Origin of the sequence: Klebsiella sp. BIGb0407 (assembly GCF_024807845.1) — a bacterium.
Taxonomy (GTDB): domain Bacteria; phylum Pseudomonadota; class Gammaproteobacteria; order Enterobacterales; family Enterobacteriaceae; genus JGM124.
In genome coordinates this window covers 115343-173013 of sequence record NZ_JANUEQ010000002.1, presented here as the reverse complement: position 1 = coordinate 173013, position 57671 = coordinate 115343, and the positions used below count along the sequence as shown (strand labels likewise).

Below are 57671 nucleotides of genomic sequence, written 5' to 3'. Positions count from 1 at the left end.
GGCCAGTGGCACAAAGAGCTGTAAGCTAAGTTGCTGGCGCAGAACGGCTTCAGCCGCACTAATATTTTGTGAACCGCATAACTGGGACATCAGCGTGTCAACGGTTCTCACTCCTGCCTCTCGCAGCGCTTGCTCAAAGGTGGGCAGAATATAAATCTGAATAACATCTAACAGAATGTCATCGCCAGCAATTTTGAAGCTATCCCGAAAACGTTGATCGGGAACGATATGAACATTGGCCCCGCCACTGGTTAGGCCATTACTATCCAGTTTATAGTCGGTAATCACGAGGTCTGTTGTACCCCCGCCAATATCTATCGAGGCAATAGTAATAGCATCTCGTTCTTTACGGTCAGGGCGACCCAGCGTATTGAAAAATACCTCCGGGTGACCGGCGAAGTTTTGATTGATCTCCGTGTAGAGATAGACCAACTGAGCACAGGAGGCTTCATCCCATTCGACTCTAATTTTAGGCAATGGGATCTTAATCAGTGATTCGTTTTCATCGGCATAAGGATCATTTTCACCAGTATGCCAGCGCAATGATTTCCAGACTAAACCGACCGCCTGACGCATTCTGTCATCAAGCATGCAGCGTTCTGCCATTGGCATACCGGGTGGAACCGTCAGAATAATATGGCGCAACTGTCGGGGAATACCGGCATGCCCCTGACGAATACGCTGCTCCGGGCTGTTTATTTGGCTAATAGCTTGCGTTAATACTTCAGCCAGCATGAAGGTCATCAGGGAGCTACGTGAATAGCGCGGGGTGAAGACGGGAATACGATCCATCTCGTCTTCTATGGTATGTAACGCCTCGCCTCTTTCATCGATTAAATTAGCAAATGGCGCTGCGGTTGCTAATGGATTGGTATCTTGTACATAGCTGCCATTAAAATGCCAGCCTTGGTCATAAAACTTCTCATCCCACAAGTAACGCTTGGGGCTGGAGAGTCCGGTAGAACCCTCACTCCCCCGACGGCGTGCCGCTAAACGGGTTGCTTCACCGCCAATACGGGCAATGGTTGGCCATTGAAAAGCATCGTGACGGCCACTACGCACCGAATGATGATCTTTACCGAAAAATGCCTGTGAGAACTCAACTCGGCTTTCAAAGGGATCGGTATAGATATGTTCAGGCGCACTGAGATCGCGTAGTTTCAGGACATAATTCTGTGTCAGACCTGATCCAGATTGCCTGTGATCTTCAATCAGAATGCCACAGGTTCGGGAGTTACCCACATCCAGTATCAAATCAACGGGGATGGGCTTAATACCATTAATTTCACGGTTGGCGGTTACCCGAAATTGTGGCAACGGGATAGTCGGTTTGGTTTCAATTTGTGCTCCCTCTACCGGAATTGCCATTAATGACAGGATATTAAGGTAATGGGCTAAGGGATATTGCTGTTTGACTTCTTCCTGGTATTCGACAATATCCTTACCTTTATTAGTATCTTTAAATACTTCTTCCAGCCAGCCTTTAACCCAATCCAGCGTCAGATACCAGTTGAGAGCATAGGTTGCGGTCGCCACCGCAAAAGTTGCGCCCGCATTCACATCTTCCTGGTTTGGACTCAGATCGGCAGCAGCTTGTTGCTTGGCCATAATTCGGGTATCGATAGCCAGCGTCATGCGGTGACTATGGCCATCGATATCAGGTTCAGGCAGTTTAACTAAGCGAAAACGAGCCCAGTTTAGCGGTCCTTCCTGATAGATATTCGGAGGGCTAAAACGAAACAGCGGTAGAGGTAGCCAGACAGAATCAAATAATTTCAGGCTCTGCTCAACGGGAATATCGTACTGGCTTTTGGCCTGCTCGATGCTATCAGGAGCCGGTTGATAGAAAGAATAATCGCGTAGCTCGTTGTAGATAAGACGGGTCAGCACCCCGTTGGCTAATTTGACAAAATCACCTGCGGGCAGGCCCGCTGGAGTCAAACCAAAATCCATAAATTGGATGCCGGAGTCACCGACTAAGGTGATTTGACGATCATAAGAAACAATCTCAGGTAACATAATTTAATCCGTCCCTGTTAAGAATTAGGTTGAAGCATGCGAATAGGGAAGGTTTTTTCCCCATTATTGCTGCCGACACAATCGGTGTGACCAGAGTCAGGCGATTTACACTCAATATCTGGCACAATAAAATTTGAGCCATCGCTACATTTCATCTGTTCGGGATTCGTAATACTGAGAGCGCCTTGCTGCACATTGCCACTGGCAGGGCCAGTACAAGTTACGCCACTAGACTGACGTACACTCACGTCACCCTTGCCTTGTTCAAAGTTGTATTGCAATTGCAAAGGACGACCGGTTTGCTTGTCCTGAATACCGCCATTGACGCGCCACTGTCCATTAAGAAACTGAGCCGGGCCATCAGGGAGCGTCGGGGGAAGCGTTAACGGTTTTCCCTGTGGCGGGATCACGGGAGGTAAAGTATTGGGAGTAACAGCAGGTTGCTGAGCGTTATCGGACTGAGTCTCCTGACCCGCTGCAGGCTGAGCCGGATCTGTTGAAACATCAGCCGCGTTGTTTTCAGACGGGTTCATCTCCTGACTCTCGCTGGCCGCTAAAGGCTCTGATACAAGAGGAGGTATATTGCCCAGTGTCTTGTCTGTAACGGTTGGAGCTGTCGCTATAATTTCGTCTTCACTCAATGTGTTTCCGCTGAGAGTGGCATGAGATGGAACAGCGATATTTGAGGCCGGGGGAATATCAACCGGGCTGACAGCAGGAGGCTGAGTATTATCGACTGAAATTGCGGGTAGTCCGGGTAATGAGAGTGAGGGAACGCAACCACGTAGTAACCCAAGTACCAGTGCAAGTAAAAACAGTGCTAATAGCAGCCAAAGTAACCAACGCCAACGCCAGGTTCGTCTGGTCGTCTCGATAGGTATATTGGGTGTCGCCTGAGGAACTTCTGCTGGTGTTAAAGGCGGTGCCGACTCGGTCGGTAATGGCTGGGAAGCAGGAGCCAGCCAGTGCATCGGATTACGCTGTTCACCGGTCTGATGGATAAAGCCCCAGAAGGTAATAACAAGCACGCCGTTAACCAGATAGACATAGTCATAGTCAGGGAAATAAATAACGGATTTCAGCAGCTTAGCAAACACTTTGCGATCGCCACCCGCGCCGCTTTGTTCGGTATTGAGTAACTGTTCACTTAAAGCCTGGACCGCTATCTGGAATTCATCAAATTGCGAACGTGCAGACGCTCGCTCGCTTTCACTGGCGCTACTCCAGGGAATTACGTCGCCAGGAAAGCTGCTATACCAGTCTGTTCTGTCTCCGCCTTGGTCATTTTGTGGCACTGCAAGGTGTCGGGCCAAGTCACGTCCGGCGTCAAGACGATGAATAGCTTCACGTAGCTGAAATGCCATTTTGAACACGGGATAACCCGTTTCGCCCAGTGCCTTCAATGAAGAATTGTGCCCGGTACGTAATAGTGATCCCTGAATCGAATTTCGCATGTTCTAAACCTTGTAAGGCTGTGAGTTAACGTAAACCATCATGAATAGGGTTACTTTTTGTTCGCAACAGGGACCCATTTAAAACCCCAGCCAAAATGCTTGTCTAAAGTCTCCCGGTCAGGGAAGAAACTATCGAGTCGTTCAACTTTTATATCACCATCAATATTCTTCAATCTGGCGATAGCTGCGACATTATTGGTTTCATTTCTATCTGCTAAGGCGGAGATTATTGGTGGCTGATCCGGGATATAAATAGTGATAGTCGCTCCGGTATCCTGCCAGTTATCGGTACCATCGTAGATAAAGCTATAGATCAGTATTTCATCAATTTCCTGCCATTGGCTTCCGTTGATAAATAACCACTCACCGTCTTGATTGTTACCATTACGGAGATCTTCTTCTAACAATATATAAGGCGATTTTTCGTAATGACCGAAAGCGTTACTGAGTGCTTCAACGCCATCTTTTTCCCTATTTTTAAAGCGAATAAATGCCGCGATATCTAAATCAATAGATTTTTTATGAGCGTCTTTTCCCCAAGTCAAATTGACTTTGATACGACCAAAGTCCTTGCGATTCTCGATGTTGACGCTGGGATTATCCTGAGTGAGCTGCGTACTGCTGGGCTGAACAGGAGATGCAGTCGCCGGGGGGGCGTCCTGTACGGGCAGAGCAGAATTATGATGTCGGTACCACCACCAGGCGAACGCCAGGATTAATAATAGAAGCAGTAACAATAACCAAGGGAGTAAGCGCCGCCACCAAGGTATCGGGACGACTGGGCGCGCTATTTCTTGGGTCGGAATAGCCCAGTTAAGTAATACCGGCTCTCCTCCGACGCTATAGCAGGTCAACCCCTGAGAATGGGTAAGTAACATGCGTAACGCTTGTGCAGCTTGATCCTCGCCGCGGCTGGCAAGCTGGTCAATTAAACCTGAAAGCGTATTCTGATATTGCTGACGTTTATTTTGTACGGAAAGTTGTTCAGATTCAGTCAGTGTATCCAACGGTGTGGCCAGACCCTGGCGTTCAGTCCACCATTCGAGATTACCTTCTGCTCCACGTCGTGCGCTGGCATAAAGTAGTGCAAGAGAAGGTGGGAGGTAACGATGGATAATCGCGACCGTCTCCTCATAAATAGCTAAGGTAGAATCATCAATTGGCGCAGCAGTTGTTAATCGTTGCATAAACCTGAATCGTTGTTATTGCTGTCGACTTCAGACGCTTTATCAGTGGCTGGCAGCATATGAGTAAGCGATATCAGTATTATCATCCCACTGTTATCCCGAGGTTTATTTCATGCAAAACAGCGACCATTAACGGTCGCCGGGTAACATTTATATCTAGTTGAAGGCATTTGCCTGTTCAAGTGCATCAATTCTCTTCTTGGCTTCAGCAATTTTGCTCTGAATAGCAGTAATTTCACTGATACTTGATGCTTTCTGAGATTGTTGCTGCAGGTCTTTCAATTTTTTAATTTCTTGCTGACTTTGTTTGTTTTTAACTTTGCTCGACTGAAGACGACTAATCATCTTATCCAAGTCGGTACGTAACGCAGTTAATTGTGCTTGTTCATTTTCCAGCTTCTGGCTTGAGGCTTGTTCTCTACTCTGAATATTAGCCAAGTCCTGTGTCGCTATTTTTTGATTCCGTTGGCTTTGTAAAACCTGTTGTTCCTGTGTATCGATATTTTGTCGATAGCTACCGGAGGTTGCACAACTTAACTTAGTGATAAAACTTGGATCTTGTGCATGTAAGTCACAGTCTTGAGGAGAAGTCGTACAACCAGCAAGTAACATTGAAGCAAATAAGATGTATTTTCTCATGACAGGGTCCATGAATCGGGGTGGATAAATAAAATGACGCGATCAGAAATGGCCGATATTGATACCGGCCCGCAATCATTAACCCAGAGAAATAGCCTGGCGTTGATTGAACAAACCATTAGCTTCTGATTCCAGAGCGGTAATCTGGGTGCTCATCTGGTTGTATTCTTTGGTAAGAGCTGCTAGCTGTTTTTTTTCTGACGAATTATTGATTTGTTGTCCTTGCAGAGCGACTTTATAAGCTGCATCTTTGTCTTTCATCACTTTGATTTTGTCTTTCATTACTTTGATATTGGCATCAATTTTAGAAAGCTCTTTCATTGCACTGGCTTTATCGAATCCGGCATTATCTTTTTGTATACTCATTTTAGTCAGCGTCGCTTGGTTATCACTGATAACCTGCTTCATTGCCGTTGTAGCTTTCTCTAAGTCTGCAGTATTTTGTTTGATGTCTTTATCCATAGCCTGGAGTCTGTCTGAGGTTGTGGCGTAATCTTTCTGCAGGCTATCGAGATAATAGTTGGCTGTCATTCCCACTACACATCCTGCAACACCACCAATGGCTGCACCAGCAACTGCACGCTTACCACCCCCAGATATGGCACCAGTCAATGCACCAAGACCAGCTCCTGTCAGAGCGCCTAATCCACAACCTTGTGCACCCGAAGCACTAAAGAATTTAGCTTGTTCCCCTGTAGTCAATCGCGCATCAGGAGGGGTACCAGACAGAAGAGAACTCCCCGTACTGGCACAACCACTAAGAAGTAGCGTTATAGATACAAGAAGGCAGGTTGCACTACGGTTAAATTTATTCGCCATTTTTTATCCTTAAATAATCGAACTAAAAATTTTAGTAATAGGATGTTGCCCATTGATATTTTTTGGTGTTGAAAATGTATTTGTCGCTAACACGCTAATTCCATGCTTAATAATTGATCGTTTTAGATGGATTGTTGTCGTTAACGGTTGCTCAAAAATTATGTCACCCTAAGTGATTGGATAATGGCTCTCATGTAAGGCTGATATTTATTTATAGAAATTTGACGAGGTATCGGCAAAAAAATTGAAATCTTTAGTGGTAAATAAAAATAATTAAAAAAATAGTTATTCTCACATCTCAACGAGATATGAGGGGCAAGTGCAAGAATAGAGTTAAGTAAGCGCTACGGCTTTATTTATGTCGTTCTTGATGACCAGGGCCTGGGAACGCGTGAACGTAAGAAGAAAAAATCCTTCTACTGGTATCAGAAAGTGATTGCGAGTAATGGGGCAGATCTGGAATAGAGCCGCGAGTTTTTGTTTCACAGATGCCGTTATTTCACGGCATCTTCGCTTTACTGTCTTACTTTATTGAATTTGTTCCAGAGCTTCTGGTGCATATTCGGGATATTGCTGTAAACGCGCTAATGCTTCCGCATAAGTGGGCATTGATTCTGCTGCACCTTTACGTTCAACACATAAAGAGGCATAGGCTGATGCAAACATCGCAGCAGGTAATATCGACTCTCCCGCGGCTAAACGTGCCGCTATTGCACCGTTAAAAGAGTCACCTGCCCCGGTAGTATCGCAAGGCTGAGCTGGGAATATAGGAATTCTGAACTGCTCTTCAGAGGTTGATAATAATGCGCCCTCCATACCGAGGGTAATAATCACTCGACTGGCACCTTTTTGATGCAAGGCATTTGCTGCGCGCTGGGCACTTTGCACATCTGTCACCTCTATCCCGGTGAGCTGCATGGCTTCCGAGCAGTTAGGGGTAAGCAAATCAACTTTCTTTAATAGCGCATTGCCGACTTTCTGCCACGGAGCAGGATTAAGAATAATATAGGTTCCCGCCTGATGCGCATTATCGACCATTTTCTGAATAGCACTGAGGTTATTCTCTAATTGCACTAACAGAATATCAGCGGCAGCAACCGTTGGCTGGCAGCGGCTAACCTCGGCTGCGGTAACGGTGGTATTGGCTCCCGGATAGACCGAAATCATATTCTCGGCATCTTCACCGGCGACGTAAATCAGCGCATTACCCGTCGGTTTCTCTTTGCAGGTAAAGAGCGTGATAGCGTCAAAACCGGTCTTTTCTAAATGACGGCGAGCAAAAATCCCGAAATCGTCATTACCGACTTTGCCGATATAGTGAACCCGGGCGCCAGCACGCAATGCAGCGGTGGCCTGATTCGCGCCTTTACCGCCAGGCCCCATATTGCTGTGATATGCCGTCAGTGATTCACCAGGCATAGGAAAGCGGCTCATGGTGGCGACAACATCAAGATTAAACGATCCAAATACACAGACTCTTCCGCTCATAATGGGCTCCTGAAGTGCCGCTCAGCGGCTAAGCATGCTCCGCGGCAACCGGTATAATCCGTTGACTGACTGAACACTATTTTTAATCCATCCCGGGTTACCGGCGGGCGAAGATAGGATCGAATACTGTCGCGTAACTGGGTTAAGGGAAAATTCTCCATGGCTAATACACCGCCACCAAGGATCAAATACTCAGGGTCGAGAATATTAATTTCTGTCGCAATAAGTCGGGCAAGTCTGGAAACGAAAGCCTGCAAATCAGCATGTTCGCCATAATGGGTAAATAAGTTCGACATGCTGATATCAGAGGCATATTGCTCAGCCCAATTACGCAGCCAGTTTCCGGATGTCAGCGTTTCGGCACAGCCCTTATTACCGCAGGGGCAGGGTAAGTCATTTCCTTCAATCGGGATATGACCCAGTTCTCCCGCACCACCGTGCTGGCCGTGATAAAACTGACCATTCAGCCACAGACTATTTCCCATACCGGTACCGGGATAAATGCCCACCGCTGAATCAGGCAGCGTATCGAGCTGCATCAGATCCCAGGTCATTAACTGATTAACATCTTTATCCATTGCTACCGGCGCACCGATACGCTGACTCAGAATGTCACTTACTGGTTGTCCATCTAATGCCTGAATAAAGGGCAGTGAAATCACTCGCTGACGGTCGCGACTTAACACGCCCGGTAAACCCAGCATAATTCCTGATATACTCTTACCTTCAAGAGTGTCGATAATAAGTTGGCCCAGTGCATTGAGCGCATCAGGTTGCTGAGCCCAGCTTGAAGTACTGACCTTGCGGTAAGTACTCCAAACACGTTCTTCCTCCATTAGCTGTAAGCGCGTTCCCGTTCCGCCAATGTCAATCCCGAGCCAGCGTTTACTCATACGGCTACCTGTAGGGCATTTTGAGCATCATCGATGCTACTTCTCATCATGTCCCAGGCGGTTTCCAGATCCTGGTGAATATTGAATAGTCCGGAGGTGCCAACGATAAGTACTTCAGCCCCGGCACCGATCAAATCTTCATAAGTCCTGACGTTACAAGAACCATCGATCTCAATCAGATAAGAATAGCCATGACGGTCTTTCAGTTCTTTCAGCTCTTTAACCTTTAACAACATCTCTGGAATAAATGGCTGACCGGCGTAGCCCGGATCGACGGTCATAACGGTAATCTTATCCACCAGGTGAATATAATGATGAATATAAGACACCGGTGTTGCCGGGTTTAAAACAATACCCACCTTCTTGCCATGAGAGCGAATCTGGTTGATGACCCTGAAGGCATCGCGGTTAATGGTTTCGGCATGCGGGCAAATATAATCAGCGCCTGCCTTGGCAATAGCATCAATAAAATGAGTTGGTTCTTCAACCATCAAATGAACATCAATAGCAACTTTGGTATGCGGTCTGATTTGCTCAATGAAAAATGGTGATAAAGTAATGTTTTTTACATAGTGGCCATCCATAATGTCGACATGTAAAAAATCAGCCCGGGTATCAAGTACATCTAATTGGTTTTTTATTTCTATTAAGTTCATACACATTAATGAAGGGGATACTTGAATACGCATGGTCATTCCTTTTTTTCAATAAGAGATTTTGGCTGTGTGGTTAATTTGCTTCTTTTAACCGCTCGATGTTCATTAAAACGTGATTTAAAGTGTTTAAGCGCAAGTACCACAATTAATACAGCACCCCACATAGCCAGACTGACATGCTGACTAATATTCATTAAATTAAAACCGGTCGATAATATTTGTAGTGCAATTAAAGAAAGAACGACGCCAGAGACGCGACCAAATCCACCATTCGGGTCAGTTCCACCTAAAATAATCGCGAGCACGGTCAGTAATAAATAAGCATCACCGTATCCCATACGGGCTGAGTTAAATCGGGCCATCATAATTAAACCCGCGAGTACACAGAGTAAACTGGATATAACGTAAACGAGAATCACAACCCGATGCGTATTCACACCGCTAAACCAGGTGGCATTAATATTACTGCCGCCCATATAGATGCATTTGCCCGGACGCGTTTTACCTAAAAATAAAGCCAGTGAGACTGCTGCGATAAAGAAAACCCACAGGGGTAATGGTATACCGATAAAGGTGTCAGAACCCAGGCTTCTGATGACTTGCGGCATACCGCTGAGTGCCGCACCCTTAGTTAACCAAATGCCAATTCCGTTCAGGGTCATCATGGTTGCCAGCGTCACGAGAATAGGGTGAGCACCAATACGCGTTATCATCATTCCGGTAATAACGCCGACCACCACTGCAATACACATTGCACCAATAATCGCGATAGCGAGCCACAATAATTGATAAGAAACGCTGGCATCCGCTGGCAGCATACTTAATAGTACCCATGCCATAAATAATGCGGTTATATTTGAGGTCGCAATAATCGCTAAATTTAAGCCGCCGCTTAAGATAGCAATAAACATGGCCAGGGTAAGTAAGCCCAATTCAGGCAACTGGAAAGCCATACTCAAAAATGTTGAATCAGTTAGAAAACGTCCCGGTAATAATACAGTAAAGCAACTCAGTGCCAGTGCAATAAGGAGCAGAAGTCCAATATTGCTACTATCGGGACGTAGAGCGGAAATTAGTTTCATAACGATACGCCTTTAATTAGACAAAGCTGACATCAGTTTCTTTACGCTTTTTATAGTGTGTAACCGCAATCGCAATAACGATAATCACACCGACGACAATATTCATGAAGTAGTTAGATACGCCGACTAAATTAAGGCCATTTTTCAGTATTGCGATAAGGAATACGCCCATTAACGTCCCGCTGACCGTACCTTTTCCTCCCATCAGACTGGCGCCACCTAAAACGGTTGCTGCCAGGACATCGAGTTCACCGCCAACCAGTGCGTTAGGCACCACTTCACCCATGCGATAAACTTGAACCAGTCCACCGATTGCCGCCATGGCACCTAACCAGCCGTAGGCGAATATATGGATAAGTCCAACGCGGATGCCGATGCGTCGAGCCGACTCAGGATCACCGCCGACCGCGTAAAGCTGGCGACCCAGATTGGTTTTATTCAGCAGTAGCGCGGTAGCTCCGGCGATAACTAGCATGGTAACAAGCGGTAAACCAAGCTGAAATTGAACCCCACCGACTTCAAAGGGCAGTACCGTGCGCAGTGAAACCCACCAGTCCGGAAGGGAATAAATACTTCGCCCGGCGGTGACCCACATCAGCAAGCCAAACAGAAGTGACTGCATACTGATAGTGATGATGATTGAGACGACGCGTAAGGTGGTAATCAGCAGTGCGTTAATCACGCCAAATAATGTGCCACAGATAATCGCCAGTAAAATACTGAGAATAGCATTATCAAACTGAAATTGAATAAACAATGTTGCGATAAAATACTGAACCACCGAGGCTACAGCGGCAAAGGAAATATCTATTCCTCCGGTGACCAATACCACAAACAGACCCAGGGCAAATATACCAGTAACCGCATAGCTTTCAGCTAAATCAAGTAAGTTCTGAATGGTAAGAAACTGATCGCTTGCCAGACTAAAAAAGACCACTGCAATAAACAGTACCCAGGCAAGCCAGCCCTGGCTGGATTTTGGCCGTAAGCGCGATAGATTAAGCATTAATTACCTCGGCTAGCTGATGCTGCTCAACGGAATCAGGTTTATATTCAGCATTTATAGTGCCATCACGAAAATGCATAATACGATCACAGTTATACCAAACCTCGGGGATCTCATCGGAAATGATAATAATAGAGATACCTTCTTTTGCCAGAGCATGAATAAGCTGGTAAATACTGGCTTTAGCACCGACATCGACCCCGACTGTCGGGGAATCTAATATTAATATTTGTGGTTGAGTTAATACCCATTTAGCGAGAACGATTTTTTGTTGATTACCACCAGACAGTGTCGATATCGCTAATTCTGGGTCAGCAACACGAACACCTAACTGCTGGATCCACTCCAGTATTATTTTATTTTTCTGATACTCATCAATTAAATGAAAACGATTTTTAAGTTTATCGAGAATGGTTAATACCATATTATCAGCAACAGATTGTTGCTGAACTAAACCGAGCGTTAGTCTGTCTTCTGAAACATAGCCAATCCCGGATTTAATCGCATCTTCATGGGTTTTAAAACGAACCGGTTTACTATCAAGCCAGATTTTTCCACTATCAGGTTTGGTCATGCCAAATAGTGAGAGCGCCAGTTCGGTGCGTCCGGAACCTAACAGACCACATAAACCAATAATTTCACCTTTATAGAGTTTAAAACTGACATTTGAATATTGATTCGCACGGCTTAAATTCTCGACTTCCAGAATAACTCGATCGTCACTCCTGGTGGGGGCTTTCATCTGATAATCCAGTTTTTTACCGGTCATCAGTTCCGTTAAATGAAATGGCGTCATCTCTTTTGCTGGCCAGCAGCCAATAATGCGACCATCCCGGATAACGGTAACCCGGTCGGAGATCTCAAGAACTTCGTCGAGTCTGTGGCTGACAAATACCACGCAAATATTCGACTCTTTGAGATAGCGTACGGTTTTTAATAACTGATTTACTTCGGTTCTGGTCAGTGAGGCTGTCGGCTCGTCCATAATAACCAGACGGGCATCAGCGACCAGAGCACGGCAAATAGCAACTTGCTGGCGCTGAGCAATGGAAAGTGAAAATACCTGTTGGTCTATATCAAGATCAAACTGTAGTTTTTCAATTACTTCAAGAGCTGCTTTCCGAAGTTTTGATTTATTATGCCAGCGCAGCAGGCCTTCCAGATTGTGCTCAAAGGCAATATTTTCCCAGACCGATAAATTTGGGAATAACGACAGGTCCTGATAAATAACCTGAATGCCAAAGTCACGGGCCTGGCGAGCGGACAGTTTGGGGCTGGGTGCACCATCCCCTAACGTAATTGAGCTACCACTGTCCGGGGTATGCACCCCGGAAATGACTTTAATTAATGTGCTTTTACCGCAGCCATTTGTGCCAGCAAGACAGTGCACCTCCCCCGCCAGTAAAGTCATAGAAATATCACTTAAAGCCCGATTCCCACCAAATGTCTTTGACAGATTTTCAAGGGAGATAAGTGTATTTGAAGTGTGCTCATTCATTTTTTACAGTCCCATTTTTACCAGTTTCGGTAAGTTTTCTTTATCCAGGCTTTCTGTGCTATTACCCAGAATGGTGCGATTTTCCTGGTCAACTTTGACTTTACCTAAACCTTCAATGGTCATGCCGTCAGTGATTGGTTCATTTTTTTCCAGCATATCGGCGACACGAACGAACACTTCACCTGCGGTCTGTGGGTTCCAGATATATCCACCTTTAATCGCGCCTCTCTGTACCAGGGTGGCACCCTGGCCCGGGCTGAAGGAACCAATGACACAGACTTGGTCTGTTTTATTACGGCTCATTACCGCACGTCCGGCACCGATCGGACCCTGGGAACCAAACGCCATAATTCCTTTAAGATCCGGGTATTTGGACATCAATTCATTGGTGGTTCTGATAGAGTTATCGAGCGACTCACCGACACCAAATTTGTCAGTCACCAGCTGCATTTTAGGGTAATGTTCTTTCTGATAATTTAATGCTGAGTCAGTCCATTCCTGATGCAGAGGAACGGTCAGACTGCCCACGTACATGGCATATTTGCCTTCTTCCTTCATGCACTTGGCTAATTCTTTCATATGGTTGATTCCATGAGTCTGGGCATCAACCAGTTCAAAATCCCAGTTCACATCTTTCTGGCCCGGAGACTCATGCGTGATGACCTTTATTCCGGCATCACGAGCGCGTTTAATTACAGGTTCCAGTACTTTCGGGTCGTTAGGAACGACGCCAATGATATCGACTTTCTGGGCGATTAAATCTTCGATAGCACGGACCTGTAATGCAGGGTCAGCAGCCGTCGGGCCTATCATCCACGCATCGATTCCGCGTTTTTCAGCTTCGCTTTTAATACCGGCTTCCATGGCATTAAACCAAGGGATACCGCCGATTTTTACCACGACACCCATGCGTACTTTGTCTTCAGCATGAACGGCAGTGGTGGCGAACAGGGCAATCAGGCTGCAGGTAATAAGATGTTTCTTCATAAAGACTCCGATTTAATTTTTAATTAGCTGTTTAGGATTATTGCGTTGCGAGCAGTCGATAATATTGACGCCGTTCCACGCTAATTCCTTTTCCAGTTCTTTGTTTTTTAATTGGTCAGTAATAAGAAATTCCACATCGCGGTAATGACAGATCCTTGCGAATGAGGGGTGCAAAAATTTACTGCTATCAAGCAACAGATATTTACGTTCTGCTGCAAAAATCATTTGTTGTTTAAGGTGAGCGCTATTTTCATTTTCTTCACGTAAATAACCATCGCTGCTTAAATTACTGCAGGAGAAAAATATTTTATTAATTTGAAATTCACGTAATGGCTGTTCAGTTACGACACCATGAAAACTTTCATATCTGTCTGAATACTCTCCGCCGAGGCAAATGGTTCTTATATTACTGCGCGCGGCTAATGTCTGAACAACTCTAAGAGAGTTACTGATTACAGTTAATTCAATATCAGGTAACTGGCGTGAGAAATACCAGCCGGTAGTACTGTCATCAACTAATATACAATCACCGGGACTGACAAAATCTAATGCGCGTTTCGCTATCGCCATTTTCTCATCGACTTTTTCGTTCATTCTTTGGCGAAAAGATAACCCCTGTTCATTCACAACACGGGTATTATTTTGCGATGTATTTATCTCTCTTTTAGCGAGAACGGCACCACCATGACTACGCTGTAATAAACCTCTTTTTTCTAATTGGCTCAGGTCTCGTCTAATTGTTTCCTGAGATACCTGACACAGCGCCACTAATTCCACCACCAGCACTCTGCCATTTATATTTATTTCATCAATGATTCTTTGTTGTCTTTCTATCGGTAACATCATGCCCTCCCGATGTTTAATAAAGTACTCGATACCGTAGTCAGAAAATGTGTGCTGGGTATGAGTCCGCAGGCGAATAATCACACCAACTTCTTTAGGTGATATTCATCACGTATTTTATGTAATTAAATTATTTCATTATTAATTTAAGGTGATTTTAGTCACATATTTAAACCAAGTAACCTATCGGAACTATTCAGTTTCCATTTTTTTTATTGAACAGAGGATCACATTAGCATGACCGATAATGACCGTTTGTGTGTGTTTGACCGTTTTGTGACGCGGATGTTAATTTTTTTGAAGCAGGATAAAAATAATCAGAGGGTCTTGCAGACCCACACCGAGAGAGTCGATGAGCATAGCCAAACGAGAAGATGTATCGGAATTTGTTGCCTGAAAAGAGGTGATATCATCGCCGCATCAATTCAATAAGGAAATGGCCATGCTCAAAGAGAACTTTAATGAGTTGCAGATATTTCTGGTGGTTGCCAGAGAGCGAAGCTTTACTAAAGCGGCGGGTAAACTGGGGGTTTCTCAGTCGGCACTCAGCCATGCCATGAAGGCATTGGAAGAGCGTTTGAATATACGACTTTTGACCCGAACTACGCGCAGCGTGGTGCCTACAGAGGCGGGGGAGAAAATAATCGCTTGTCTGGAACCCCGCTTCATCGCTCTTGAGCGAGAATTTGAAGCGCTTATTCAACCTGATGGCAGTGCCTCAGGTAATATTCGACTTTCTGCGGGAGAGCATGCTGTCCATAGTCTGGTGTGGCCAAAGCTCAAGCCTTTTCTCAGAGAATACCCGGGGATCAATATCGAGCTGGTGGTTGATAACGGTTTCGTCAATATTGTGGAGCAACGTTTTGATGCCGGGGTTCGCCTTGGTGAAAGTATTGATAAAGATATGATAGCGGTGAAGATTGGGCCGGATATGCGTATGGCGGTTGTGGGTGCTCCCGCTTACTTCGCCAACAATCCTATTCCTGAAACCCCACACCAGCTCCAGCATCATCGGTGTATTAATATGCGTCTGCCCACTGCGGGTGGTCTTTATCACTGGGAATTTGAGAAGGAAGGAAAGCCGTTACGTGTCAAAGTGGAAGGGCAGCTGACACTTAATCTGCTGGCCGAAAGAATCGATGCTGTGTTATCGGGATTTGGCCTCGCCTGTGTGCCGGAGAATATGGTTCAGGATTATGTCGAGTCAGGAGGGCTTATCCAGGTGCTACAGGACTGGTGTCCCTCTTTCCCGGGATATTATCTTTATTACCCAAGCCGTAAACAGCACCTCCCAGCTTTTGCTCTGATGATAGATGCCCTCAGGTACTCACAATGATGGGTCCGCAGAACATGACGGACCCGTTTGAATTTTAACGACCGACGCGTGCCTGATGCTCAGGCGAATAGCGTTCGCCGACGATTTTTATGGTTTCAAGTACCAGCGTTATCTGATGCAATTCATGCTGAGAAAGCGTTATCTCCGCTGCCGCAAGGTTTTCCTCCAGGCGGTGCAATTTGGTGGTGCCGGGAATAGGCACTATCCACGGTTTTTGTGCCAGCAGCCATGCCAGCGCGATTTGTGCTGATGTCACACCTTTGGCTGCGGCAAGCTGACCTAATAGCACGACCAGTTTTTCATTTACCTCAATGGCTTGTGCTGCAAAGCGTGGGACGGTACTACGGTAATCGTCTTTCGCAAATGTCGTTCCCGTTTTGATAGAACCGGTCAGAAAACCTTTACCTAATGGGCTGAAGGGCACAAAACCAATACCCAGCTCTTCCAGTAGCGGTAATATCTCCTGTTCGGGTTCTCGCCACCACATTGAGTATTCACTTTGCAGAGCGGTAACCGGCTGTACGGCATGGGCGCGTCGAATGGTTTGTGCCCCGGCTTCGGAAAGGCCGAAATATTTGACCTTACCTTCTTGAATCAAGTCTTTTACCACCCCGGCAACCTCTTCAATAGGCACCTGCGGGTCAACACGGTGCTGATAGAAGAGGTCAATCACCTCTGTTTTAAGACGACGTAATGATCCCTCTACCGCCTTACGGATATGTTCCGGGCGGCTATTTAACACTTGTTGCTTGTTGTCATCACCGAAGGTAAAACCAAATTTGGTGGCGATGACCACACGGTCACGAAAAGGTTTTAAGGCTTCACCGACCACCTCTTCATTCAGATAAGGGCCATACACTTCGGCGGTATCGAAGAACGTAACGCCACGTTCAACCGCCGAGCGAATCAATTCGATAGCCTGACGGGTATCTGTCGCCGGGCCATAGCCATGGCTTAGTCCCATGCAGCCGAGACCCAGAACGGAGACTTCGAGATTAGATTTGCCCAGATAACGCTTTTGCATTGAATAGTCCCTCTTTGGTCATGGGTTAAACGTCAAATACAGCATGACGTTATCCGTCAGCGATTGACCGAGAAAAGCATAACGCAAAGTGATTTATTCGATTAGACGGGGAAATGAGCTAGGGTTAATGAGTGATATTCATTAATAAGACGATATGATGAATATTTATTGCATCTCATCGCCCATCATCGCAAGGGGTATACATTTCTGAGCATCTATCTTAATTCTGTGCTCTGGTACGTTCACTGGAAGGCGTATGGCCAAAGACATTTTTATAGCAGGAGGTAAAGTGATTGCTGTTTGAAAAACCACACATATAGGCAATATCAGTGATACTTTCTTCACTTTCCCGTATTTTTGCCCGGGCAGAAACCAGGCGGAGTCTTTTAATAAAATGTTCAGGGGTCATACCGGTCGTACATTTAATCTGGCGATACAAGGTTCGTTTAGTCAGTAAAAACTGGTCAGCTAATATTTCCCAATTTATCTCTTCAAAACAGTTCTCCTGTAGCCAGCCAATCAACTGATGTAATTTGTATTTGGTATGGCTGCGGCTGATATCGCTGGTTGCCTGATTAATGGCCATTAACAGCTGGAAAAAAATCATCTCTTTAAAAGCCCGCGCCATATCATCGGGATTTTGTGGCTGAGAATGACCCAGTTGCGCTATCAGAGACTGGCAGCTATTCCGCTGTTCAGGCAGCAACCATCCCCGCTGCAATTTTGCGGCTTCATTGATACGATGAATTAAAGGATCGATATTGCTCAGAAAATGAAAATCTTGCCTGCGATTAATCAGCACATTGGTTATTTTTAGTGTCCCCAGCTCATCATAAAAATGATAATCCCCCTCGTTAACAAAGAAGATATCCCCTTCCTGTATGTAGCTCGGCTTACCGTTGATAACATGCAAGCCATGCCCGTGCTCTACGAGAACAAGTTCTGCAAACTCATGGCAATGCTCGTGATTATTATCTTCAGGATCGCTTGCGTAGACAGAGAATGGGTCGCTGTTATGAATGAAATAATCGTCAATATAGAGCTTATGCATAATGCTGACGTTCCAGAGAAACGAGAGAGAGTGTGCTTACATTAAGGCATGATTTTTACGCTTTCCAGCCCTTGTTGCTAAACTGTGATCGCGTCCTTTCACAACACTCTTCCAGTGACATCTCCCCTTAATAAATGGCAATTTCACAATAGTCGTCTTATCGGACTCACCCTTAATCTTCTCTGTACTACTTGATGAGGAGGTAAACATGGCACAAGGATTTCAGCAACTGCAGGATCACCGTCTGCGAAGAAATGCCCGGTTTCTTCAACTGGCGGAATCTCTGACGCCAGAATTACAATTAACCACTATCAAACCTCGCGCAACTGTCGCTATGCGTAAGGATGATATACAACCACATGGCTGGGTTGCAGAAGATATTGCGATACCAGAACAGCTGGAAACACAGCGCCTGAATACCGGGGACGAAGTCATTCTCGATTTAGGCACCCATTGTGTGGGTTATCTGAATGTTGGTTGTGAAGCTGTGGGCAGTCCGCAAGATGCGCCTGTACATCTGCAGTTTATTTTTGGTGAAATTCCGGCTGAAGTGGCTGAAGATTTCTCCGATTATTCTGGCTGGCTAAGTAGTAGTTGGTTCCAGCAGGAACATCGTTATCTTGATGTACTGCCGGCCCATATTGAGTTACCGCGACGTTATTGTTGTCGGTATATCAAAATACGGGTTGTGGCGACTTCGCAGAAATTTGGCATTCAGCTTAATCATATTTCCTTTACCCGTGTGTCATCTGCTGGCACGTTGACTTCTCTCACCCGTTTTAACGATCCGCTACTACAGAAGATCGATGATATCAGCATCCTGACGCTGAAAAACTGCATGCAGACCGTGTTTGAAGACGGCCCTAAGCGTGACAGAAGGTTATGGTTAGGTGATTTACGCCTACAGGCACTCGTCAACTACGAAACCTTTCAGCAGAACAGTCTGGTATGCCGTTGCCTGTATCTTTTTGCCGCCGTCACCCGTGATGACGGCATGGTGGCCGCCAATCTTTTTATGCAGCCCGAGGTGATTGCGGATGATACCTACCTGCTGGATTACTCACTTTTTTTCGTGGCAACGCTTGCAGATTACTTCACTCAAACAGGCGACAGACAGACGGTTGCTGACCTCTGGCCAACGGCCTGGCGACAAATTGAACTGGCTATTGAAAGACTGAATGCCGATGACCTGCTGCAAGATAGCGAACAATGGTGGGTTTTTATCGACTGGCATGAGCAACTGAATAAACAAGCTTCAGCCCAAGGGGTATTTATCTATTGTTTACAGAAAGCGATACCTCTCGCCAGCGCAGTCGCACCGCAATATAGCGCGGTGATTGAGCAGCTCCAGCGGCGCTTAAAAGAGGCCAGCCTGAAAAAACTCTGGCAGCCTGAATCCGGTTTTTTTGTCAGCGGCGATGAACGGCAAATTTCATGGGCCTCTCAGGTGTGGATGATTCTGGCGGGAGTGGGCGATGAGGCTTTCCGGCAGGCGCTGCTCAACAAACTGGCTACCGATCCTCCCGCTATCACGCCTCAAACACCCTATATGATGCATCACTATGTTGAGGCGCTTCTCAAGTGTGGGCAGCAGGACAGGGCGGAGCAGGAAATCAAAGCTTACTGGGGAGAGATGGTTAACCGTGGAGCAGATACTTTCTGGGAAGTCTTTCACCCGGAAAAGCCTGACTTATCGCCTTATGGTAGCCCTCTGGTAAACAGCTATTGTCATGCGTGGAGCTGTACTCCGGCATGGTTGTTACGTCAAAAATAAAAAAGAGAATAATATGACCTCTACCTTCGCTCAATGGCAGCAACGACTGGGTTACGGCGTTGCCGATTTCTCCTGTAATCTGGTCTGGCAGCTTATTTCGTTGTATCTGATGTTTTTTTACACTGATATTATGGGGCTACCCGCTTACTATGCCGGTCTTATGTTTCTGATAACGCGCATAGTGGATGGTGTTGCCGATGTATTAATGGGGCTGGTAATAGACAATACCTCCACCCGCTGGGGGCGTTGCCGCCCATGGCTACTCATCGGTGCCGTTCCTTTTGGTTTACTCTGCGTGATGGTGTTCTGGGTGCCAGAGTTTTCAACCATCGGCAAACTGATTTATGCCTTTATTACTTATCTGTGCCTCTCATTCCTCTATACCCTGGTCAATATTCCTTTTAGCGCGATGCTGCCATTTCTGACCAATGACGCTAAAGAACGTACCCTATTATCGACGGTGCGCATCATTATGGGTTCACTGGGCGCGACGCTGGTGGCGGTGGCGACTTTACCTCTGGTTAAAACCTTAGGTGAGGGTAATCAGGAACAGGGCTTTCTCTACACTGCGATTATCTTTGGCTGCATTGCCAGCTTCTTCCTGCTACTCAGTTTTCGCCATGTGGAAGAGAAAATTCATGTCGTTAATGAAAAGATGACGCTGACACGGGCCTGGTATGGCCTGAAACATAATCAGCCGTGGAAGGTATTCGCGGCAAATATCTTTCTGATGTGGGGGGCGTTCTTCTTTCAGACCGGTGCCTTGGTTTACTATTTCACTTATCATGTTCGAAGCGTTGAGTTGACGGCTTTAGTTGCCGGAATATCAACCTTTGTCCCGCTGCTGGGCACACTCACCGTGCCCTGGCTTGCCTCAAAAATGAAAAAAATCTACGTCTACCAGGTCTCTTGCACCATTAATCTTGCTGGAATGGCGGTAATGATTTTGTCGAATGAAAGTGTTATGGGGCTATTAGCCGGGGCGGTTATTCTTTCTATTGGAGCAGGGCAGCGAACGACTATCTATTTTTCTATGCAGGCTGACCCCGTTGATTATGGCGAATGGAAAACGGGAATTAATACTGCCGGTATTCTGACTTCGGTAAATGGTTTTCTCGGTAAAGTCGCAATGGCAGGTGCCGGGGCTATTTCCGGAGGGCTGCTTTCCTGGGGAGACTATATGGCTAATCAGAGCCAGTCTCCGGAAGCGCTATTCGCCATCAAAGCCTGTTATCTCTATATACCGGCCGGGCTTATTCTGCTCTCCATGATCTGGATGGGGCGTTTTTACAAACTGGACTCTCAGTATGAAGAGATCCGTCGCGATTTAGATAGGCGCAAATCAGTTGCTCCGGGATCTGAAGAGATTGCGCTTAGCGCCACGAATATCCCGCTAAAATAACCCGAGTCTTTATATCTCTGAAACAGACAGTGCGCCATAGAGCGCACTGTCTGTTTCAGAAACTGAAGTTGACAGACCCCTTCCTGAATACCCGATAATAAAAATAAGAGCAAAAATAATGAAAAAATTTACAGGGGATAAATGAATATACCTAACCTGTCGGGCTATCTGAACCAATTCCAAATTTTCATTAAGGTTGCCGAGACCGGAAATATGTCCAGAGCGGCGCGGGAGCTTGGCCTCACTCCCTCTGCTGTCAGCAAAAGTCTGGCACAGCTGGAAAATACCGTGGGAAGCCCGCTTATTTTTCGTGAAACCCGGCCTTTTCAATTGACGGTCGATGGACGCCGTATTTTACAACTGGCACATCGCGTTGTGACTGAGATCGAAAGTATTGTCGACAGTAACCGAACGTCAGGCGGGGAAGGTGAAGTGCTGCATGTCAGTTGCTCAGTCGCCCTGGGGTGTACTCATCTTCCGTGGCTATCCAGTGAGTTTCAGGAGATGAACCCAGGCGTCATGATTGATGTTGCTCTGGATGATAAATTCGTCAATCTTGACAGAAATGAGTTTGATGTCGCACTCAGGATCACTTCAGAAGCTTCGATAACCGACGATAATACCCAGCCTCTGATGGATATACGCTGGTTTTACTGTGCAACACCCGAATACCTGAAGCGCCATCCGCCAATTTCAGCCCCTTCCGATCTCCGTTTTCACCACTGCCTTGTTTACCCCAATATGATGCATGATGGGCGCTGGATATTTCATCATCAGGGCAAGAGTGAAACAGTGAGAGTGATTCCTCATTTATCCTGTAATTCTAGTTTACTGTTACTTCAGCGTGCGCTTCTGCACGGGGGAATTGCCTGCTTGCCTGATTATCTGGTGACCCATTATGTGAACACAGGGAAATTAATTCGTGTGCTAGCCGACTATGATCCCGGTGTGACGCATCGTTTACAGGCGGTTATCAGCTCTTCGGCGAAAGATAACCGAACCCTTAAAAGATTTCTGACATTTCTAAAGGCCAGGCTGCCACTCAAAACTGTGATGTAGTCTGAGTTGTCAAAGACAGAAACTGTGAATCATTTTCACAGTTTCTGCCATTAATCCGAGTCAATCACAAATCAAGGTAATTAAGTCGATTGGAAATTGCTTCTCTGATCCTTTCACTGAAATATAGCGCTATCAGAATGCCATAGCGTTCTGAATAAAAATGGCCAATTCATTGAGCCGCATAAAAAAATATAGGTCTCTTAGATAGAGGTTTAAAATGACAGTGAATACAACAGAAGCTGTGATTAAACAAAAAATACCTTTTACCAGTTATGATATGGGCTGGGTGGTATTATGTATTGGCATGGCGATTGGTGCTGGAATTATTTATATGCCTGTCCAGGTCGGAGTGAAAGGGATCTGGGTCTTTGTTGCTTCAGTCGCTTTGAGCTATCCCGCCGTCTACTGGTTGCAAGATCTGTATCTAAAAACATTAACGCAAACCAAGTCATGCGAGAGTTATGCGGAAATTATTACTCAGTACTTAGGCAAAAACTGGGGGGCATTACTCGGTGTTATGTATTTTTTGATGTTATTAACGGGAATTTTGAATTACTCCATGAGCCTGGTGAATGATAGTGCTGTTTATTTAAAAAGCTATCATGTCACTGAGTCTGTTTTGTCGAAAACAGCGTGGTATCCACTGATTTTACTAGTTATTGTGGTACTGATTGCCAACCAGGGGGAGAAGCTGTTATTTCGTATCTCGGGTCCTATGATTGCCTTTAAGCTGGGCATTATCGTCTTCCTTGGTGTGGTGATGCTACCTTTCTGGTCTTTGAGTAATATTTCTGAATTCCCACCTGTATTTATATTTTTACGTGATGTGTTACTGACATTACCTTTTACGCTATTTTCGATTTTGTTTGTGCAAATTCTTAACCCCATGAATATTGCATTTCGAAAAGTTGAATCTGACCCTGTTATTGCCTCAATGAGATCGGTCAGGGCAACGCGTATTGCTTATATCATTCTGGTTGTTAGCGTACTGTTCTTTGCCTTCTCATTTTCTTTTTCAATTACTAAAGAAGAAGCGGCTTCTGCGCTGGAACAAAATATATCGGCTCTGGCACTGGCATCGCAAATTATGCCGGGGAATTTGGTGAATATTTTGTCAGTAACATTGAATATCTTTGCCATATTAACGGCTTTTTTCAGTATTTATCTGGGCTTTAAAGAGGCGGTGATGGGCTTAGCCGTTAATATTATCTCACGCATCTCTCGTGCCAGTAATGTAAATCGTAGTTTGCTCTCAACGGTGATAGTGGTGAGCATTGTGGTATTCCTTTGGGGTTGGGTCAGTTTTGATATCTCCGTTATGCTACTGATGCAGGTATCCGGACCAATTTTTGGCCTTGTGGCCTGTTTAATCCCCTTTTATCTGGTTGCTAAAGTGTCGGCGCTGGAGAATTTAAGGTCGAAAAAGAACTACTATGTTGCTTTCTATGGTGTTCTGCTGTGCATCTCTCCTTTATTGAAATTTGTCGAGTAAAACGACTGACTCTGAAAGTCGAATGGAATGGAAGTCACTATGAAAAATACGCAATCTGAACCATTAAAATTATCCACTCGCTTAACGCAACTGGGCCGTAATACGAAAGAGCAGCGCGGTTTTGTTAATAGCCCGGTGTATCGGGGGTCAACGGTGGTTTTTGATACCGTTGAAGATCTGGAGAATAACCGGGCAGACTTTGTCTACGGGACCCTGGGTACACCCACGATTAAGAATCTTGAAGATGCCTGGACTGAACTGGCGGGCGCTGCGGGTACGGTAATGTCACCTTCCGGGTTAGGGGCGATAGCGCTTGCCCTGATGACCACCCTGAAAGCGGGCGATCATCTGCTGATACCCGATACGGTCTACCGTCCGACCAGAGGTTTCTGTGATCAGACGCTGAAAAAATTTGGCGTCACCACCACCTATTACGATCCGATGATAGGCGAGGGGATTGTGGATTTAATTCGCCCTGAAACCAGTACGCTGTTTCTGGAATCTCCGGGTTCGCAGACTTTTGAAATTCAGGATATACCGCTGCTTACCGGGATTGCCCGTACACGCGGCATTAAAACCATCATTGATAATACCTGGGCCACCCCGGTGTTTTTCCAGGCGCATAAGCATGGCTGTGATCTTTCCGTCGAAGCAGGGACCAAGTATCTGAGCGGGCATTCTGACTTACTGATGGGGATGGTCAGCGCCAACGCTGAAACCTGGCCTGAATTACGCGCAACCTATGACAGTATGGCGATGCTGCCCGGCGCCGAAGACTGTTTCCTCGCTTTACGCGGGTTAAGAACTTTGCATATCCGTTTAAAGGAAGCGGAAAGCCGTGCGCTTAAAGTCGCTCGCTGGCTGGAACAGCAGCCCGAGGTAAAAAGCATTTTGCACCCGGCCTTTGCAAGCTGCCCCGGACATGAATTCTGGAAACGTGATTTCAGCGGATCGACCGGATTATTTTCCATCATTCTTGATCCGGCGTTTTCAAAAACGTCCGTCACCGACATGTTGAACGGACTCGAATTATTCGGAATGGGATATTCCTGGGGCGGCTTTGAAAGTCTGATAATTCCTTTTGACTGCTCCGACTACCGCACAGCCACAGCCTGGCAGCAAGCAGGAAAAACGCTCCGCTTACAGATTGGGCTGGAAGATACCGATGACCTCATTAACGATTTACGTCAGGGTCTGGATCGTTTGCATCGGCAAGCCTGAGTCTGGCATCAACTTAAGGATGAAAATCGGGCAATTTTAATTAAAACAAGTGGTTAATTCGGCCGTCAGGGAGGGCGGTTGTCTGTGTGCCTGATAAACCTGTCCGGAGTGAGTGAAAGTACCCAAAAACACGTCATTTTTTTCAGTATTTACATATTTAAAATTTATCTTTATCTATTTGATATTAAATATAAAAATACCCAACCTGATCCCGGTGAATAACCGCCTGTAAAATATTTAAAGATGTATTTGATTTGCATCAATGTACTGATTTGCTGAATCGATAAAGTAGATAACAATAAAAAAGATTGAGGCAATGTTGATGAGCAAACTCAAAATAGCAGTTATCGGCAACGGCATGGTAGGTCATCGTTTTATCGAAGACCTGCTGGATAAAGCCCCGTCTGACCAATTTGAAATCACGGTTTTTTGTGAAGAACCCCGCAAAGCTTATGACCGTGTTCACCTGTCTTCTTACTTCTCCCACCATACCGCCGAAGAACTTTCCTTAGTACGCGAAGGCTACTATGAAAAACATGGCGTAAAAGTGTTGGTTGGCGAACGTGCTATTACCATTAACCGTCAGGATAAGCTGATTCACTCTAATACCGGGCGAAGCATTTATTATGACAAACTGGTCATGGCTACCGGTTCTTACCCCTGGATCCCGTCTATTAAAGGCGCGGATACTCAGGACTGTTTTGTCTACCGTACCATCGAAGATTTGAACGCCATTGAAGCCTGTGCGCGTCGCAGCAAACGTGGCGCGGTAGTCGGTGGTGGCCTGTTAGGGCTGGAAGCCGCTGGTGCATTAAAAAACCTCGGTGTGGAAACCCACGTCATTGAATTTGCCCCTATGCTGATGGCCGAGCAGCTTGACCAGATGGGTGGCGAGCAGCTTCGCAGTAAAATTGAACGTCTCGGCGTCCAGGTTCATACCAGTAAAAATACTCTGGAAATAGTTCAAAAAGGAACAGATGCACGTAAAACCATGCTGTTTGCCGATGGTAGTGCGCTGGAGATTGACTTTATTGTCTTCTCTACCGGTATTCGCGCTCAGGATAAACTGGCTGCACAGTGTGGTCTGGAAATTGCTGCTCCACGCGGTGGTATTGCGATTAATAACCACTGCCAGACTTCAGACCCTGATGTCTATGCTATCGGTGAATGTGCCAGCTGGAATAAGCAAATTTTTGGTTTAGTGGCACCGGGTTACAAAATGGCTCAGGTTGCAGTAGATAATCTGCTGGGCAATAAGAGTCATTTTACCGGGGCAGATATGAGCGCCAAGCTCAAATTGCTGGGCGTGGATGTTGGCGGCATTGGCGATACTCACGGTCGTACACCCAATACTCGCAGTTATGTCTACCTCGATGAGAACAAAGAAGTCTATAAGCGTTTAATCGTCAGTGAAGATAATAAAGCTTTGCTGGGCGCTGTGCTGGTGGGTGATACCAGTGATTACGGTAACTTGTTACAGCTGGTGCTTAACGACATTGAGCTGCCGGAAAACCCTGATACGCTGATTTTACCTTCTTATGCCAACAGCCCTAAATCAGCGCTGGGTGTTGATAAACTTCCTGACACCGCCCAGATTTGTTCTTGTTTTGACGTCACAAAAGGTGACCTGGTTAAGGCAATTAATAAGGGCTGCCATACCGTTGCTGCCCTGAAAGCGGAAACCAAAGCCGGTACCGGATGTGGGGGCTGTATCCCGCTGGTTACCCAGGTTCTCAATGCGGAACTAGCGAAAGCCGGTATCGAAACTAACAATAACCTGTGTGAGCATTTCGCTTTCTCACGCCAGGAGCTTTACCATTTAATCCGCGTCGAAGGGATCAAGTCCTTCGAGCAACTGTTGCATAAATACGGTAAAGGCTACGGATGTGAAGTCTGTAAACCTACCGTCGGTTCTCTGTTAGCCTCTTGCTGGAATAACTATGTTCTTGAACCAGAACTGACCCCGCTGCAGGATACTAACGATAACTTCCTCGGCAATATTCAGAAAGACGGTACTTACTCTGTTATTCCACGTTCTGCGGGTGGCGAAATTACCCCGGAAGGCTTAATGGAGATCGGCCGTATCTCCCGGGAATATAACCTTTATACCAAAATTACCGGTTCACAACGTATCGGGATGTTTGGTGCGCAGAAAGATGACTTACCAGAAATCTGGCGTCAGCTCATCAACGCCGGATTTGAAACCGGTCATGCTTATGCCAAAGCGCTGCGTATGGCAAAAACCTGTGTCGGTAGCACCTGGTGCCGTTACGGTGTGGGCGATAGCGTTGGCTTCGGCGTTGAGTTAGAGAATCGCTACAAGGGTATTCGTACCCCGCATAAAATGAAATTTGGTGTCTCTGGCTGTACCCGTGAATGTGCTGAAGCCCAGGGCAAAGATGTCGGGATTATCGCGACGGAAAAAGGCTGGAATCTCTACGTTTGCGGTAATGGCGGGATGAAACCACGTCATGCAGATTTGCTGGCGGCTGACCTCGACCGCGAAACCGTTATCACTTATCTCGACCGCTTTATGATGTTCTATATCCGTACCGCCGATAAGCTGAATCGTACCTCTGTCTGGCTTGAAAATCTGGAAGGGGGCATTGACTACCTGCGCAGCGTCATCATTGATGACAAACTTAACCTCAATGCTCAGCTGGAAAGTGAACTGGCTCGCCTGCGTGAGAAAGTGATCTGCGAATGGCGTGAAACGGTCGACAGCCCTGAAGCTCAGGTTCGTTTCAGACACTTTATCAATAGCACATTACGCGATCCGAATGTGCAGATCGTTAGCGAACGTGAACAGCATCGTCCTGCTACACCTTATGAACGCATCCCAGTAACCTTGCTGGATATGGAGGAACAGCTATGAGCCAGTGGAACACCGTTTGTCAGCTGAGTGATATTTTACCTGAAACAGGCGTCTGTGCGCTGGTGGAAGGGGAACAAGTCGCTATCTTCCGTCCCTATAACGATGAGCAAGTCTATGCCGTCAGTAATATTGACCCGTTCTTTGAGGCAAGCGTACTGTCACGAGGACTGATTGCTGAGCACCATAACGAACTGTGGATAACCAGTCCGCTGAAAAAACAACATTTTCGCTTAAGCGACGGCTACTGTATGGAAGATGAGTCCTATTCCATCGCGCATTATGCGGCTCGCGTTGAAAATGGTGTAGTGCAAATAAAAGCATAGAAACTGACCAGCCGGGCCTCTTTTAGAGGCCCGGTCTCATAGAGTCAGCGCCTTCATCGCATATATCGATATTTTTCCTGTTGAGCCAGATGGTTACAAAAAGTCTGCGCTTTTTGGGACAACAGTATTCATTTACTTTCCAGGGATATCACTATGTTTACTGATACTATTAATAAGTGTGCAGCTAACGCCGGGCGTATTCAGCGACTTTCCTCGACTAACCCTTTTTCATTCTGGGTAAGTTCGATGATGGCGGGTGCTTACGTTGGGTTTGGTATTATTTTAATTTTTACGCTGGGTAATCTGCTGGATCCTTCACTTCGCCCATTAGTGATGGGGGCGACTTTTGGTATTGCTCTGACTTTGGTCATTATTGCAGGCTCAGAACTCTTTACCGGCCATACCATGTTCCTCATGCTCGGCGTTAAAGCTGGCACTATTTCACAGAACCAGATGTGGACAATCCTACCTCAGACCTGGCTGGGTAATTTGCTCGGCTCAGTCTTTATTGCCTTACTCTATAACTGGGGAGGCGGTGCACTGTTACCGCTTGATACCAGTCTGGTACATACTGCGGCTCTGGCTAAAACAACGGCACCGGCAATGCCCCTTTTCTTTAAAGGTATCCTGTGTAACTGGCTGGTATGTCTGGCAATTTGGATGGCTATTCGCACTGAAGGTGCCGCTAAGTTTCTGGCTATCTGGTGGTGTCTGTTAGCCTTTATTGCTTCCGGTTATGAACACTCGGTTGCCAATATGACCCTGTTTGCTCTGTCATGGCTTGGCCATCATTCAGAAGCTTATACCCTGTCTGGCATTGGCCATAACTTACTGTGGGTGACCCTGGGTAATATGTTCTCGGGTATGATCCTTATGGGCCTGGGTTACTGGTATGCGACGCCGAAAGCAGATCGTCCGAAAATATCTAACAATATTGAGGAACAGAATCTTACCGGTAATAAAGTGGCTTCCTGAAACTCGTTTGTTTATTAATTTTAAAAACGGCATCGCTGACCCAGCGATGCCGTTTTATATTACGTATTATTTTTTATTATTCGGTTTCAGCTGCTCGCCTTCTTTTAGCGCAAACAGTTCCTCATCACGAGTGGATATACGGGCTGAACCATCAGGCATACGATAGGCACCCTCGGTAAAGCCTGAACCATTCAGGAAAGGTGCAACGGCCGCAGGTTTATTCTGTAATACCGACTCAAGCGCCAGCAGGGCATAAGGTGCGATATTATCAACACTGGCATATTTGAAGTCTTTGTTCTCCACAAAGAAACCGTTTAACCGTTTGTTTTCAAGGATATTATCGGCAACTTTTTCCGCCAGTTTGAGATAGTCTTTATGTCCGGTTGCCTGAGCCAGGTCGATCAGCGCAAAAATGGTGTAGGGATCGCTGTTGCTGGTAGACATATTGAGTTTTGCATTCTGGCCGCCTGGCGCACCGATATCTCCCAGCTCCTGGCCTTTGGCAATACCGCGTACCGCTTTCCACAGATCATCATTCTGCTCAATCCCATAAGCACGAGCATAGGATAGAAGGAATTCATTACCTGCTTTATAAGGTGTCAGCTTGGTGCCTTTTTTACCGTAATAACCATCACGTGGCAGAACATAGTTGGATAAGTCAGTGCCATTTGCCAGCATTGGTCTGAAGGTATTGTTACTTTCATCGTAGGCATAGTGGGCAAAAGCTTTCAGGCCATCGAGGGTCCATTTCTTCAGGTCTGCACCCTGGGCACCTAATTCATTTGCCAGTGCCAGTTGCATCAGGGCATTTTCAGAATAGATAGTGCTGGTGCGGCCTTTCAGCATCATATTGCCTTCTAGCGCATCCGGGCCAAATTCCGGACCAAACTGACGCTGGGCACGATCGCCAAATTTTGAATGGGTATTGCTGTCGTCAGTGGGTTTCTCACGCTGCAATGCCTGAGTAAACTGATACACGCCCAGTCCGGTTTTTTTATCCCGAGGTAAGACATATTGTTGCGCTAAACGCTGAGCCCAGACTAAAGCTTCGGGTTCATTATTGTATTTAGACAACAGTGCTGCAGAGTAAATCAGATCGTTTCCGGCATTCAGGAAACTCAGGCCTTTAGTGGCAAAGAAAGGAGGTTGCTGGGTAAAGCTACTTTTCCATAGATCGCCCATTGGCTTGTTATATTCACCGTGACGACTGGTCTCCATAATATTCCAGTCATAAACGTGGGCATTCCAGAAGCCGCGGATAAAACGTACCGTAGGTTCTTTATCAACGGTAAACATCATTTCATAGTAAGGGTAAGCATTCTTTAACTCGTGAACCTGCTCTTTCTCACTCGGGCCTTCTGGTTTCAGTGATTTCAGGTCAACGAATCTATGTCCGCCCCAAATCAGTAAACCGCTGTCATCCTGATAGTTATCAAAATAATACTTTGTCGTCTCTTCTGCGCGCTTCTTATATTTCTCATCGCCGGTCAGATTACTTAAGCCCACCAGAACGCGCATCAGGTTTTGCTGAGCAGAGAAGTTAGATAACACCGCGGTGCGGCCGTCAGGGAAGATCCACTCCAGCTGCTCACCGGTTCTTGGGTCAACGCCACTGGCTAATAAAGGGGTAGGCGTGGAGCCATGATACTTATCTCCGGCTTTATCCAGCACCGTATCGGCAAAGGTTTTGACCGCCTGTAAACGCTGCTGGCTATCAGCAAACGCAACGGAGCTGGTGGTAATCAGGAGAACACAGCAAAGACGTAACGGGAATCGGGTATTCATAACAAATCCTATTGAAGTCGTGATGACGGCCAGTCAGAAAATATATTTTTTACACTGTACTTTTCGGCTTGAGCGGCGCTCATGGCATATTTCTCGCCACCTTGATTCGCGCCAGGTCCGCGACTACCGTACTCATAAAAACGGCTGTCTTCAGGTTGGAACCAAATCTTTTCGCCGGCTTTATCTTTACCGGACATTTTGTCCCAGCCATAAATATGGTCATCGATTTCGCTGTTAATAAATGCGGATAAACCAATAGCCTGTGGATCGGCATAGCGCCCGTCATCAAACTGAGTGGTAGGGTGCCATGGGCGGCCAAGAGCAAAACTTTTTGCCGGAACACCGGGCTCTTTTAATAATTTACTGTCGATAAAAATCAGACCGTAGGGCGCATTTACATTGGTTGATGGGGCGGTGATATAGCCAAGAGGAGGAGCCATATCCCCTCGGGCTCGGGCAATAATGTCGCAGCGTTCAAAAACCGCGGTGCCGGAGCCAAAAATAAAGTCAACATGCCCGCTGATGGTGCAGTCGGTAAAGTAGCTTCTGCTGCCGGTTTTGCTATAAAACGTATCCTGGTATCCTTCGAGACGGACATTCCGAAAGCGTGCTTCGTCGACATTATCAGCCACCAGTAATGCTACTGCCTGGGTATCTTTCAGCTTTTGCGGGGAATCATCAGGAAGTGCCTGGTTAGCGGGGAAGTCAAAACTATTACGTACGGTGAGATTTTCTAGCGTGACGCCATTCGCTTTAATTTCTATCGTACTGGTGCGGGATGTGCCTAGTTTTTTGCCTGTACTATCAAGCTGACCAGCAGGAGTATTGGCTTCAATGATGGTTTTATCTTCGGATTCGCCCACCAGTGTCACAGGTTTCTCAATCACCAGTCGTTCTTGCCAGCTGCCATCTGTCACCAGAATACGCCAGGGTTTTCCGTCTGTAGGAGCGGCGTCAAGGGCTTGTTTAACGGAGCTAAAATGCCCGGTTTCGGGAGAGGGTGAAACTATCGCGTCCCATTGTGAAGCTAACGCCTGGGTTGAGCACAGTACTGCTCCACCGAGTAATAAAGTGATAACCAGATTTTTATTCACCGTTTTTCCTTTCTGATTGATGCTTATGGACTGTATTTGGAGCGGGGAAGTAAAAAATTCAGTAAGAATAGTGATGCAAAACGGCAGCACCAAAAAAGCGAGAGATTAAATCACTTTTTCGGTGCGCCGTTTATATTAAGGTAATGTTGTCTCAGGAAGAGCTTCGTTTGAGTTCACATCAACCTCAATCAGTGCACTCCATTTATTGGCGTTGGTACCATTAACATTGATCTTCAGATAGCGTGCATCACGTGGCGTTTTCAGAACGAATTTTTCGCCTTTGTCGTATTTATCTGATGTCTCTAAACCCGTTGCTAATGGTGTCCAGGTACTATTATCAGTAGAGGTTAATAAATCAAATTTAAGGCGACGTTCAGTAGGTTTGAAGGGGATTAATACAATATTACTGATCTTCATATCACTTTTTAATTTTAACGTCGCGGAGTTGCCAGTTCCATTTACCGCCCAACGGGTTTTGACATTACCGTCAATCATATTTTCCGGACGGTGGTTTTTATCTTCATCAAACCCAGTAGCACTAACGCTTTCAAAATTGTTAGCAAAAGCTAAACCTGAGCAGAGCACCAGCGTTGAGGCAGCAAACAGACTTAATAAACCGCGTTTTTTTAATGACATAAACCCTCCGGTAAGGAGAAATAAAATAAGTTTTACCTGCAGTAAAGCCATTTAATAAATGGCTTAGCGAGTCTTTTTTATTAGAATGCTTTTCTTACCGCTAACTTGTAGAACATTCTGTTTTTATCTTCTGAGGATACGCCGCTGTAGCTTTCAACTTTCGCTGTTTGCCAGTAAATTTCACCAAGAAGGCTGACTGATGGCATGATTTCATAGCTAGCGGTTGAACCAATACGCACTTCATCTTTGCTTCTGGTTTTTCCACTGTCTTTCGCAAAGTTGCCGTTTTCTGTATTTTCTTCTCTGTAAGATAAGTCATAGCGTACAAACGGACCAAAGCTCAGGTCACTGGTCGCCTTAACATCGTAACCTACACGTAACTGCCATCTGTCATATTTGGAAGAATACTGAGTATATTTTCTTTCATTATAGATAGAAGACCAGACGGTATTGTTACCGTTAATTTTGTACTTAACGCCTAACAGCTGAAGTTCCTGATAATAATCATTGTTATAATTATTGGTACCAAGCTGACCTTTAACGTAGCTGCTGTCTTTTCTTGATTCTTGTTTGGTTTGTACAAAGACCGGCGCGACGAACCCACTCAGATAGAGGCTGACCTGGTCATTGATTTTATAGGTCATATTTGGCAGGAAACGTAATTCAAATTTACGACTATCTTGTCTGCCTGTGTTTTCGTAGTTAATTTTCCAGTCTTCATAGCGGAAACCTACGGATGGTGAAAAACTAAAGTCACCATTTTTCCAGGTATAGCCTTTAACAAAGAATTCAAAGCGGTCGCGATTAGTTTTAAATCTGTCCTTCTGCGTTTCAGCATCTTTTTTACCATATTGATCCTGATACATATATTTCATGGAAATATTGAATTTCGAATCATCAATAGGGTTAAAGCTGGTTGCAATATAGGGCATGAAAGCGTCAGAGGTTTTGTATTCGTCACTCGTATAGCGTTCGTTCTCAAAACCCAGATCAACGGTTGCAGCATAGGCATTGGTAGATAAAACAATCAATAAAGCTAATACTTTTTTTTGCATAGTATTTACCTTGTTTTAGAACAGAGATCACCATTTTTATAATTAATAATTTTATTAAAACAAACTACTCACAAAAATAAACCCATTAGATATCAATGGAGCAGTGAAATTATTAGTTATAGGTATTGTCAAAATTTAATATTAAATATATTTAAAATAAGCAAGCGTCAATATATCTGCGTACTGATTTAATAGCCGCCTTGACAGGAGGTTATTTTTTTCTTTTAATCAGTCTTGTCATTGTTGATATATTGTTTTATTTCATTCGTTCTGGCCTGTTATTTGCTTTCTGGCTAACAATGAGAACTGTTGTTAGTCCGGAAACGCTATCAGTATTAAGTTAATCATATTATGATTTTTATCTTTTTTGGTTTGCTGATAAAAATCACTCAATCAAAATGAAACGTTATTTCAATATACTGCTTTATATTTGCTTTGAGGAAAAGTGGTTTTTAATCATAATGTGATACACCTCAAGTGATCTTTTGAAATAATATTTCAAAAACAATAAAAGTTCATTTTATGAAATGATATTGTTATCTGGTTGTGACTTGAATCACTGAATGGCAGTGTTATTTTAATTTGGGTTAAAAACGATCTTAATCACATTTTTATAAAACCCAATATACCCATGGGCCTTGTCAAAGAGAGGAGAGATATCTGTCATTAGTGATAAAGGTAAAATATTGTTGTGTTTTTGACGAATGCTAAATAGAAAACCTGCCGCTAATAAAACCGCGGCAGGCGAGGGTATAACTCGTTTTTAACGCAGGGTTAGCGCATTGCGCGTTTCAGAATACGGTTGCCCTGGCGTTCAAATTCTTCTGCTGCTTCTGCCACGGTTTTCTGGCCATAGTCGATATACTGCAGAGTTGAACCGAACAGAGTTACCAGCTGCGGGTCATCAAAGTAAGGAGAAACCGCCAGTTTATTCGGTAATGACTGCGCCAGTTTTAACCCGGCAACCGCAGGATCGCCGTCTTTAATAACGCCCTGTGCAGTTAAGTGAGTAACAGCTGCATTACTTAACGGTACACCACGCTCCAGACCCAGAGCTTCGATGCCCAGTTTGTTGTTCAGCAGGAAGTTGATCACCATTGCTGCTTCTTTTGGATGCTTAGTCGTTTTACTGATTGAGAGCATCTGAGCAGGTTTAAAGAACAGACCGGCATCTGTTGCACCTGGCAGCATAGGATAAGCGCCTAATTCCAGTTTCGCAGGTGGCTTCAGGTTATCAGAGTATTTGGTAATGGTTGAGTTCCACATATAGGTACCCGCCCATTCACCCTGAATCCATGGTTTCATCTCATACATGTTGCTCTTACCAAATGAGGCATAGTATTTGGTATCAGGCATTACATGGCTGTCGACCAGCTTTTTGTACATCTCAAAAAGCTCAACCCACTGTTCTTTGCTGTAGGCGAATTTCTTACCGTCAAGATCGATTGCCGGTACGTTGTACTTCTGAATCATATATGAATTGAGTAAAGCGAGCGTATCCTGATGTTCAAGAACGACAGGGAAATACTGTTTGCCCAGTTTCGATTCAAATGTTTTTCCCGCTGCGAGCAGGTCATCCCATGTTTTTGGGTAATCAATCCCGGCTTGTTTCCAGGTTTGATCATTAAAATAGAAAACACGCGCCGTCACAGAAATAGGAATACCGTTCAATTTACCGTCTACGGTAGTGAACTGCAGATCCTGTGGCTTAAAGTTAGATAAACCTAACTCATCTTTCAGCAAGTTAAGGTTATAGAAACCATTACCGGTTTTAGAGAAAATCGGCAGCCAGTTCCAGTTAGTCTGCATCACGTCTGGCTCAGTACCACCAGCAATCTGGGTGGTGAGACGAGATAAGTGGCCGTCCCAGCCGGTATATTCTGATTTAACATTAATGTTCGGGTGAAGCTTGTGGAACTCTTCCAAAGCCTTCAGGGTTACTTGATGTCGGCCATTCCCTCCCCACCAGGACATGCGTAAATCAACATCATCTGCTGCAAAAGCACTACCTGCCGACATGACTAATGTAGAAGCAATCAAGGTACTCAATAGCATTGTTTTCATTATGAGCGACTCCTGTTAGATAGAGAGGTTTTCTTCTGTTTTTGAATCAAAAATATGGCATTTATCCATATCAAATTTAAAATAAACCGAACGGTTGATTCCCTTCGCCAGAATAGGTTTTGCATCATCAGATGAAATACGGCAGGTCAGCTCAAAGTTGTCTATTTTCAGATAGACAAAGAACTCATGTCCCATATTCTCAACGCGGACAATCTCACCGGTAGCGCTGCTATTTTCAAAAGGTTCATCAGCGATGCTGACAAATTCAGGACGAATACCAAAGAACACTTCCTGGTCTTTGTAGGCCGCAACTTTTTCTGCTTTTTTAGTACTTAATGCCAGAATGTTGTTACCAACGTTGATATACATCTGACCATCTTTTTCAATCAGTTTGCTCTTTTTAATATTCATTTCTGGCGCGCCGATAAAGCCAGCTACAAACATATTTTTAGGGTTATGGTAGAGATTATCTGGCGTATCGACCTGCATGATATGGCCCAGTTTCATCACGCAGATTCTGTCGCCCATGGTCATCGCTTCGGTCTGATCGTGGGTAACATAAACTGTGGTTGCAGGTTTACCGCTCTGCTTCAACTGTTTATGCAGGTCAGAGATACGAATACGCATCGACGCACGCAGTTTGGCATCCAGGTTTGACAGCGGTTCGTCAAACAGGAACACGTCTGGTTTTTTCACAATCGCACGGCCTACGGCCACACGCTGTGCCTGTCCGCCAGATAACTGACGCGGCAGTCTGTCCAGCAATTCATCCAGTTCGAGAATTTTGGCCGCTTCGTTAACCTGGTTCTCAATCTCTTTTTTCGGCATTTTGCTGAGCTTTAAACCAAATGCCAGGTTTTCACGCACAGTCATATGTGGATAAAGCGCATAGTTCTGGAAAACCATGGCAATACCGCGCGATTTTGGCGCCAGGTTATTAACCACACGCTCGCCGATACGAACTTCACCACCGCTGATGGTTTCAAGACCCGCTAACATGCGCAGGGTAGTTGATTTTGCACAACCGGAAGGCCCGACAATAACCATGAACTCACCATCTTTGATGGTCAAATCAATGTTGTGTACTGCCTTGAAACCGTTTGAATAGACTTTTTCTAATTTATTAAAAATAACTTCAGCCATGATATTGCCCCTATTAACCTTTAATTCCGCTGCTCGTGACACCCTGAACAAAATAGCGCTGTGCCAGGAAGAAGATGACGATTGATGGCAGGATAGAGATACTTGCCATAGCTAAAATCTCGTTCCATGGTGCGCCCTCGGTGACATCGATGGACATTTTTAATGCTAATGCAATTGGATATTTATCTACGCTATAGACATAGATCAGCGGACCGATAAAGTCGTTCATTGACCACATGAACTGGAACAATGCGACGGAAATAATCGCTGGTTTCAGAATCGGAACGACGACATACCACAGCACTTGGAAGGAGTTACATCCGTCGATTTGTGCCGCTTCTTCCATATCACGTGGAACACCACGTAAGAACTGGATGAGCATGAAGACAAAGAATCCTTGAGTCGCAAAAGCCATTGGTAAATACAGTGGCAGATAGCTATTCAGCATGCCCATTTCACGGAACATCAGGTACTGAGGGATCAGCAGTACAGTACTTGGCAGCAACATTGTGGTTATCAGTGTGGCAAACCAAAACTTTTTAAACGGAATTTCAAATCGTGCAAAACCATAGGCCACAATAGTGGAGGAAATAATGGTCAGAATGACTTTCGGGATTACATACTTAAATGTATTCAGCATGTAGTGTCCGAAAGTATATTCGGTACCTGTTTTCCAGCCATTAACAAAACCATCGCTGGTTGGATTATCAGGCCATAAACCGAGAGTAGTAAAAATCTCATGGTTAGGTTTAAATGCCGCTGAGAACATCCACACTAACGGATACAGCATCAGCAGGCCGACAATAAGCAGTATTACGTAGCGAATAGAGGCGCTAATTTTTTCCCGACGCAGCGTACGCAAAACTTCTTGCTCAGCTAAATCTAACTTTTGTTTCGGGGTCATGGATTGTTGGATATCAGCCATTTTTGCCTCCCTTATCCGCAGAGTAGAACACCCAGTATTTTGATGACTTAAAGGCAATGGAGGCAAAGACCGCCACAACCAGGAACAATACCCATGCCAGTGCGGCACCGTAGCCCATTTCAAAATACTTAAACGCGGTATCGTAGATATAGAGCGAGAACAGGTAGGTATAGTGTGTCGGACCGCCGCCTGTGATGATGTACGGTGCGGTAAACTCCTGGAATGCCTGTGTCGTCTGCATAATGAAGTTAAAGAAAATCACCGGTGTAATCAGCGGAATAGTGACTTTGGTAAACATCTGCCATTTAGAGGCACCGTCAATCATTGCAGCTTCGTACTGTGACTGAGGGACGTTTTGCAAGGCTGCAAGGAAAATAACCATTGCAGAACCAAACTGCCAGACACGTAATAGGGTGACAGACATTAATGCCAGTGAGGGTTCACCTAACCAGTTAACGGGGTCAAAACCAAATACGCCAATAAAACTATTGAGTAATCCATCAATTGCAAATAATGCACGCCATAACACGGCAATCGCAACTGAGCTCCCTAGAATAGAAGGAATATAATACGCGGTTCTGAAGAATCCTATTCCGCGTAATTTAAAGTTCAGTACAAAAGCAATACCAAGTGCAAACGCCAGTTTTAACGGAATAGTAAGAAAAACGTAGGCGAAAGTAACACCCATGGACTTCCAGAAGAGAGAATCCTCTGTCAGCATATAGCGATAGTTTTCCAGACCAGTAAATTCTGGAGGGTTAATTAAGTCATACTCGGTAAAGCTGAGTACAAAGGAGGAGACAAATGGGAAAGCCGTAAAGATTATCAACCCTAAAATATAAGGTGATATCCAGGCTAATCCCAGCATTCTGTTTTCATTCATGTAGTACCTACTTGGTATCAATTGTTTAAAAACTATTACGAAATGGGACCGTTATATCACTATTTAAAATATTAAAGCTGCATCTCAATAAGAGACTTTGTGATAAATTCTTATTTATAAAACATTGTTTCATTTTATGTGGATTTGTTGTTTTAGTCATTCAGTGGATGATGAAAATGTGATCCAAGTCGAAACAGTGTTTTACTATTTATTAGAATAGAGGGGTGTTGGGATGAAATAGAGCTACGGCAGTGTATTTAGTGAAAAAAAGTGTGATTCAATCCTCACTTGTGACAATAAAATAAAAATTTTCTAGCCCCTGTTTTGCAAAGTATCAAATCTAAGCTAGCGGTTATGAGGGCGATGTAGCCTGTTTACACATCGCTTGAATGCTACGAGCTATCTCAAGCGCTGCGTGATGCTAATTGATAGGCCCTCTGGCCTGACTGGGCGGTTAGTGGGATAAGGTTCTGGTGACGTAAAGCGTGATAACGGTCAATGTTCTGCTGGAGCAGGATGGTGTCAGTACTTTCTTTCAATTGAAGTTATTGTTGAAATTTCTGTATTTGAGGAGGAGGGCTTTGAGGATAACTTTGATATCTGCCCCAGCAGTATTAATGCTACTGGGGCAGTTTATTACAATATATTAACTTAAATTTGGGTTAAGTTTTAATAAAAAGTCAGGATAGATAATTTTGCCATTTTCATCACGTGTAATAACAATATCTTTAGGAATTCCACCTGCCTCTTTCGAGGTTAAAGTTTTGTTATCGGTCGCGACAACTTGCTCACCAAAATAGTCTTTAATTTTTCCTTCCCAGTTATCACGAATGGAATAGTTATTTTTAAAGGTAATTTGTGATGCAATTGTATATGGGTTAGATCTTAGGATGTAATTATAACGTGCATTATTTATCGCGATGTTATTTTCGATAATTAATGAACCAGTATTAAAGTTATCTGTAAAACCATCCATATTGTTATTAAATGCTACGGAATTGATAATTTTATGGTTAACTGGCTGACCTTCTCCGCCAATTTTAAATCCATTACCAATACTCCCTTTTAATATGTCTGGTTTGCTGAACGGTAAGCCGTTGGCATAAGCAACCGAATTTTCAATGGTAACGGGTGCATTCGGGCCGTCTTCAATTTTGTTAAAGAAATCCCAGCCATCGTCGGCATTGTTATGCGAGATACAGCCTCTGAAAACGTTTCCTGGTCCGACACCTAACTTAGCTGCAAATCCATCAGCATTGATACCGGACAAGTCCAGGTTGTTATAGGAGTCAGAGTCGAGAATTAAGTTATGTGCAGGCCATAACTGACGGTTTTTATCTTTAGCGGTAATCGCAATACCGGTATCATCATTGTTTCTGGCAATAACGCGTTCAACAATGTTATGACTACCCGATACTCTCAGATAAGCAGGCTTATTCTGCGTGTTATCAACGTTACCATCAAAGATGACATCTTTCAGGTGCCAGTAGCTGGCATTGAGATTAAAGGTACTATTAACAAACACGGCTTTATGTTTATTAATCGCGACGATAGTTTTTAACTGGTCAGGTAAGCCACTCACTTCACGTGCAAGCATTAACCCGTCGTACTGGCCATCGTTCAGATAAATTGTTCCGCCCGGCGCCAGGAATGTTACTGCCGTTTTTAAATCAACAGGGTCAGCGTTAGTTCCCGTGGCATCACTTTTGCAGTCAGTACTACAGACGTAGATTTCTGACAGATTAGCAATATTGCTCGAGACGCTTTCAACGTTAATCTTTTGCTGAGTTTCAACGCCGTTGACCAGATAGTTAACGGTGAAGGTATTTGAACCTTGATTCAGCTTAACGGGGAACTGAACCAGCTCTCCACCTTGAACCGCTTTTTTCTGATCGTTGCCTTCAAGAGTAATAGTCCCGTCTTGATTGGCTAACAGTTGTAGGGTGGTTGCATCGCCGACCACTTTAGTCCCGGAGGCCAGAAGTAATTCAGGTGCAATTTTTTTCCCGGTATGCGCTTTTGCCGGAGCCAGTTTAGCGTAATCGACCGTTTCTGTTCCTGGCTGGAAGCGGGCATTTTTCACTTCAAGCTTGGCATTACGTGAAGCAAAGAATCCTAACGAGATTGACTTGCTATCCTGCTGATTCATGAAACCAGCATAGTCATCAATACTCCATGACTTCTTCTCTTTGCTGTCACTATCAACGGTGGTCAGAATAAATTGATTTGCTGTGCGCTCAATTGTCATCCGAATATTGGTTTTTTCAGTAAAATTAATATTCTTAACAATGGCTTGTTTCTTAATTGAGATCCCCTCATTACCCCAGGAGTTTTTGACGCCCTCGCGAAGAATTGACGTTATCTGAACTAAATTATCATTCTTTTTATTTTGGGTAACAAAAGCGTTCATCAGCACATTCGATGCCTGAGGAAACTCTTCAAATCCTGCCGATTGTGGTTCCTGGCGCGGAGTACCAATGATGTCTCTGACAAATAAACCGGCTGCTTCTTGCGCAGCAGGTGATTTACCATCAACTTCAGGCCCTATTTGTTCCAGCGTCAGATCGGCTTCAAGTACAAAGGTCTGATTAACAGGAACAGTGGTATAAAATACCGTCATACCATCATGAGAGTTGGCAATTTTGCCGCCACGACTTTCAATAACGAAATCATTTGGCAGCGGGTAGGCCTTGCCGGGAATAAAAAAGTCTTTACTACCTGCTACCCAGGCGTTATTCCGGCCGACTTTGGCCGGATCGATCAGTGAAGAAAAATTCAAGTCAGTTGACTGGCCAAAAGCCGCAACTTTCCATTCCTGGGCAAATGCAACACTACAAAGAGAACTTAAGCAAACAGAGAGTAAGATAATATTTTTTTTCATACTAAATAGCCTCAGCTTTAGTGGTGTATTTAAAGCCAACGTTGTTATTACCGAAGCATTCATCATATTCGTAGCCGGTCAGTTCTTTAACTAACACTCTCACTTCTGGTGTAGCGTCTTCTTTTCTACCACCTTGTTTTAAACGCTCTAACTCTTGAGTGACTTCAGCATGAGACTCTTTATCTAATTTCATTTTTATTGAGAAATAGATACCTATCAAAGCCATTCCTGCAACACCAAAAATCATTACGCCATTGATAGCGTTAACGGCACTTTCCGGTTGGTGATGAATACCAGACTCAAAACCAAACAGACTCAGTACGACACCTAAACAAAATACAACGGTCGCTCTCATTAACTTACCGGCCATGATCATTGCACCGGCATACAAACCTTCCCGACGTCTTCCGGTTAATACTTCGTCGACATCAGCAAGGAATACGTAAACGCTCCATGGAATGTAATACACGCCACCAGTACCTAAACCGAACCAAATAGTGATACCGACGATAACCCAGGTTAAATGAGGGAGGTTTAAGTAGAAAACTCCGACATAACCAACAACCGAGGAAACAACAATCAAAATGGCGACAATAAACGGGCGTTTAAATCCACGCTTGGCACACCACATCATAAAGAATGCGGTTGAAACAAGCTGACAGATACTGCTTAGTGAGTTCATTTCAGAGACAAAGGTTCTTGGCTGCTCTAAGTTGAAAACAATAAAATAGGTAAAGGTTGCGGTGAATAGCCATTCAGCACCAAAACCGAACAAATACATTCCCAGATGAGTACGGAATGTTTTTAATTTAAAAGTAGAGAAAAGGTCAGTGAATAATTTGCTGAAACCTTCAACAAAGCCATGGGTGAATTCATCAGCAACTTCTTCTTTTGGTCTCTCCCAGCTATTGCAGTAGAGCAGAATAAGCGCAATCACCATAATCACGGCATAGGTTATGCCGGTCAGGAAAAACGGAGTCGCTGATTCTTTATTAAAGAAGTAGAAGAAGATCCCCGGGATTGCGGCCGCTAAAAAGTTAGCAACTTTACCAAACATGGCTTTAGAACCGGTCAGATAGGTTCTCTGGTTGAAATCTTTTGTCATTTCAACAGGCAGCGTGTTGAACGGTATCATGATCATGGTATAGACGACTTCAAATATGATGTATGTCGTCAGGTAATACCAAAAACTCATGCCATTAACCCAAAGCATCGGATAGATTATCATGCATGGAATAGCAATCAGTATGAAGAAACGGCGGCGGCCAAAACGGCGTCCTAACTTACTCTGATTGAAGTTATCGGTAATAAAGCCCATCAGTGGGTTTAAAATGACATCCAAGTAAGTGGCTATCGAAAATATTATTGTTGCTTCAAAAACTGAAAGCCCACAGAAGGTGGTATAAAAATAAAGCAGCCATGCTCCGCTGATTGCGATTGCGCCGCTGCCGATCAGGTTTCCGCTGCCATAGGAAAAACGTGTCAGGGCAGTAATACTTCTTTGTTTATCAGTCATTTAACTCGCCTATTATAAAACGGTCATCCGTTTTAACATCAATGGAAGGTTAACTTTTAATTTATGAAACATTGTTTCAATAATATGCCTGACAAGGTCTTTTAAGAACGGATTTATGTAAACTATGTGATGTACTTCAAAATTATTTTTGCATTAAACAAATATTTTACATAAGAGTTTGTACGGACATTTTATTTTATTTTTGTCCTGTTACGAGCAAGGTTAAATATATTGTATCGAAATATCGGATAGCGGAATAAATTGTTAATTATGTTAAAAACTATTTTTTTAATAATAAAGTGAATGCAGATTTATTGACTGGTTAAAGCTGGGTTTATTCGCAGAAAATATTTATTTTTGTGTAGCGAAAGGATCTATCCCTTTTTTCTTCAGAACAGTAAATCGATAGATAGCAACACCATTGATCAGTAAGAAACTCGCTTCAATCAACGTTCCTCCTAAAGTTCCGATCCAGAAGTTGTATATCACCCAACAAACAGTAGAAAGCCACATGGTAATTCTCAGTTTTAACTGAGTAAATTTAAAGAATGCCACGGTACTCATGATGGTTGCAATCACGGGGAGAAATTCCATCCAGTGATGAATATTAGGTAAAGTTAACGTCAGGGTGAGGGTAATAAATATATACATGATCACTGATTTTCTAAAATAGATAGAAACCAGTGTACGTACAGCATTTAACGAGGCGCTTATCCCTGCCGGAGTTGCTCCCAGTAAAAAAAAGTGTATCCCCATACATGCAGTATATATAATCAAGCGAATCTTTAGCTTTTTATCATCGCGCTGAATGAATACGGTCAATCCTATCAAGAATGCTAAAATCCCTATGCCCTGACCAAGGTAGTATGGACTTACTTCACTGAAGGACATGATAAGATTCCTGTAATCTAAAAGCTTGCTGCATCCAGCCACATACTACTCTGAACGCTAATTCCTGATACTAAAAAATATAGGCCATATAAAAAAACTTAAGGATCCGCTTTTGCGGATCCTTTATCAGGGTGCTCGACTGCTATTCAGTTATTTACTGTCTTTCAAAAAATCCTGGCGCTGAGGCGTAAATGTATCTAATAACGTCCCAGGTTCAAGACAAACACAGCCATGCATAATGTTCGGTTGTTTATAAAGCGTATCACCTGCTTTAACAACATGTACTTCATCACCGATGGTGAATTCAAATACACCGGACAGAACATAAGTCAGTTGTTCATGAGGATGATTGTGCATTGGACCAATAGCATCTTTTTCAAAGAACACTTCAACAGCCATCATGCTGCCACCGTGTGCTAAGACTTTTCTGCTAACGCCATTGCCGAGATCTTCAAGAACTCTGTCATGATTAAAAACAAACATTGCCACCTCACAAAAATAAGTGGTTGAATCAATTATATTTTTAGTTACATATCATAGCATGTAATTAAGGCTGTTTACCAATGTATGCCAGAATACCGCCATCAACATACAGAATATGGCCATTTACAAAATTCGATGCATCGGCAGCCAGGAAGATTGCCGCGCCAGCCAGATCGTCAGGTGTACCCCAGCGACTTGCAGGTGTTTTTGAAATAATGAACTGGTCGAATGGATGACGGCTGCCATCTTCCTGAATTTCACGTAATGGTGCGGTCTGTGGAGTAGCGATGTAGCCTGGTCCGATACCGTTACATTGAATATTGGCTGAACCAAATTCAGAACAGATATTTTTGGTCAGCATTTTTAATCCGCCTTTGGCGGAAGCATAACCTACAACAGTCTCACGACCCAGCTCACTCATCATCGAGCAGATGTTGATGATTTTACCGTGACCTTTGGCGATCATTGATGGTAAAACGGCTTTAGCCATAATGAACTGGCCGGTCAGGTCAATATCAATAATTTTACGATAGTCAGCAGCGGTAGTTTCTAACATCGGTTTTCTTTGAATGATCCCGGCGTTGTTCACCAGAATATCAATCACGCCGACATCTTTCTCAATCAGTTTAATATTTTCTATTACGGAAGGTTCGTCGGTGATATCGAACAGATAACCGTGCGCTTCAATACCGGCTTCTTTATAAGCTGCCAGTCCTTTGTTCAAGTTATCTTCAACAACATCATTAAATACGATTGTTGCACCAGCGCTGCTCAGTGCTTTAGCAATTTCAAAACCAATTCCGTAAGAAGCGCCAGTAACTAATGCAACTTTACCTTTCAGATAGAACATATCAATAAATGACATAGAGACTCCGATATTTTTTATATATTAATATATACATCAATATGTTAAGTAGACCAGATATCACCATCACTCAACTAACCGAATAATCAGTTAGTTGAGTTCAATGATTACAAGCTACTCGAATTATTTTGGTATAAATTATATTTGAGTTAACATTTCTTCAGATACTTTTGCCAGATAAAGGGCAGGGAGACCTTCAGCATCACAAGAATATAAGACATATTTATTATCTGGTGTAAATGATGGGTGAGGATGTGTTACTTGTCTGTCACCATTCAATACTTTCCAGGAACTATTATGTTTTACCAGTTTATAAGCTTGCCCGGTTTTAGGGGCTAAAATATAGATCCAAGGATCATTTTCAATCTTATAGTTACCCGTGTCTTTGACATCTACAGGGCTACCGGAACCATCACCGACATACAGAGTGCCGTCTTCATTACTCATCAAGTGAGAGCATGCAGGCATTTCCATCACCAGAGAATCTTCATTGGTTTCCGGATTATAATTACGAATATATCGCTCTTGCTTACCTTTCATATAAGAGACGTAAGCCAGGGCTGAACCATCAGGGATCCAGAACTCATGGGTACAACTTTCACCCGGCAGATGCTCATGCACCATACGTTCCTGGGTACCATCGCTGTTCACTAACCACATTCTTGCATCAATTAAATCGTGCGGACCTTCATGGCAGAAGGCGATGGTATCATCGTGATTAGGACGATAAATTGGGTGTCCTAACCAGACATTTTGATCAAGAACTACTGAAGATGTTCCTGTTTCCAGGTTAATAGTAATTAACCGGCAGCGTGGTTTTTTGTGATAGAAATCGTGGAATATTTTCCAGTCACTGAGAGGCGTCCAGTCACTTTTTAAAATTTCAATCGCAACGATGTTAGTGCATTTACTATTCGCCACCCAGGTGCCGTAACCAACCCAGTCATCAGGCACGGTATAAATAGTAATTTCTTCCAGCGTTTCAATATCTACGCGCTGCAAATTACGTTCATTTTTAACGTAGAATAAGAATTTATCATCAGGTGATAAAAAACCACCGAAAGTATTATCGCCGCTACCTTCAGTTAATTGTTTAGCTGTCTGTGATGCTAAATCTAAAAGATAATAGTTACGATTCTGATCAAACTCTGCAGCAAACATTAACTTTGAACTGTCGTTGGTAAAACACTTTTGATAAAAGTAGTTTCGGTGACACAAAACGTCTTGCGGCGTTAAGCGAATGACTTCGTTATTAGAGTCACTATCAACAGTTGATGAAAAATTAAGTTTCTGAATATCACCCTTAGCCATAAATCCTCACTCTGCGCCAATACTGAATTCTTTCCGGAGTTCTTCCATATGGTAAGTAACATAGCGAAATTCATCCCGGCAAACAGTGATCTAAATCACGTTGAATAATTTAATTAAAACATAGTTTCATTTTTAGTGGAAGTGCGTTGTGGTTTTCTAAATTTCCTATACTATAGTGGGTATCAAATGGACGCAGTCCATCAGTATCCGCACTGTGTAACGAGTTGTTCTCTATTGGGGTTAAAAATGAAAATTGCATTAATGAACGAATTTAGCCAGGCGGCTAAGAATGCTATCATCTTGAATGAATTAACCACGACGGTATCAAAGCAAGGCCATACTGTTTTTAACGTCGGAATGAGCGATGACAACGATCACCGTTTAACTTACGTTCATCTTGGTATTATTGGTGCCATTCTGCTGAACAGCAAAGCCGTTGACTTTGTTGTTGCTGGCTGTGGTACTGGTCAGGGCGCTATGATGGCACTTAACACCTTCCCGGGCGTTAACTGCGGTTACTGTATCGACCCGACTGATGCCTACCTGTTTGCTCAAGTGAATAACGGTAATGCGCTGGCGCTGGCTTTTGCAAAAGGCTTCGGCTGGGGCGCAGAGCTTAATGTTCGTTATATCTTCGAAAAAGCTTTCGACGGCGAGAAAGGCTTAGGCTATCCGGCTGAACGTCGTGAATCTCAGAATGCTAATGCTGTGATTCTGAACGATATGAAAGTTGCTGCAAACAAACCGCTGATCGACTCGTTAAAAGCGATTGATCAAGACCTGGTTAAGCAAGCTATTGGTGGCGCACGCTTCCAGGAATGCTTCTTCAGTAATAGTCAGGACGCGGAACTGACTGATTATATTCGCTCTTTACTGGGCTAATAAGCATTTCTGCTAATCATGAATTAAAATAAATAGGCTGAAAAGCCTATTTATTTTTTGTCAGACCCCCTTCTCTTTTTCTTCTGTATCTACAAAGCCTGGATAAAAGCACCTACCACAGCGTGGACGTATATGGTCTGAGCATGTCATGATAATTATCAGGAAGCTTCATTGTTATTCTGATTGTTTATTATTTTCATGATTCTTAGATTTTTTCCGGGCGTGACGACATGGTTTATTTACAAAAGTTGATGGCTTTTATTCAGGAAGATCAAGCGCTTTCAATTGGATTTAATATCCTTTTACTGATTGCAGCCTGGCTGGTTGTACATATTTCTTGTAAGTTTTTTGTTATAAAAATTGTCAGAAGAGTTTTTTTTAGCAGCCATAAACAGGATGTTCCTCTGGAGAAAGACAGACGAATTGCTGAAAAAATATCCAATTTTATTCCTATTTTAAGCGTTTACTATTTGTTGCAATTTATGCCTGATATGCCCACCCCCTGGGTAACAGCGATAAATACCTTATGCGGAATTCTATTTTTTATTTATCTGTCAGTATTTTTTAATGAGCTGCTGGATATCATTAACATTTCATATCTGCGCAAAGCTAAACGAAAGAACCACTCGATCAAAGGCTATATCCAGATAGGGAAGATTTTGATTCATATACTCGCGGCGATTATGATCCTTGCCGTGATGTCGAACAAATCACCGATTATTATAATTTCCAGTCTGGGTGCTGCTGCTGCGGTTCTGATGCTGGTATTCCAGCACACCTTGTTGTCACTGGTTGCCAACGTACAGCTCTCTTCAAATGATGTACTACAACTGGGCGACTGGATTGAAATGCCGGATAGAAATCTCAGCGGTGAGGTGATTGATATTGCTCTGCATACCATCACTATTCGTAACTGGGATAATACAATTTCGCGCATCCCAACGAAAAATTTTCTCACCGAAACCTATACCAACTGGCAGGCCATGTTTTCTTCCGGGGCCAGGCGCATTATGCGTAATATTTTTATCGATCAGCACTCTGTGACTTTTGTAACTCAGCAGAACTTAAAGCCAATGCTTGCTCTGCGTGGCCTTAATGAACCACTGAATCAGCTGGTTGATGGAAGAGATCCAACCGGTATTGCAGATGGCTGGTTTATGGAAAATGGCATCACTAACCTGACGCTATTTCGCCACTATCTGATGAGTTATCTGGCCGGGCGTGAAGATATCATCAAAGATATGTACATCATGGTGCGTATGTTAAAGCCTTCACCTGCCGGCTTGCCGCTGGAAATATATTGTTTTACCTCTTCCACATTCTGGATGGAATATGAGAACACGCAGTCATCTATTTTTGAATACATCATGGCGATAGCTGAGCAATTCTCACTCCAGTTATATCAGTATCCGGCAGGGCAGAATGGTTTACATTCATCATCCGCAAACTCGCTGCACTATCCGCCTGAGGTGTAACCGCCAAGGGGGCATTATGTCCTGGAGAGCATATTTTCTACCGCACTGAGAAACAGATTCAGTGCCACAGGCTTATGCTCTCTGGACATATACAGGCCATAAATACCTATCATACGTGGTTCAAAACCCGGAAGTATCTGGATGAGTTGCCCGCTATCCAGCGCTGCACGCGCTTCGATTTCAGGAACCAGGGCCAGTCCGCAATCGGCGATAGCGGCTTCACACAGTAGCCAGGAGATATCAGCGCTAAAGTTACCTTTAACCGGGACAGAGATTGGCGCATTTTGTTCGTCTTTAAAGTGCCAAAGCTGTTGAGTAAAACGACTGTACTGAAGGCAGTTATGTCCTTCAAGGTCGTCAGGATACTTCGGTATTCCATGACTTTTCAGATATCCGGGTGAGCCACAAACCACAGAAACACAATCTCCGAGACGTCTGGCAATAGTACCTGGCTCCGGGTTATCTGTGATGCGGATAGCCAGGTCAATACGCTCGCCAATCAAGCTTACCGGCTGGTTATTAATATTCATTTCAATACGCAGCTCGGGGTAGCGTTTTAAAAAATCGTTAATCACCGGGCTGAGTATCTGCATGCCAATAAAGTGAGAACAGGCAATACGCAGGGTTCCACTTGGCGTTGCCGCTTCTTTCAAACTGGTTACATCATCAGAAAGCTGGCATATCTGTTTGGTCTTTTTGAGAATCTCTTCTCCTGCTGGGGTGACGGTCAGGCGTCGGGATGAACGATGAACCAGCCTGGATCCTGCCCACTTCTCCATTTCGGCAAGGTAGCGGCTGACCATAGGACGTGAGATACCCAGGGCTCGGGCTGCTGCGCTCATGCTACCGAGTTCACAGATATGATTAAAAACAGTCGCCGCAGTGATTCTGTCCATCAATAACCCCATCCGATCGTTTTATGAAACTGAGCATGTCATATGAAGGGGATTTTATCAAAAAATGAAACCATTACACTGTTTATGAACGCTCCTATTTTAAGTTATGTCCCTACGGGGGCTTGTTAAGGATGTCAAATGACCATCAAAACACTGGCCGTATTATTGTCACTCGCTGCTGTTCCTGCGATTTCAGCACCTCTGCATCTGGAGGTTTATAACCCAGGCGAAAATGCCATTTTCCCTGTTTCTTCGACTCTGGTTTCAGGGCCGAAAGAGGTGGTTTTGATCGATGCTCAGTTCAGTATCAAAGATGGTCAGAAACTGGCGGATATGATTAAGGCGAGCGGTAAAGACTTAACCAAGATAATCATTACATCCGGCGATCCTGATTACTATTTTGGCCTTGAGCCGTTGGTTAAGACTTTCCCTTCGGTGAGCGTTGTCGCTTCTCCTGCCGTCGTTGACCATATTCGTGCCACCAAAGAAGCGAAACTGGAATACTGGGGACCAAAAATGGAGGACGGAGCGCCGAAAAGTATTATTATTCCTCAGCCAACCCCGGAAACCCATTTTTCCGTCGATGGCACGCCCCTTGAGCTTCGTCATTCCGGAGAGTATGCGGCCTATATCTGGATCCCCTCTGAAAAAACGATTCTCGGTGGAACCGGAGTGGCGTCGGGGATGCATGTCTGGACCGCGGATACCCAGTCAGCAGAGAAGCGTGAAGCCTGGCGTAATGTTCTAACCGAAATGAAGGCCCTTAAACCCACCGCTGTGATACCTGGCCATTACCTGGGAACCCGGCTTGAGGGCGATAAAGCCGTGACCTTTACTCAGGATTACCTGAATAAGTTTGAAGCTGCGCTAAAAACACATAAACATTCAGCGGATGTTATCAGTGAGATGAAAGCGGCTTATCCAGGGCTTGCGGATGAAGGATCGCTAGAGCTGAGTGCAAAAGTGAACACCGGCGAAATGAAGTGGTAGTAGATTTTATCGTCTTTTAGCTTAGCGTTCGTCAGGTTATCCGGGTTAATGTCCGTGTAACCTGAATTATTTTAGGCGTAGATCACGTTTTTAGATTCCAAATATTGAATAACCGAAATTAAGTCCAGATAATCCGACGAAATCGCCATTTTTATTACGGCATGTCACTGCGCAAGCAGGCAAGACCAAAATAGAAATGCTCTCCCGTATGGGGAGCATCTCCGTTTTGGTCTTTTTTTTGCGTCAAAAATAAGGAAACAGCATGAATTATAATCAGATAGCAGAGAAAATTCTCTTAGATGTGGGCGGTCCGGACAATATCCGGACGCTGACTCACTGCGCCACTCGGCTGCGTATGGAGTTTCACGACCGCGCGAAAGTGGATGACGATAAGATAAGTAAAATACCCGGTGTTATCAGTGTGGTTGAGAAAGGGGGACAGTTTCAGGTTGTTATCGGAAACGAGGTTCAACAGGTTTTCCGGGTACTGAATAAAGCCTTACCCCTTAATAAAGCGCCTGCTGGCAAAAAGAGTGATAACGAGAAAAAGGGTGTCTTTACGCGTATTATTAGCGTGATTTCCACCACCTTTGCCCCAGTGATTCCGGCCATTACCGGAGCCGGTATGATCAAAGCACTGTTAGCGATTCTGAAGCTGACCGGGCTGATTAGCGCCACCAGCACCACCTATCAACTGTTAGACATTATCGCTGACGCCGCTTTCTTCTTCCTGCCGGTACTGCTGGCTTATGGTGCATCCATCAAGTTTGAATGTAACCCTATTCTGGCGATGACGCTGGCAGGTATCTTGCTGCACCCAGGAATTGGCCAGCTACTGGCAACTGGAAAACCGGTCGATTTTATCGGGATCAATGTTCAGCTTTCTGACTATGCGGGCTCAGTTCTGCCAATTATTCTGACGGTCTGGCTGATGTCCTGGGTGGAACGTTTTGCTGAAAAAGTCTCTCCCTCAATCATCAAATTTTTCATTAAACCAATGCTTATCTTGCTGATTACAGCCCCTCTGGCACTGGTTATCGTCGGACCGGCGGGTATTTTGCTTAATGACCTGGTGGCAGCGGGAGCGGCAACCATTGATAGCCATGCGAGCTGGTTGATTCCGATGTTAATGGGCGCACTACAGCCGTTCTTAATTATTACCGGAACCGCCTGGGCAATGACGCCTATTGCTACCGGACAGCTGAGTAAAAATGGTTTTGAAATGATTAACGGCCCGGGGATGTTGTCTTCTAACATTGCAATGGGTGCCGCGACGCTATGCATTGCTATGAAAACCAAAAATAGTAACCTGCGTCAGCTGGCTTCATCTTCCGGTTTCACCGCGCTGCTGGGTATTACCGAACCTGCACTGTATGGCGTATTACTGAAATTCCGCCGGGTGCTTATTGCCGCGATGATCGGTGGCGGTTGTGCCGGAATGTATGCCGGGTTGAGCGGCCTGGTACGTTATGCCTTTGTCTCCCCAGGTCTTGCTGCTCTGCCTGCGTTTATTGGTGAAAATCCAATGAACATCGTCCATGCCTTAGTCACCTGCGCCATTGCTATTGTGGTGACCTTTGCCCTGACCTGGGTATTTGCTTTCAAGGATGTTATTGATGAGAGTGAAGAAGCTCCGGTGACAACTCAGGAAACTTCGGCTCTAAATGCATCGAATGAAAGTGTTATTGCCAGCCCGTTGCACGGCGATGTCGTTAAACTGTCAGAAGTGAATGACGATGTGTTCTCTGGCGGCCTGTTAGGCCAGGGCATGGCGATTTATCCGCGTGAAGGTATTTTAAAAGCACCTTTTGATGGCAAAGTGATGATGTTCCTGCCGTCTTGTCATGCGGTAGGCTTGCAGGATAAAAATGGTCTTGAGCTGTTGATTCATATTGGTATTGATACGGTAAATCTGAATGGTCAGCACTTTAGCTCTTCGCTCAAAGTGGGAGATGAAGTGAAGGCGGGTGAGACCTTGATTGAGTTTGATATCCCAGCGATTGAAGCGGCGGGTTATGACCTTATTACCCCGGTGATTGTGGTCGGTGACGAAGAAGCTGAATTACGTATGACCTCTGCAACATCCGTCACCTTTGGTGATGTACTGATGACGAAATCTAATCAGGAGGCTAACTGATGATTTATCAGAAACCGGCTCAGTTCCCGGTGGCTTTCCTCTGGGGAGCATCGACTTCGGCCTATCAGGTTGAAGGGGCCTGGAATGAAGAGGGAAAAGGCCCTTCGGTCGTCGATATGTTAAGTCATCCTGAGGGAGTGGCTGATTTTCATGTCGCCAGCGATCACTATCATCGGTTTGAGGAAGATGTGGCCTTAATGGCGGAGATGGGGCTAAAGGCCTATCGCTTCTCGATTGCCTGGTCCCGGGTGATTCCTGACGGTGATGGCGAGGTTAATCCTGCCGGGCTGGATTTCTATCGCAGGCTGATTGATGCCTTATGCCGCCATAAGATAACCCCGATTGTCACGCTTTATCACTTTGACTTGCCTTGGGCATTAGAGCTGAAAGGCGGCTGGCTCAACCGCGAAACCATTAATGCTTTTGTCCGCTATGCTGGCATTCTGTTTACTGAATTTAGTAGCAAGGTCTCGCTATGGCTTACTATCAATGAACAGAACACGATGATTTTGCATCCGGGAGCGATTGGTGTTCCTGCTGACCGGGAATTACCCGGAAAGAAAGAATTATATCAACAGAACCACCATATGATGCTGGCCCAGGCGCAGATCTTTGCCCTTTGCCATCGCGAATTTTCCGGGCTGAAGATAGGCCCGGCGATTAATACTACCTCAATGTACGCCGAGACCTGTAAACCGGAAGACGCGATTGCCGCCCATAACTGGGAAACCCTGCGTTGCTGGAGTTTTCTCGATGTGGCCGTTCATGGTCGCTACAACGCCCTGGCCTGGGCTTATTTGTGTGACAGAGGTATCGCGCCGGACGTTTTACCGGGAGACGATGAGCTATTGCGACAAGATAAGCCTGATTTTGTGGCGATTAACTACTACTCCACGGCGACTATTGCTGCGAGCCGTGGGGATGGCAATGATGTCTCACCTCGCGCGGGCGACCAGCAAATCATGCTAGGAGAACCCGGGGTTTATCGCCCGGCAGAAAACCCGCACGTGGGGAAAACGCCTTACGGCTGGGTAGTCGACCCAATAGGTCTGCGCCTGACGCTGCGCAAAGTGTATGAGCGCTACGGGCTGCCGATTATTATTACTGAGAATGGCATGGGGGCTCCGGATAAGCTTGAAGAAGACGGCACGATTAACGATGATTATCGTATTGCCTTCCTGCAATCACACATTGAACAAATGCAGCTGGCGATCGCTGACGGCGTTGATTTAATGGGTTACTGTCCTTGGGCGGCGATTGATGTCGTCAGTACGCATCAGGGGTATGCGAAACGCTATGGTTTTATTTATGTAGACCGTACTGAAGCGGACCTGAAAGCGTTAAAAAGGATCCGTAAGCAGAGTTTCTGGTGGTATAAGGATGTGATAGAGAGAAACGGTAATATCAGAGACGGTGAGTAGCCATGATTGTTGAGAAAGTGCTTAATAATAGCCTGGTACTTTCGACTGATGACGATAACCGGGAGGTTATCGTCATGGGAAAAGGGATTGGTTTTAGTAGCAGGCCGGGAGATGAGATTGCTGGGGACAAAATTGAAAAACTTTTTGCCGTACAACAGCAAACGAATCTTAAAGGTTATCTGGAGGTGCTGTCCTCAATCCCTGACAACGTGATTGAGATGGCCGCTATGATCATTGAACAGGCCAATGCCCAGCTCACCAATAAAGTCAGAGAGCTTATTTTTTTCACGCTTGCTGACCATCTGGCCTTTGCCATTGAGCGCTGTAATAAAGGGATGACTATTCAGAATCGTTTATTGTCGGAGGTAAGGCGTTTTTATCCCCAACAGTATCGGGTTGCCATCCAGGCCGTGACCGCGATTAATTGTCAGTATGGTCTGAGCCTGCCAGATGAAGAAGCGGCGAATATTGCTTTTCATTTGGTTAACGGCCAGACCCAGGGCGACGATGTTGCTCAGACGATACAGTCAGTGAAGATGCTAAAGGATATTTTTAATCTGGTGCAATATCACTTTAAACAAGAGATTGATGTTGAGTCGGTTAACTATTCGCGTTTCCTGGTTCATATGCAGTTTTTTCTTCAGCGTCTGCAGGAAGGTGAGCTGGATAAATCTCGCGATAGCTTTCTGCTGGTGCAGATTATCAAAGAGTATCCCCACGTCTATCGCTGCTCATTGCTGATCCGGGATTATGTCAAATCCCAGCTCAATATTACGCTGAGCGGTAATGAGCTGTTATGGCTGACCGTGCATCTGGTCAGAATAACCGGGGCGGATGAGGAAGAGTAGAAGAGAGCGGGAGGGATATTTTTCTATCCCTCCGCTATAACTTAGGTTAGCGGTAATAGACGGCAATAAGCTGGCCACCGAGCTGCTCAATAGTCACCGGTAATTCAAAAATAGACTCAATCACGCTCGGAACCATGACATCCGCAGGGACACCACGGAACACCACTTCACCATTCTTCATCGCAATAATATGGTCAGAATAGGTTGAGGCGAAATTGATATCATGAATCACCAGTACTATAGACTTACCCAGCTCATCAGCTGCCCGACGTAGCTGTTTCATCATAGCAACGCTATGTTTCATATCCAGATTATTCAGCGGTTCGTCCAGCAAGACATACTTTGTATCCTGGCATAAAACCATCGCGACAAAGGCTCGCTGGCGCTGGCCACCGGATAATTCATCCAGATAGCGATTCGCCAGTGGCAATAAATCAAGGAAAGAGAGCGCCTGGTTGATATGGTGCTGGTCTTCCGTTGTGAGCCGGCCTTTGGTATACGGATAACGGCCAAAACTCACCAGATCATAAACGCTTAACCGGCTGGTGAAATGGTTCTCCTGGCGTAATACCGACAAGACTTTTGCCAGCTGTTCGCTATTCGAGTCATTCACATTCAGTGAATCAACCATTACCTGACCGCTATCAGGGGTCAGTAATCGGCTCATTACTGACAGCAGCGTTGATTTACCTGCGCCGTTCGGGCCAATAATTGAAGTAATACCGGATGAAGGCAGCGTTTCATTGATATTTTGCAATACCAGCTGGTCTTCATAGCTCTTGCTGACATTTTTGACTTCAATCACTTCGCGACCTTCTTCAGTAAAAGATAAATAAATAATCCGCCGCCGATAAATTCGATGACTACCGATAACGTCCCGGCCATATCGAAGACACGCTCCAGGATCAACTGACCGCCTATCAGCGCAATCATCCCGATCATCACGCAGCCTGGCAGCAGATAAGCGTGACGCCAGGAACCCATCAGCGGGTAGGCCAGGTTCACGATTAACAGTCCGAGGAACATCATTGGGCCGACCAGTGCGGTTGAAATAGCGACTAAAACAGAAATTAACAGCAGCAGACCGGTAACATAGCGTTTATAAGGAATACCGAGTGCGGTAGCGGTATTGCTCCCCAGAGCAATGACATCAAGCCGGTGACGCATTCGCCAGACCACCAGGGTGACAATCGCAATAACCAGACCAGAAATCAGCAAGACGTTACTGTCGGCACGGGTAAAGGTGGCGAAGATCCGGCTTTGTAGCACGGCAAATTCGCCTGGCGATAACAGACGCTGCATTAGCCCGGCAGAGCTACGGAATAAGGTGCCGAATACCAGGCCGATTAATAATACCCGATGCAGGTCCAGTCCCGATCCGCTGAGTAACCAGCGATACAACAAGGTGGCAAAAAGAACGAGCAGTGCCGTTTCACCGACAAACTGTCCGATAGTGCCGAACATGCTTAACCCGGCGATGTTCAGGAAGAAAACTAATATCGTCTGAAGCAGGACAAATAATGATTCCAGCCCCATCACCGAAGGCGTCAGAATACGGTTCTGCGTAATCGTCTGGAAGAGTAACGTACTGATCCCGGAAGCAAAAGCAACCAGTACCATCGTTGCCAGGATCTGCCCGCGATGTTTCAGAATATAAGCGATATTGCCCTGGAGATTGATAAGCATAAACACCGCCATCAAGGCCACAACAACAAGGCCTAACAGGCACAGCCTTTTACCCGGAGAAAGCGATATTTTGTGCGACACTGAAGTCGCTGAAGTTTTAGCGTGCATGGCGTTTCCCCTTAATGATGAGCATCAGGAAAACGGCCGCACCCAGTACGCCAAGCAGTGCGCTGACCGGAATTTCAAACGGATAAATAATCAGACGACCAATAATATCGCAGCCTATTACCAGTAATGCCCCCAGCAGTGCTACCCAGGGCACGGTACGGCGTAAATTATCGCCAAAAATCATGCTGACAATATTCGGGACGATCAGACCCAGGAAAGGCAGAACACCAATAACAACAATCACCACGCCGCTAATAATCGCGATCATCGCCATTCCGGTAAGCTGTACGCGGCGATAGTTAAGTCCGACATTGACTGAAAAATCACGCCCCATACCGCTAACGGTAAAGCGGTCGGCAATAATTGCCGCGAGAACGGTAATCACTCCAACGCCCCATAACAGTTCGTAACGTCCCTGCATCACGCTGGAGAAATCACCAGATTCCCATCCGCCCAGAGACTGGAGTAAGTCATGTTCCATTGCCAGGAAGGTCGTCATAGAACTGAACACGGCACCCAGCATGATCCCTGCCAGCGGAACCATCAGCGAAGACTTCATCTGGATACGGTTAATCAGCAACATAAACAGCGCG

The 57671-nt window shown here is 44.9% G+C and carries 48 protein-coding genes and 1 pseudogene (2 of these 49 running past the window's edge); 16 read left to right on the top strand and 33 right to left on the bottom strand.

Translation table 11 applies throughout. From position 1 onward, the window contains the following. The 5 genes from M2387_RS08010 to M2387_RS07990 all read right to left on the bottom strand — a co-directional run. Positions 1-2019: the 5' portion of a virulence factor SrfB gene (locus M2387_RS08010; protein ID WP_259048630.1), read on the bottom strand. 1038 nt of this gene lie to the left of the window's left edge; only the first 2019 of its 3057 coding nucleotides appear in the window; the start codon lies at positions 2017-2019; its stop codon lies off the left edge, out of view. 17 nt (positions 2020-2036) lie between these two features. Then, positions 2037-3473 carry an SrfA family protein gene (locus tag M2387_RS08005; protein WP_259048629.1) on the bottom strand — a complete coding sequence of 479 codons (1437 nt, stop codon included), beginning with the start codon at positions 3471-3473 and terminating at the stop codon, positions 2037-2039. A gap of 50 nt (positions 3474-3523) precedes the next feature. Beyond that, the gene (locus M2387_RS08000; RefSeq protein ID WP_259048627.1) at positions 3524-4660 is read right to left on the bottom strand and encodes a tellurite resistance domain protein; all 1137 of its coding nucleotides are present in this window, start codon (positions 4658-4660) and stop codon (positions 3524-3526) included. Positions 4661-4816: 156 nt separating this feature from the next. After that, positions 4817-5299: a hypothetical protein gene (locus M2387_RS07995; RefSeq protein WP_259048624.1), complete on the bottom strand. Its 483-nt coding sequence runs from the start codon at positions 5297-5299 to the stop codon at positions 4817-4819. A gap of 78 nt (positions 5300-5377) precedes the next feature. Then, positions 5378-6118 (bottom strand): hypothetical protein, encoded by a 741-nt coding sequence (locus M2387_RS07990; RefSeq protein WP_259048623.1) that lies wholly within the window; start codon positions 6116-6118, stop codon positions 5378-5380. A 330-nt stretch (positions 6119-6448) separates the two neighbouring features. Between M2387_RS07990 and M2387_RS07985 the strand changes: the two are divergent. After that, a pseudogene (locus M2387_RS07985) lies at positions 6449-6583 on the top strand (family 1 glycosylhydrolase); the annotation flags it as partial. Positions 6584-6646: 63 nt separating this feature from the next. Here M2387_RS07985 and M2387_RS07980 read toward each other — a convergent pair. From M2387_RS07980 to M2387_RS07945, 8 genes are read right to left on the bottom strand one after another with little or no spacing between them, the layout of a single operon-like run. Then, on the bottom strand, positions 6647-7606 hold the full coding sequence (locus M2387_RS07980; RefSeq protein WP_259048621.1) for a ribokinase: 960 nt from the start codon (positions 7604-7606) through the stop codon (positions 6647-6649). Continuing rightward, positions 7603-8499 (bottom strand): allose kinase, encoded by an 897-nt coding sequence (gene alsK, locus M2387_RS07975; protein WP_259048619.1) that lies wholly within the window; start codon positions 8497-8499, stop codon positions 7603-7605. Before alsK ends, M2387_RS07980 begins: the two co-directional genes overlap by 4 nt. Further along, on the bottom strand, positions 8496-9188 hold the full coding sequence (gene alsE, locus M2387_RS07970) for a D-allulose 6-phosphate 3-epimerase (RefSeq protein WP_259048617.1): 693 nt from the start codon (positions 9186-9188) through the stop codon (positions 8496-8498). Before alsE ends, alsK begins: the two co-directional genes overlap by 4 nt. Before the next feature lie 2 nt (positions 9189-9190). After that, positions 9191-10237, bottom strand: coding sequence for an ABC transporter permease (locus tag M2387_RS07965; protein ID WP_259048614.1), 1047 nt, complete (start codon positions 10235-10237; stop codon positions 9191-9193). A gap of 16 nt (positions 10238-10253) precedes the next feature. Then, complete coding sequence (locus M2387_RS07960; protein ID WP_259048612.1) at positions 10254-11243, bottom strand: ABC transporter permease; 990 nt, start codon at positions 11241-11243, stop codon at positions 10254-10256. Beyond that, on the bottom strand, positions 11236-12741 hold the full coding sequence (locus tag M2387_RS07955; protein ID WP_259048610.1) for a sugar ABC transporter ATP-binding protein: 1506 nt from the start codon (positions 12739-12741) through the stop codon (positions 11236-11238). The genes M2387_RS07960 and M2387_RS07955 overlap by 8 nt, the downstream gene beginning before the upstream one ends. 3 nt (positions 12742-12744) lie before the next feature. Beyond that, complete coding sequence (locus M2387_RS07950; RefSeq protein WP_259048608.1) at positions 12745-13728, bottom strand: substrate-binding domain-containing protein; 984 nt, start codon at positions 13726-13728, stop codon at positions 12745-12747. A 12-nt stretch (positions 13729-13740) separates the two neighbouring features. After that, positions 13741-14571, bottom strand: coding sequence for a DeoR/GlpR family DNA-binding transcription regulator (locus M2387_RS07945; RefSeq protein ID WP_259049022.1), 831 nt, complete (start codon positions 14569-14571; stop codon positions 13741-13743). Positions 14572-15013: 442 nt separating this feature from the next. Here M2387_RS07945 and M2387_RS07940 point away from each other — a divergent pair, with 442 nt between their 5' ends. Then, positions 15014-15907, top strand: coding sequence for a LysR family transcriptional regulator (locus M2387_RS07940; RefSeq protein ID WP_259048606.1), 894 nt, complete (start codon positions 15014-15016; stop codon positions 15905-15907). A gap of 34 nt (positions 15908-15941) precedes the next feature. Here M2387_RS07940 and M2387_RS07935 read toward each other — a convergent pair whose 3' ends face one another. Both M2387_RS07935 and M2387_RS07930 read right to left on the bottom strand, forming a co-directional pair. After that, the gene (locus tag M2387_RS07935) at positions 15942-16931 is read right to left on the bottom strand and encodes an aldo/keto reductase (protein WP_259048604.1); all 990 of its coding nucleotides are present in this window, start codon (positions 16929-16931) and stop codon (positions 15942-15944) included. 220 nt (positions 16932-17151) lie between these two features. Beyond that, positions 17152-17982 (bottom strand): helix-turn-helix domain-containing protein, encoded by an 831-nt coding sequence (locus tag M2387_RS07930; RefSeq protein ID WP_259048602.1) that lies wholly within the window; start codon positions 17980-17982, stop codon positions 17152-17154. Between the two features lie 208 nt (positions 17983-18190). Here M2387_RS07930 and M2387_RS07925 point away from each other — a divergent pair, with 208 nt between their 5' ends. The 8 genes from M2387_RS07925 to nirC all read left to right on the top strand — a co-directional run bounded on the left by M2387_RS07925 (position 18191) and on the right by nirC (position 29103). Further along, positions 18191-19756, top strand: a complete 1566-nt coding sequence (locus M2387_RS07925) for an alpha-L-rhamnosidase-related protein (protein WP_259048600.1) — start codon at positions 18191-18193, stop codon at positions 19754-19756. Positions 19757-19769: 13 nt separating this feature from the next. Continuing rightward, positions 19770-21158 (top strand): MFS transporter, encoded by a 1389-nt coding sequence (locus M2387_RS07920; RefSeq protein WP_259048598.1) that lies wholly within the window; start codon positions 19770-19772, stop codon positions 21156-21158. Positions 21159-21299: 141 nt separating this feature from the next. Beyond that, on the top strand, positions 21300-22217 hold the full coding sequence (locus M2387_RS07915) for a LysR family transcriptional regulator (protein WP_259048596.1): 918 nt from the start codon (positions 21300-21302) through the stop codon (positions 22215-22217). Positions 22218-22521: 304 nt separating this feature from the next. Next, a complete protein-coding gene (locus M2387_RS07910) occupies positions 22522-23709 on the top strand; it encodes an amino acid permease (RefSeq protein WP_409039723.1) in 1188 nt (395 codons plus the stop codon). Between the two features lie 39 nt (positions 23710-23748). Then, positions 23749-24930: a cystathionine beta-lyase gene (metC, locus tag M2387_RS07905; protein ID WP_259048594.1), complete on the top strand. Its 1182-nt coding sequence runs from the start codon at positions 23749-23751 to the stop codon at positions 24928-24930. Positions 24931-25252: 322 nt separating this feature from the next. Continuing rightward, complete coding sequence (gene nirB / locus M2387_RS07900) at positions 25253-27805, top strand: nitrite reductase large subunit NirB (RefSeq protein WP_259048592.1); 2553 nt, start codon at positions 25253-25255, stop codon at positions 27803-27805. Further along, on the top strand, positions 27802-28128 hold the full coding sequence (gene nirD, locus M2387_RS07895) for a nitrite reductase small subunit NirD (RefSeq protein WP_259048590.1): 327 nt from the start codon (positions 27802-27804) through the stop codon (positions 28126-28128). Before nirB ends, nirD begins: the two co-directional genes overlap by 4 nt. Positions 28129-28281: 153 nt before the next feature. Further along, positions 28282-29103 carry a nitrite transporter NirC gene (gene nirC / locus M2387_RS07890; RefSeq protein WP_259048588.1) on the top strand — a complete coding sequence of 274 codons (822 nt, stop codon included), beginning with the start codon at positions 28282-28284 and terminating at the stop codon, positions 29101-29103. A 66-nt stretch (positions 29104-29169) separates the two neighbouring features. Here nirC and M2387_RS07885 read toward each other — a convergent pair whose 3' ends face one another. From M2387_RS07885 to M2387_RS07820, 14 genes are all read right to left on the bottom strand, one after another. Then, positions 29170-30888: a pectate lyase gene (locus tag M2387_RS07885; RefSeq protein WP_259048587.1), complete on the bottom strand. Its 1719-nt coding sequence runs from the start codon at positions 30886-30888 to the stop codon at positions 29170-29172. Between the two features lie 8 nt (positions 30889-30896). Next, positions 30897-32009: a pectinesterase family protein gene (locus tag M2387_RS07880; protein WP_409039721.1), complete on the bottom strand. Its 1113-nt coding sequence runs from the start codon at positions 32007-32009 to the stop codon at positions 30897-30899. A gap of 108 nt (positions 32010-32117) precedes the next feature. Continuing rightward, positions 32118-32618 carry a discoidin domain-containing protein gene (locus M2387_RS07875; protein ID WP_259048585.1) on the bottom strand — a complete coding sequence of 167 codons (501 nt, stop codon included), beginning with the start codon at positions 32616-32618 and terminating at the stop codon, positions 32118-32120. Positions 32619-32698: 80 nt separating this feature from the next. Further along, a complete protein-coding gene (locus M2387_RS07870) occupies positions 32699-33673 on the bottom strand; it encodes a hypothetical protein (protein WP_259048584.1) in 975 nt (324 codons plus the stop codon). Between the two features lie 774 nt (positions 33674-34447). Continuing rightward, positions 34448-35737 (bottom strand): ABC transporter substrate-binding protein, encoded by a 1290-nt coding sequence (locus tag M2387_RS07865; RefSeq protein ID WP_259048582.1) that lies wholly within the window; start codon positions 35735-35737, stop codon positions 34448-34450. A gap of 15 nt (positions 35738-35752) precedes the next feature. Further along, positions 35753-36880, bottom strand: a complete 1128-nt coding sequence (locus M2387_RS07860; protein WP_259048579.1) for an ABC transporter ATP-binding protein — start codon at positions 36878-36880, stop codon at positions 35753-35755. A gap of 13 nt (positions 36881-36893) precedes the next feature. Next, positions 36894-37805 (bottom strand): carbohydrate ABC transporter permease, encoded by a 912-nt coding sequence (locus tag M2387_RS07855; RefSeq protein WP_259048577.1) that lies wholly within the window; start codon positions 37803-37805, stop codon positions 36894-36896. Further along, positions 37798-38688: a carbohydrate ABC transporter permease gene (locus M2387_RS07850; protein ID WP_259048575.1), complete on the bottom strand. Its 891-nt coding sequence runs from the start codon at positions 38686-38688 to the stop codon at positions 37798-37800. Before M2387_RS07850 ends, M2387_RS07855 begins: the two co-directional genes overlap by 8 nt. 646 nt (positions 38689-39334) lie before the next feature. Then, on the bottom strand, positions 39335-41569 hold the full coding sequence (locus M2387_RS07845) for a right-handed parallel beta-helix repeat-containing protein (RefSeq protein ID WP_259048573.1): 2235 nt from the start codon (positions 41567-41569) through the stop codon (positions 39335-39337). A 1-nt stretch (position 41570) separates the two neighbouring features. Continuing rightward, positions 41571-43085 (bottom strand): MFS transporter, encoded by a 1515-nt coding sequence (locus tag M2387_RS07840; RefSeq protein ID WP_259048571.1) that lies wholly within the window; start codon positions 43083-43085, stop codon positions 41571-41573. A 351-nt stretch (positions 43086-43436) separates the two neighbouring features. Next, a complete protein-coding gene (locus M2387_RS07835; protein ID WP_259048569.1) occupies positions 43437-43976 on the bottom strand; it encodes a YgjV family protein in 540 nt (179 codons plus the stop codon). 150 nt (positions 43977-44126) lie between these two features. Next, a complete protein-coding gene (locus M2387_RS07830; protein ID WP_259048567.1) occupies positions 44127-44459 on the bottom strand; it encodes a cupin domain-containing protein in 333 nt (110 codons plus the stop codon). A 64-nt stretch (positions 44460-44523) separates the two neighbouring features. Continuing rightward, positions 44524-45324 carry a gluconate 5-dehydrogenase gene (locus M2387_RS07825; protein WP_259048565.1) on the bottom strand — a complete coding sequence of 267 codons (801 nt, stop codon included), beginning with the start codon at positions 45322-45324 and terminating at the stop codon, positions 44524-44526. 138 nt (positions 45325-45462) lie between these two features. Further along, complete coding sequence (locus tag M2387_RS07820; RefSeq protein WP_259048563.1) at positions 45463-46635, bottom strand: oligogalacturonate lyase family protein; 1173 nt, start codon at positions 46633-46635, stop codon at positions 45463-45465. Positions 46636-46881: 246 nt separating this feature from the next. On the opposite strand from M2387_RS07820, the gene M2387_RS07815 reads away from it, so the two are divergent. Both M2387_RS07815 and M2387_RS07810 read left to right on the top strand, forming a co-directional pair. Continuing rightward, positions 46882-47517: an RpiB/LacA/LacB family sugar-phosphate isomerase gene (locus tag M2387_RS07815; RefSeq protein ID WP_259048561.1), complete on the top strand. Its 636-nt coding sequence runs from the start codon at positions 46882-46884 to the stop codon at positions 47515-47517. A 230-nt stretch (positions 47518-47747) separates the two neighbouring features. Then, the gene (locus M2387_RS07810) at positions 47748-48992 is read left to right on the top strand and encodes a mechanosensitive ion channel family protein (RefSeq protein ID WP_259048559.1); all 1245 of its coding nucleotides are present in this window, start codon (positions 47748-47750) and stop codon (positions 48990-48992) included. A gap of 14 nt (positions 48993-49006) precedes the next feature. On the opposite strand, the gene M2387_RS07805 is transcribed toward M2387_RS07810, so the two are convergent. Further along, positions 49007-49888, bottom strand: a complete 882-nt coding sequence (locus M2387_RS07805) for a LysR family transcriptional regulator (protein WP_259048557.1) — start codon at positions 49886-49888, stop codon at positions 49007-49009. A gap of 138 nt (positions 49889-50026) precedes the next feature. Here M2387_RS07805 and M2387_RS07800 point away from each other — a divergent pair, with 138 nt between their 5' ends. The 4 genes from M2387_RS07800 (at position 50027) to M2387_RS07785 (ending at position 55284) form a co-directional block, all read left to right on the top strand. Continuing rightward, the gene (locus M2387_RS07800) at positions 50027-50878 is read left to right on the top strand and encodes a Vmh family MBL fold metallo-hydrolase (protein ID WP_259048555.1); all 852 of its coding nucleotides are present in this window, start codon (positions 50027-50029) and stop codon (positions 50876-50878) included. Between the two features lie 262 nt (positions 50879-51140). After that, positions 51141-53015, top strand: a complete 1875-nt coding sequence (locus M2387_RS07795) for a beta-glucoside-specific PTS transporter subunit IIABC (protein ID WP_259048553.1) — start codon at positions 51141-51143, stop codon at positions 53013-53015. Continuing rightward, complete coding sequence (locus M2387_RS07790; RefSeq protein WP_259048551.1) at positions 53015-54436, top strand: glycoside hydrolase family 1 protein; 1422 nt, start codon at positions 53015-53017, stop codon at positions 54434-54436. Before M2387_RS07795 ends, M2387_RS07790 begins: the two co-directional genes overlap by 1 nt. Before the next feature lie 2 nt (positions 54437-54438). Then, positions 54439-55284 (top strand): PRD domain-containing protein, encoded by an 846-nt coding sequence (locus M2387_RS07785; protein WP_259048549.1) that lies wholly within the window; start codon positions 54439-54441, stop codon positions 55282-55284. Between the two features lie 46 nt (positions 55285-55330). Here M2387_RS07785 and M2387_RS07780 read toward each other — a convergent pair whose 3' ends face one another. The 3 genes in view from M2387_RS07780 to M2387_RS07770 are tightly spaced (each overlapping or abutting the next) and all read right to left on the bottom strand, a layout consistent with a single transcriptional unit that may run on beyond the window. Continuing rightward, positions 55331-56089: an iron ABC transporter ATP-binding protein gene (locus tag M2387_RS07780; RefSeq protein WP_259048547.1), complete on the bottom strand. Its 759-nt coding sequence runs from the start codon at positions 56087-56089 to the stop codon at positions 55331-55333. Further along, entirely contained in the window at positions 56086-57078 is a 993-nt protein-coding gene (locus tag M2387_RS07775) for an iron chelate uptake ABC transporter family permease subunit (RefSeq protein ID WP_259048545.1), read from the bottom strand. Before M2387_RS07775 ends, M2387_RS07780 begins: the two co-directional genes overlap by 4 nt. Continuing rightward, positions 57068-57671: the 3' portion of an ABC transporter permease gene (locus M2387_RS07770; protein ID WP_259048543.1), read on the bottom strand. Its footprint extends 356 nt past the window's final position; the window shows 604 of its 960 coding nt (coding positions 357-960); its start codon lies beyond the right edge, outside the window; the stop codon is at positions 57068-57070. The genes M2387_RS07775 and M2387_RS07770 overlap by 11 nt, the downstream gene beginning before the upstream one ends.

Coding starts and splice junctions, on each gene's coding strand:
- alsK (WP_259048619.1), bottom strand. CDS start 8,499: ATGAGTAAACGCTGGCTCGGGATTGACATTGGCGGAACGGGAACGCGC.
- nirD (WP_259048590.1), top strand. CDS start 27,802: ATGAGCCAGTGGAACACCGTTTGTCAGCTGAGTGATATTTTACCTGAA.
- M2387_RS07945 (WP_259049022.1), bottom strand. CDS start 14,571: ATGTTACCGATAGAAAGACAACAAAGAATCATTGATGAAATAAATATA.
- M2387_RS07775 (WP_259048545.1), bottom strand. CDS start 57,078: ATGCACGCTAAAACTTCAGCGACTTCAGTGTCGCACAAAATATCGCTT.
- M2387_RS07920 (WP_259048598.1), top strand. CDS start 19,770: ATGACCTCTACCTTCGCTCAATGGCAGCAACGACTGGGTTACGGCGTT.
- metC (WP_259048594.1), top strand. CDS start 23,749: ATGAAAAATACGCAATCTGAACCATTAAAATTATCCACTCGCTTAACG.
- M2387_RS07855 (WP_259048577.1), bottom strand. CDS start 37,805: ATGGCTGATATCCAACAATCCATGACCCCGAAACAAAAGTTAGATTTA.
- nirB (WP_259048592.1), top strand. CDS start 25,253: ATGAGCAAACTCAAAATAGCAGTTATCGGCAACGGCATGGTAGGTCAT.
- M2387_RS07805 (WP_259048557.1), bottom strand. CDS start 49,888: ATGGACAGAATCACTGCGGCGACTGTTTTTAATCATATCTGTGAACTC.
- M2387_RS07980 (WP_259048621.1), bottom strand. CDS start 7,606: ATGAGCGGAAGAGTCTGTGTATTTGGATCGTTTAATCTTGATGTTGTC.
- M2387_RS07915 (WP_259048596.1), top strand. CDS start 21,300: ATGAATATACCTAACCTGTCGGGCTATCTGAACCAATTCCAAATTTTC.
- M2387_RS07830 (WP_259048567.1), bottom strand. CDS start 44,459: ATGTTTGTTTTTAATCATGACAGAGTTCTTGAAGATCTCGGCAATGGC.
- M2387_RS07940 (WP_259048606.1), top strand. CDS start 15,014: ATGCTCAAAGAGAACTTTAATGAGTTGCAGATATTTCTGGTGGTTGCC.
- alsE (WP_259048617.1), bottom strand. CDS start 9,188: ATGCGTATTCAAGTATCCCCTTCATTAATGTGTATGAACTTAATAGAA.
- M2387_RS07810 (WP_259048559.1), top strand. CDS start 47,748: ATGGTTTATTTACAAAAGTTGATGGCTTTTATTCAGGAAGATCAAGCG.
- M2387_RS07840 (WP_259048571.1), bottom strand. CDS start 43,085: ATGACTGATAAACAAAGAAGTATTACTGCCCTGACACGTTTTTCCTAT.
- M2387_RS07825 (WP_259048565.1), bottom strand. CDS start 45,324: ATGTCATTTATTGATATGTTCTATCTGAAAGGTAAAGTTGCATTAGTT.
- M2387_RS07960 (WP_259048612.1), bottom strand. CDS start 11,243: ATGCTTAATCTATCGCGCTTACGGCCAAAATCCAGCCAGGGCTGGCTT.
- M2387_RS07950 (WP_259048608.1), bottom strand. CDS start 13,728: ATGAAGAAACATCTTATTACCTGCAGCCTGATTGCCCTGTTCGCCACC.
- M2387_RS07930 (WP_259048602.1), bottom strand. CDS start 17,982: ATGCATAAGCTCTATATTGACGATTATTTCATTCATAACAGCGACCCA.
- M2387_RS07860 (WP_259048579.1), bottom strand. CDS start 36,880: ATGGCTGAAGTTATTTTTAATAAATTAGAAAAAGTCTATTCAAACGGT.
- M2387_RS07935 (WP_259048604.1), bottom strand. CDS start 16,931: ATGCAAAAGCGTTATCTGGGCAAATCTAATCTCGAAGTCTCCGTTCTG.
- M2387_RS07785 (WP_259048549.1), top strand. CDS start 54,439: ATGATTGTTGAGAAAGTGCTTAATAATAGCCTGGTACTTTCGACTGAT.
- M2387_RS07995 (WP_259048624.1), bottom strand. CDS start 5,299: ATGAGAAAATACATCTTATTTGCTTCAATGTTACTTGCTGGTTGTACG.
- M2387_RS07790 (WP_259048551.1), top strand. CDS start 53,015: ATGATTTATCAGAAACCGGCTCAGTTCCCGGTGGCTTTCCTCTGGGGA.
- M2387_RS07820 (WP_259048563.1), bottom strand. CDS start 46,635: ATGGCTAAGGGTGATATTCAGAAACTTAATTTTTCATCAACTGTTGAT.
- M2387_RS07965 (WP_259048614.1), bottom strand. CDS start 10,237: ATGAAACTAATTTCCGCTCTACGTCCCGATAGTAGCAATATTGGACTT.
- nirC (WP_259048588.1), top strand. CDS start 28,282: ATGTTTACTGATACTATTAATAAGTGTGCAGCTAACGCCGGGCGTATT.
- M2387_RS07910 (WP_409039723.1), top strand. CDS start 22,522: ATGGCGATTGGTGCTGGAATTATTTATATGCCTGTCCAGGTCGGAGTG.
- M2387_RS07850 (WP_259048575.1), bottom strand. CDS start 38,688: ATGAATGAAAACAGAATGCTGGGATTAGCCTGGATATCACCTTATATT.
- M2387_RS07865 (WP_259048582.1), bottom strand. CDS start 35,737: ATGAAAACAATGCTATTGAGTACCTTGATTGCTTCTACATTAGTCATG.
- M2387_RS07815 (WP_259048561.1), top strand. CDS start 46,882: ATGAAAATTGCATTAATGAACGAATTTAGCCAGGCGGCTAAGAATGCT.
- M2387_RS07885 (WP_259048587.1), bottom strand. CDS start 30,888: ATGAATACCCGATTCCCGTTACGTCTTTGCTGTGTTCTCCTGATTACC.
- M2387_RS07875 (WP_259048585.1), bottom strand. CDS start 32,618: ATGTCATTAAAAAAACGCGGTTTATTAAGTCTGTTTGCTGCCTCAACG.
- M2387_RS07955 (WP_259048610.1), bottom strand. CDS start 12,741: ATGAATGAGCACACTTCAAATACACTTATCTCCCTTGAAAATCTGTCA.
- M2387_RS07870 (WP_259048584.1), bottom strand. CDS start 33,673: ATGCAAAAAAAAGTATTAGCTTTATTGATTGTTTTATCTACCAATGCC.
- M2387_RS07835 (WP_259048569.1), bottom strand. CDS start 43,976: ATGTCCTTCAGTGAAGTAAGTCCATACTACCTTGGTCAGGGCATAGGG.
- M2387_RS07990 (WP_259048623.1), bottom strand. CDS start 6,118: ATGGCGAATAAATTTAACCGTAGTGCAACCTGCCTTCTTGTATCTATA.
- M2387_RS07800 (WP_259048555.1), top strand. CDS start 50,027: ATGACCATCAAAACACTGGCCGTATTATTGTCACTCGCTGCTGTTCCT.
- M2387_RS07925 (WP_259048600.1), top strand. CDS start 18,191: ATGGCACAAGGATTTCAGCAACTGCAGGATCACCGTCTGCGAAGAAAT.
- M2387_RS07845 (WP_259048573.1), bottom strand. CDS start 41,569: ATGAAAAAAAATATTATCTTACTCTCTGTTTGCTTAAGTTCTCTTTGT.
- M2387_RS07795 (WP_259048553.1), top strand. CDS start 51,141: ATGAATTATAATCAGATAGCAGAGAAAATTCTCTTAGATGTGGGCGGT.
- M2387_RS08000 (WP_259048627.1), bottom strand. CDS start 4,660: ATGCAACGATTAACAACTGCTGCGCCAATTGATGATTCTACCTTAGCT.
- M2387_RS08005 (WP_259048629.1), bottom strand. CDS start 3,473: ATGCGAAATTCGATTCAGGGATCACTATTACGTACCGGGCACAATTCT.